Source organism: Mycobacterium sp. ML4, assembly GCF_054515735.1.
Genome location: NZ_JBTNSY010000003.1, coordinates 111,885 through 169,555 on the forward strand (window position 1 = coordinate 111,885; position 57,671 = coordinate 169,555).

The 57,671-nt window shown below is 67.3% G+C and carries 52 protein-coding genes, 1 tRNA gene and 3 pseudogenes (2 of these 56 cut by a window edge); 20 read left to right on the plus strand and 36 right to left on the minus strand.

The annotated features are described in order from the left end of the window. The 4 genes from ACX9NE_RS04365 to ACX9NE_RS04380 all read right to left on the minus strand — a co-directional run. A protein-coding gene (locus ACX9NE_RS04365) for a SpoIIE family protein phosphatase (RefSeq protein ID WP_459360472.1) crosses the window boundary here: on the minus strand, positions 1-1,461 show its 5' end (the start). 2,655 nt of this gene lie to the left of the window's left edge; the window shows 1,461 of its 4,116 coding nt (coding positions 1-1,461); it begins with the start codon at positions 1,459-1,461; the stop codon falls past the left edge of the window. A 123-nt stretch (positions 1,462-1,584) separates the two neighbouring features. After that, positions 1,585-3,033, minus strand: coding sequence for an MFS transporter (locus ACX9NE_RS04370; RefSeq protein WP_459360473.1), 1,449 nt, complete (start codon positions 3,031-3,033; stop codon positions 1,585-1,587). A 184-nt stretch (positions 3,034-3,217) separates the two neighbouring features. After that, the gene (locus ACX9NE_RS04375; protein ID WP_459360474.1) at positions 3,218-3,880 is read right to left on the minus strand and encodes a DUF1345 domain-containing protein; all 663 of its coding nucleotides are present in this window, start codon (positions 3,878-3,880) and stop codon (positions 3,218-3,220) included. 5 nt (positions 3,881-3,885) lie between these two features. Further along, a complete protein-coding gene (locus ACX9NE_RS04380) occupies positions 3,886-5,310 on the minus strand; it encodes a WS/DGAT/MGAT family O-acyltransferase (RefSeq protein ID WP_459360475.1) in 1,425 nt (474 codons plus the stop codon). Between the two features lie 94 nt (positions 5,311-5,404). Here ACX9NE_RS04380 and ACX9NE_RS04385 point away from each other — a divergent pair, with 94 nt between their 5' ends. Next, a complete protein-coding gene (locus ACX9NE_RS04385; RefSeq protein ID WP_459360476.1) occupies positions 5,405-6,022 on the plus strand; it encodes a TetR/AcrR family transcriptional regulator in 618 nt (205 codons plus the stop codon). Positions 6,023-6,105: 83 nt separating this feature from the next. Next, a complete protein-coding gene (locus ACX9NE_RS04390; protein WP_459360477.1) occupies positions 6,106-7,392 on the plus strand; it encodes a flavin monoamine oxidase family protein in 1,287 nt (428 codons plus the stop codon). 334 nt (positions 7,393-7,726) lie between these two features. Here the strand turns inward: ACX9NE_RS04390 and ACX9NE_RS04395 are convergent. The 10 genes and pseudogenes from ACX9NE_RS04395 to ACX9NE_RS04440 all read right to left on the minus strand — a co-directional run. Further along, positions 7,727-8,773: pseudogene (locus ACX9NE_RS04395) on the minus strand (DUF5933 domain-containing protein); the annotation flags it as partial. A 66-nt stretch (positions 8,774-8,839) separates the two neighbouring features. Beyond that, entirely contained in the window at positions 8,840-9,421 is a 582-nt protein-coding gene (locus tag ACX9NE_RS04400; RefSeq protein WP_459360478.1) for a mycothiol-dependent nitroreductase Rv2466c family protein, read from the minus strand. A 109-nt stretch (positions 9,422-9,530) separates the two neighbouring features. Beyond that, a complete protein-coding gene (locus tag ACX9NE_RS04405) occupies positions 9,531-10,781 on the minus strand; it encodes a KasA/KasB family beta-ketoacyl-ACP synthase (protein WP_459360479.1) in 1,251 nt (416 codons plus the stop codon). A 490-nt stretch (positions 10,782-11,271) separates the two neighbouring features. Next, positions 11,272-11,829 (minus strand): annotated as a pseudogene (locus ACX9NE_RS04410) (Wadjet anti-phage system protein JetD domain-containing protein); the annotation flags it as partial. Continuing rightward, a pseudogene (locus ACX9NE_RS04415) lies at positions 11,825-12,940 on the minus strand (DUF3375 domain-containing protein); the annotation flags it as partial. The pseudogenes ACX9NE_RS04415 and ACX9NE_RS04410, both read right to left, overlap by 5 nt. 130 nt (positions 12,941-13,070) lie before the next feature. Then, positions 13,071-13,379 (minus strand): hypothetical protein, encoded by a 309-nt coding sequence (locus ACX9NE_RS04420; RefSeq protein WP_459360480.1) that lies wholly within the window; start codon positions 13,377-13,379, stop codon positions 13,071-13,073. 171 nt (positions 13,380-13,550) lie between these two features. After that, a complete protein-coding gene (locus tag ACX9NE_RS04425; protein ID WP_459360481.1) occupies positions 13,551-13,985 on the minus strand; it encodes a TA system VapC family ribonuclease toxin in 435 nt (144 codons plus the stop codon). Continuing rightward, complete coding sequence (locus ACX9NE_RS04430; protein ID WP_459360482.1) at positions 13,982-14,236, minus strand: antitoxin; 255 nt, start codon at positions 14,234-14,236, stop codon at positions 13,982-13,984. Before ACX9NE_RS04430 ends, ACX9NE_RS04425 begins: the two co-directional genes overlap by 4 nt. Before the next feature lie 373 nt (positions 14,237-14,609). Beyond that, positions 14,610-15,827, minus strand: a complete 1,218-nt coding sequence (locus ACX9NE_RS04435; protein WP_459360483.1) for a DUF4245 family protein — start codon at positions 15,825-15,827, stop codon at positions 14,610-14,612. Positions 15,828-16,362: 535 nt separating this feature from the next. Beyond that, positions 16,363-16,439, minus strand: a tRNA-Met gene (locus ACX9NE_RS04440). Positions 16,440-16,591: 152 nt separating this feature from the next. On the opposite strand from ACX9NE_RS04440, the gene ACX9NE_RS04445 reads away from it, so the two are divergent. Further along, positions 16,592-17,797, plus strand: coding sequence for an RtcB family protein (locus ACX9NE_RS04445; protein ID WP_459360484.1), 1,206 nt, complete (start codon positions 16,592-16,594; stop codon positions 17,795-17,797). A gap of 124 nt (positions 17,798-17,921) precedes the next feature. Here the strand turns inward: ACX9NE_RS04445 and ACX9NE_RS04450 are convergent, their stop codons facing one another. Both ACX9NE_RS04450 and ACX9NE_RS04455 read right to left on the minus strand, forming a co-directional pair. Further along, positions 17,922-20,903, minus strand: a complete 2,982-nt coding sequence (locus tag ACX9NE_RS04450) for a UPF0182 family protein (RefSeq protein WP_459360485.1) — start codon at positions 20,901-20,903, stop codon at positions 17,922-17,924. A 57-nt stretch (positions 20,904-20,960) separates the two neighbouring features. Next, a complete protein-coding gene (locus tag ACX9NE_RS04455; RefSeq protein ID WP_459360486.1) occupies positions 20,961-21,983 on the minus strand; it encodes a YlbL family protein in 1,023 nt (340 codons plus the stop codon). Positions 21,984-22,061: 78 nt separating this feature from the next. On the opposite strand from ACX9NE_RS04455, the gene ACX9NE_RS04460 reads away from it, so the two are divergent. Then, on the plus strand, positions 22,062-23,435 hold the full coding sequence (locus ACX9NE_RS04460; RefSeq protein ID WP_459360487.1) for a zinc-dependent metalloprotease: 1,374 nt from the start codon (positions 22,062-22,064) through the stop codon (positions 23,433-23,435). A gap of 37 nt (positions 23,436-23,472) precedes the next feature. Then, positions 23,473-24,300 carry a cyclodehydratase gene (locus tag ACX9NE_RS04465; protein WP_459360488.1) on the plus strand — a complete coding sequence of 276 codons (828 nt, stop codon included), beginning with the start codon at positions 23,473-23,475 and terminating at the stop codon, positions 24,298-24,300. On the opposite strand, the gene ACX9NE_RS04470 is transcribed toward ACX9NE_RS04465, so the two are convergent. Next, positions 24,297-24,470, minus strand: coding sequence for a hypothetical protein (locus ACX9NE_RS04470; RefSeq protein ID WP_459360489.1), 174 nt, complete (start codon positions 24,468-24,470; stop codon positions 24,297-24,299). The genes ACX9NE_RS04465 and ACX9NE_RS04470 overlap by 4 nt on opposite strands. Positions 24,471-24,590: 120 nt before the next feature. On the opposite strand from ACX9NE_RS04470, the gene ACX9NE_RS04475 reads away from it, so the two are divergent. Then, entirely contained in the window at positions 24,591-25,934 is a 1,344-nt protein-coding gene (locus ACX9NE_RS04475) for a macrolide-binding ATPase MABP-1 (RefSeq protein WP_459360490.1), read from the plus strand. Here ACX9NE_RS04475 and ACX9NE_RS04480 read toward each other — a convergent pair. The 3 genes from ACX9NE_RS04480 to ACX9NE_RS04490 form a co-directional block, all read right to left on the minus strand. Beyond that, complete coding sequence (locus ACX9NE_RS04480) at positions 25,931-26,194, minus strand: WhiB family transcriptional regulator (protein WP_459360491.1); 264 nt, start codon at positions 26,192-26,194, stop codon at positions 25,931-25,933. The two genes, ACX9NE_RS04475 and ACX9NE_RS04480, sit on opposite strands and share 4 nt — an antisense overlap. Positions 26,195-26,329: 135 nt before the next feature. After that, positions 26,330-26,479, minus strand: coding sequence for a hypothetical protein (locus ACX9NE_RS04485; protein WP_459360492.1), 150 nt, complete (start codon positions 26,477-26,479; stop codon positions 26,330-26,332). 113 nt (positions 26,480-26,592) lie between these two features. Beyond that, positions 26,593-28,692 carry an ATP-dependent DNA helicase UvrD2 gene (locus ACX9NE_RS04490; protein ID WP_459360624.1) on the minus strand — a complete coding sequence of 700 codons (2,100 nt, stop codon included), beginning with the start codon at positions 28,690-28,692 and terminating at the stop codon, positions 26,593-26,595. Between the two features lie 99 nt (positions 28,693-28,791). Here ACX9NE_RS04490 and mrx1 point away from each other — a divergent pair, with 99 nt between their 5' ends. Next, the gene (mrx1, locus tag ACX9NE_RS04495) at positions 28,792-29,037 is read left to right on the plus strand and encodes a mycoredoxin Mrx1 (protein WP_459360493.1); all 246 of its coding nucleotides are present in this window, start codon (positions 28,792-28,794) and stop codon (positions 29,035-29,037) included. A gap of 67 nt (positions 29,038-29,104) precedes the next feature. Next, on the plus strand, positions 29,105-29,746 hold the full coding sequence (locus tag ACX9NE_RS04500; protein WP_459360494.1) for a sensor domain-containing protein: 642 nt from the start codon (positions 29,105-29,107) through the stop codon (positions 29,744-29,746). Here ACX9NE_RS04500 and nudC read toward each other — a convergent pair. The 4 genes from nudC to ACX9NE_RS04520 are packed head-to-tail and all read right to left on the minus strand — an operon-like array spanning position 29,739 to position 38,073. Next, positions 29,739-30,653 carry an NAD(+) diphosphatase gene (gene nudC, locus ACX9NE_RS04505; RefSeq protein WP_459360495.1) on the minus strand — a complete coding sequence of 305 codons (915 nt, stop codon included), beginning with the start codon at positions 30,651-30,653 and terminating at the stop codon, positions 29,739-29,741. The two genes, ACX9NE_RS04500 and nudC, sit on opposite strands and share 8 nt — an antisense overlap. Positions 30,654-30,661: 8 nt before the next feature. After that, the gene (locus ACX9NE_RS04510) at positions 30,662-31,738 is read right to left on the minus strand and encodes a potassium channel family protein (protein ID WP_459360496.1); all 1,077 of its coding nucleotides are present in this window, start codon (positions 31,736-31,738) and stop codon (positions 30,662-30,664) included. 18 nt (positions 31,739-31,756) lie between these two features. Further along, entirely contained in the window at positions 31,757-34,987 is a 3,231-nt protein-coding gene (locus ACX9NE_RS04515) for an ATP-dependent helicase (protein WP_459360497.1), read from the minus strand. After that, on the minus strand, positions 34,984-38,073 hold the full coding sequence (locus ACX9NE_RS04520) for an ATP-dependent helicase (RefSeq protein WP_459360498.1): 3,090 nt from the start codon (positions 38,071-38,073) through the stop codon (positions 34,984-34,986). Before ACX9NE_RS04520 ends, ACX9NE_RS04515 begins: the two co-directional genes overlap by 4 nt. 116 nt (positions 38,074-38,189) lie before the next feature. Here ACX9NE_RS04520 and ACX9NE_RS04525 point away from each other — a divergent pair, with 116 nt between their 5' ends. Both ACX9NE_RS04525 and ACX9NE_RS04530 read left to right on the plus strand, forming a co-directional pair. Next, complete coding sequence (locus ACX9NE_RS04525) at positions 38,190-38,924, plus strand: alpha/beta fold hydrolase (protein WP_459360625.1); 735 nt, start codon at positions 38,190-38,192, stop codon at positions 38,922-38,924. A gap of 2 nt (positions 38,925-38,926) precedes the next feature. After that, positions 38,927-39,223, plus strand: coding sequence for an MGMT family protein (locus ACX9NE_RS04530; RefSeq protein WP_459360499.1), 297 nt, complete (start codon positions 38,927-38,929; stop codon positions 39,221-39,223). Here ACX9NE_RS04530 and ACX9NE_RS04535 read toward each other — a convergent pair. From ACX9NE_RS04535 to ACX9NE_RS04550, 4 genes are all read right to left on the minus strand, one after another. Next, positions 39,220-40,074 (minus strand): TIGR02569 family protein, encoded by an 855-nt coding sequence (locus ACX9NE_RS04535; RefSeq protein ID WP_459360500.1) that lies wholly within the window; start codon positions 40,072-40,074, stop codon positions 39,220-39,222. The two genes, ACX9NE_RS04530 and ACX9NE_RS04535, sit on opposite strands and share 4 nt — an antisense overlap. Positions 40,075-40,131: 57 nt before the next feature. After that, complete coding sequence (locus ACX9NE_RS04540; RefSeq protein ID WP_459360501.1) at positions 40,132-41,835, minus strand: PE family protein; 1,704 nt, start codon at positions 41,833-41,835, stop codon at positions 40,132-40,134. A 249-nt stretch (positions 41,836-42,084) separates the two neighbouring features. Further along, positions 42,085-43,263 (minus strand): adenylyltransferase/sulfurtransferase MoeZ, encoded by a 1,179-nt coding sequence (gene moeZ, locus ACX9NE_RS04545; protein WP_459360502.1) that lies wholly within the window; start codon positions 43,261-43,263, stop codon positions 42,085-42,087. 97 nt (positions 43,264-43,360) lie between these two features. Continuing rightward, positions 43,361-44,395, minus strand: coding sequence for a DUF3152 domain-containing protein (locus ACX9NE_RS04550; RefSeq protein ID WP_459360503.1), 1,035 nt, complete (start codon positions 44,393-44,395; stop codon positions 43,361-43,363). Between the two features lie 182 nt (positions 44,396-44,577). Between ACX9NE_RS04550 and ACX9NE_RS04555 the strand changes: the two genes are divergently transcribed. Continuing rightward, complete coding sequence (locus ACX9NE_RS04555; RefSeq protein WP_459360504.1) at positions 44,578-45,264, plus strand: TetR/AcrR family transcriptional regulator; 687 nt, start codon at positions 44,578-44,580, stop codon at positions 45,262-45,264. Here ACX9NE_RS04555 and ACX9NE_RS04560 read toward each other — a convergent pair. Then, positions 45,261-45,515, minus strand: coding sequence for a DUF3107 domain-containing protein (locus ACX9NE_RS04560; RefSeq protein WP_459360505.1), 255 nt, complete (start codon positions 45,513-45,515; stop codon positions 45,261-45,263). The two genes, ACX9NE_RS04555 and ACX9NE_RS04560, sit on opposite strands and share 4 nt — an antisense overlap. 177 nt (positions 45,516-45,692) lie before the next feature. Here ACX9NE_RS04560 and ACX9NE_RS04565 point away from each other — a divergent pair, with 177 nt between their 5' ends. Further along, positions 45,693-46,445 (plus strand): MmpS family transport accessory protein, encoded by a 753-nt coding sequence (locus ACX9NE_RS04565; RefSeq protein WP_459360626.1) that lies wholly within the window; start codon positions 45,693-45,695, stop codon positions 46,443-46,445. Here ACX9NE_RS04565 and ACX9NE_RS04570 read toward each other — a convergent pair. Beyond that, entirely contained in the window at positions 46,442-47,146 is a 705-nt protein-coding gene (locus tag ACX9NE_RS04570; RefSeq protein ID WP_459360506.1) for a ferritin-like fold-containing protein, read from the minus strand. The genes ACX9NE_RS04565 and ACX9NE_RS04570 overlap by 4 nt on opposite strands. 258 nt (positions 47,147-47,404) lie before the next feature. Here ACX9NE_RS04570 and ACX9NE_RS04575 point away from each other — a divergent pair, with 258 nt between their 5' ends. Further along, positions 47,405-48,922, plus strand: a complete 1,518-nt coding sequence (locus tag ACX9NE_RS04575; RefSeq protein ID WP_459360507.1) for a DEAD/DEAH box helicase — start codon at positions 47,405-47,407, stop codon at positions 48,920-48,922. 16 nt (positions 48,923-48,938) lie between these two features. Next, positions 48,939-50,156 (plus strand): Rv3212 family protein, encoded by a 1,218-nt coding sequence (locus ACX9NE_RS04580; protein WP_459360508.1) that lies wholly within the window; start codon positions 48,939-48,941, stop codon positions 50,154-50,156. On the opposite strand, the gene ACX9NE_RS04585 is transcribed toward ACX9NE_RS04580, so the two are convergent. After that, positions 50,150-50,950, minus strand: coding sequence for a ParA family protein (locus ACX9NE_RS04585; protein WP_459360509.1), 801 nt, complete (start codon positions 50,948-50,950; stop codon positions 50,150-50,152). The two genes, ACX9NE_RS04580 and ACX9NE_RS04585, sit on opposite strands and share 7 nt — an antisense overlap. 87 nt (positions 50,951-51,037) lie before the next feature. On the opposite strand from ACX9NE_RS04585, the gene ACX9NE_RS04590 reads away from it, so the two are divergent. The 3 genes from ACX9NE_RS04590 to ACX9NE_RS04600 are packed head-to-tail and all read left to right on the plus strand — an operon-like array spanning position 51,038 to position 53,222. Then, positions 51,038-51,649, plus strand: a complete 612-nt coding sequence (locus tag ACX9NE_RS04590; protein ID WP_459360510.1) for an acid phosphatase — start codon at positions 51,038-51,040, stop codon at positions 51,647-51,649. Beyond that, complete coding sequence (locus ACX9NE_RS04595; RefSeq protein WP_459360511.1) at positions 51,646-52,743, plus strand: isochorismate synthase; 1,098 nt, start codon at positions 51,646-51,648, stop codon at positions 52,741-52,743. Before ACX9NE_RS04590 ends, ACX9NE_RS04595 begins: the two co-directional genes overlap by 4 nt. Further along, positions 52,740-53,222: a GNAT family N-acetyltransferase gene (locus tag ACX9NE_RS04600; protein ID WP_459360512.1), complete on the plus strand. Its 483-nt coding sequence runs from the start codon at positions 52,740-52,742 to the stop codon at positions 53,220-53,222. The genes ACX9NE_RS04595 and ACX9NE_RS04600 overlap by 4 nt, the downstream gene beginning before the upstream one ends. Here ACX9NE_RS04600 and ACX9NE_RS04605 read toward each other — a convergent pair. Further along, positions 53,174-53,605, minus strand: coding sequence for a hypothetical protein (locus ACX9NE_RS04605; RefSeq protein WP_459360513.1), 432 nt, complete (start codon positions 53,603-53,605; stop codon positions 53,174-53,176). The two genes, ACX9NE_RS04600 and ACX9NE_RS04605, sit on opposite strands and share 49 nt — an antisense overlap. A gap of 123 nt (positions 53,606-53,728) precedes the next feature. Here ACX9NE_RS04605 and ACX9NE_RS04610 point away from each other — a divergent pair, with 123 nt between their 5' ends. After that, a complete protein-coding gene (locus ACX9NE_RS04610; protein WP_459360514.1) occupies positions 53,729-54,685 on the plus strand; it encodes a diacylglycerol/lipid kinase family protein in 957 nt (318 codons plus the stop codon). Positions 54,686-54,974: 289 nt separating this feature from the next. Beyond that, complete coding sequence (gene whiB1 / locus ACX9NE_RS04615; RefSeq protein WP_036353357.1) at positions 54,975-55,229, plus strand: transcriptional regulator WhiB1; 255 nt, start codon at positions 54,975-54,977, stop codon at positions 55,227-55,229. Between the two features lie 57 nt (positions 55,230-55,286). Here whiB1 and ACX9NE_RS04620 read toward each other — a convergent pair whose 3' ends face one another. Both ACX9NE_RS04620 and ACX9NE_RS04625 read right to left on the minus strand, forming a co-directional pair. Then, positions 55,287-56,789: a sensor histidine kinase gene (locus ACX9NE_RS04620; RefSeq protein WP_459360515.1), complete on the minus strand. Its 1,503-nt coding sequence runs from the start codon at positions 56,787-56,789 to the stop codon at positions 55,287-55,289. A gap of 22 nt (positions 56,790-56,811) precedes the next feature. Continuing rightward, entirely contained in the window at positions 56,812-57,027 is a 216-nt protein-coding gene (locus tag ACX9NE_RS04625; protein WP_055577378.1) for a biotin/lipoyl-binding carrier protein, read from the minus strand. 173 nt (positions 57,028-57,200) lie between these two features. Between ACX9NE_RS04625 and ACX9NE_RS04630 the strand changes: the two genes are divergently transcribed. Beyond that, complete coding sequence (locus ACX9NE_RS04630; protein ID WP_011728008.1) at positions 57,201-57,275, plus strand: 50S ribosomal protein bL37; 75 nt, start codon at positions 57,201-57,203, stop codon at positions 57,273-57,275. A 3-nt stretch (positions 57,276-57,278) separates the two neighbouring features. Here the strand turns inward: ACX9NE_RS04630 and rsrA are convergent, their stop codons facing one another. Both rsrA and ACX9NE_RS04640 read right to left on the minus strand, forming a co-directional pair. Then, the gene (gene rsrA, locus ACX9NE_RS04635) at positions 57,279-57,578 is read right to left on the minus strand and encodes a mycothiol system anti-sigma-R factor (protein WP_459360516.1); all 300 of its coding nucleotides are present in this window, start codon (positions 57,576-57,578) and stop codon (positions 57,279-57,281) included. Next, a protein-coding gene (locus ACX9NE_RS04640; RefSeq protein ID WP_459360627.1) for a sigma-70 family RNA polymerase sigma factor crosses the window boundary here: on the minus strand, positions 57,575-57,671 show its 3' end. The gene runs 548 nt beyond the window's last position; the window shows 97 of its 645 coding nt (coding positions 549-645); its start codon lies off the right edge, out of view; its stop codon occupies positions 57,575-57,577. The genes rsrA and ACX9NE_RS04640 overlap by 4 nt, the downstream gene beginning before the upstream one ends.

Below are 57,671 nucleotides of genomic sequence, written 5' to 3' on the forward strand. Positions count from 1 at the left end.
CGTGACTCGCGCGTGGCCGCCGTCACGGGCAACCCGCACCGTGATGGCGCCGTCGAAGGTGAACTTCAGCGCGTTGGAGAGCAGGTTGAGCACCACCTTCTCCCACATCTCGCGGTCCACGTACACCTTTTCGCCCAGCGGCGGGCAGTCCACCGTGAACGTCAGGCCGGCCTGATTGATTGCCGAGCGGAACACGCTGGCCAGCTCGGCCGTCAGGGACGCGAGGTCCACCGGCTCGAAGCGGGCCCGCATTCGCCCGGCCTCGATGCGGGAGAAGTCCAGCAGCGTGTTGACCAACTTGGCGAGCCGTAGCCCATTGCGGTGCACCAGGTCGAGTTCGTGGCGGGCAGACTCGTCGAGCCCGTCGGCGCGGCCACGCAACTCGTCGACGGGCCCCAGGATCAACGTCAGCGGGGTACGGAACTCGTGGCTGATATTGGAGAAGAAGGTCGTCTTGGCCCGGTCCAGTTCGGCGAGTTCCTCGGCGCGCCGCTGCTGAGCCTGGTAGCTGCGTGCGCTGCTGACTCCCGTCGCGAGGTATCCCGCCACCAGTTCGATGAAGCCCCGGTAACCGTCGTCAAGCTCGCGATACCGGTTCAGACCCGCCACCAGGAACCCGACCGGCGGGCCGCCCTGTTGCAATAACGGCACCGCCAGCGCATGCTTCGGCGGCTCGGGCCATGCGCCGGTGGGCAGATCCATTGCGGCATCGTCGAGTTCGATCAGTTCACGCTCGCCCTGTGCCGTCTTCTCGGCCGGCCACAATGCGTCACCGCCGAGCGGCAGCGTCTCCGGCGCGGCGGGATGCCCGTATGCGATCCCGCTGACACCGGCCAGGTGCGCTTCGCCGGTGTCGCTGAAGAGGTAGGTCAGGGTGAACGGCAGATCGTATGGGTTGTCACCGAGTTTGCCGGCGGCGAAGTCGAGCATCTGCCGCTCGGTGCGGATGACGCTCGGGTCAGAACCCAGATCCCGCAATGTCGCGATGCGCCGCTGCGCAATCACCCGCTCGGTGTCCTCGCTGACCACGCACAGCATCCCGACCACGCGCGCGTCGTCGTCGCGCAGCGGGCTGTAGGAGAAGGTGTGGTACGTCTCCTCGGGATATCCCGAGCGCCCCAGGATGAGCATCAACGCCTCGTCCCAGGTGGCCTCCCCGCTTGTCAGAACGCGATTGACCCGAGGGCCGATGTCAGCCCAGATCTCCGCCCAGACCTCGCTGGCCGGCCGGCCCAGCGCCCACGGATACTTGCGACCCAACGTGTCCCGGCGGTAGGCGGCGTTGCAGAAGAAGGTGAGCTCCGGCCCCCAGCCCATCCACATGGAAAACTGCGACGACAGCAGGATGTCGACGGCGGTACGCAGGCTCTGCGGCCACGTGTCCACCGGCCCCAGCGGGGTGGACGCCCATTCGACGGCAGCCAGATCGCGGCCTATCTCCTGGTCTGCGCGGAAGACCACTGACTCCCCTCTCGCATGAGGTTTACGGCGGAATGACCGTGCGCTGGCTGCTGAATGCGGTCGGAACCATACCCGACACTCAGTATGTCGAATCCTGTTCAGCGAGAAACGGGAGGTTTGTCGCTATCTCGCCGCCAGCGGAGTGGCGATGTCTTCCAGCGACTTTCCTTCGGCGTCGACGGCGAGGAACCAGGCGGTCAGACCACCGGCGATCATCACCGTCGCGCCGAGCAGATACCCGAGAAAAAGCAGCAGCGGTTTGGACCCGTCGCCGATCAGCGCGCCGTAGATGACCGGCCCGAGCGCGCCGAAACACTGGGCGATGGCGAAGAACACCGCAATCGCCTTGGCCCGAACCTCCAGCGGGAAGATCTCGCTGACGGTCAGGTAGGCCGCACTGGCACCGGCCGAGGCGACATAGAAGATGACGCACCAGGCGATGGTCTGTGTCATCGCGGTCAGTGCGCCGGCCTGGAACAGCGCCGCACTGACCGCGAGCAGCAGCCCGGAGAACAGGTAGGTTCCGGCGATCATCTTCCGTCGGCCCACCGTGTCGAAGAAATGCCCGATGGTCAGCGGCCCCAACAGGTTCCCCACGGCGAACGCAATGAGGTAGAGCGGCGTCGAGGCCGAAGGCACGCCGTAGAACTTGCCCAGCACCAGGGTGTAGGTGAAGAAAATGGCGTTGTAGAGAAACGACTGGCTGATCATCAGTACGGCGCCCAGCACGGCGCGGCTGGGGTAATCGCGGAACAGCACCCGGGTCAACGCCAGGTATCCGATCTCCTGGGCGGGCCGCAACTCGATGGCTGCGGATTCATCGACCGGCGGCAGCGTGGCACCGGTGTCCTGCACTTCCTGCTCGATGTGGGCGATGGTGCGCTCGGCATCGTCGGTGCGGCCGTTCATCACCTGCCAGCGCGGACTCTCCGGCAGGTTGCGCCGGACCAGCAGAATGACCACCGCCAGTACCGGACCGATCAGGAACGCCAGGCGCCAGCCCAGGCTCAGATCGATCGCCCGCAGGAAAACGAACGTGCCCAGCGTGCCCAGTACCGCTCCGGCCCAGTAGGTGCCGTTGACCGCGATGTCGACGCGTCCGCGGAACCGGGCGGGGATGAGCTCGTCGATCGCCGAGTTGATGGCCGCGTATTCCCCGCCGATCCCCGTCCCGGCGATGAATCGCGTGACGTAGAGGAAGGCGATCCAGGCCGCGTTGTTGCCCAGCGTCGCCGCGGTCAGGGCACTGCCCAGCAGGTATACGCCCAAGGTGACCATGAACAGATTGCGCCGGCCCAGCTTGTCGGACAGCCGCCCGAAGAACAGCGCGCCCGCCACCTCACCGGCCAGGTAGACAGTGGCGACGAACCCGACGGCGGCCGAGGACAGATGGAGTGTCTGCGGTTCGGTGAGCGTTTCGGCCACCGCGCTGGCCACCGTGATCTCCAGACCGTCGAGGATCCACGCCACGCCGAGCGCCACCACCATGCGGGTGTGGAAGGGCGACCAAGGCAGCCGGTCGATGCGTGCGGGGATCAGGGTGCGGATCGCACCGCCGCGCTCTCCGGACACCGATACGGTAGGTTCCTCACGATTTGGCACACGTCCTCGTTCCCGTCTGGGGGCAATAGAAAACATCTCTGGTCGGCTGGGCGATCACCCCGATCGTCCCGCGATCTGCTCGATGACGCGAGCCTCGCGAGCCGCCTTGTGCGCGCGCAGATCCTCGGTGGCCACGAACGGTCTCCCTCAACAACTAACCGGCCGAATTGCTTAGTCCGACAACGAGATTGATGGTGACCGCCAGAATAACCGCCCCGAAGAGATACGACAGCAACGCCTGACACAGCGCGATGCGGCGCAGTTGGCCGGTCTGCAGTGTGGTGTCGGAAACCTGGTAGGTCATCCCGATGGTGAAGCCAAGATAGAAAAAGTCCAGGAAACGAGGGTTATCGGTGGCATTGAAGTCGATGCCGCCAGCGGAGTTCGAGTAGTAGATGTCGGCATAGCGGACGCTGAAGACGGTATGGACGACGCACCACGCCACGGCGATGCAGACCACCCCGACCCCCGCGGCAACATTCTTCTCCACTCCGGCCTTCGAACTGGCGGTGAGCAGATGCGCCACACCGCCCAGGCTCGCCACACTCGCCGACAGGATGGCCACATCGATGAGCCAACCAGACGGCGGGTCCTGGGGCATTACGTGCTCGCGTGTGCGCTCGGCGTCCATCGGCAGCACGACGATCCACGTCCACACCAGGTAAACCGATGCGGCAGCGGTCCAGCCGACGCTTGGCGCGTACGCCCACCCGGCGGCCGGCGCGATGAGCAGCACGGCCACCACGCCAATTACGCCGGCCGCCACCAACCTCGTGGCGACGTGCCGCCGCCAGCCCTGTCCGGCTTCGTATTCCATGGCCGTCAACCTACCGCCGCGGCCACCGGCAGGGCGGCATCGACGGGCGTCAGATCGTCGGGAAGTCGGGCAGCTCTGCGGATTTCGCGGAAAGCATCGATCAGTGCGTCGGTGGCCTCATGGGGATCGCCGAGGGTGAGATCATCGGTCAGCACGGAGATGGCCAACTGGTCGACGTAGCTCCACACCGTGATGTTCATGCCGCTGCCGGCGACGATCGGCCCGACAGAATAGATTTCGTTGACCGTCGCCCCCTCGATGCGGCCGCGTTGGCGCGGCCCGGGCACGTTCGACACGGTCAGGTTCATGACGCTGGCCGACTCCCCGCGCCGGGCCTGGGCGCGAAACAGGGGCGGCGCCAACGCCGTCGGCAGGTAGGACATCCACGCGGGCAACACCGTGGGGCCGAGCAACTGGTGGTTTTCCTTGGCGATCTTGGTGGCCATCGACGTCAGCTCCACTCGTCGCATCGGGTCGTCGATGTGCACCGGCAACGACGGCGTCATGTAGGTGAATTCGTTGCCCGCCAATCGGTCCGGGTCGGGGTTGTAACTCACCGGCACCCCGGCGATCAGCGGCGCGTCGGCGTGCCCGTCGTAGCGCAGCAGTAATCGGCGCAAGGCCCCGGCCACCATGGCCAGTACCACGTCGTTGAGCGGCACGCCGAGCTGCTTGCTGGTCTCCTTGACCTCTGCCAGCGCCAGCGGCGCGGTGGCGAAGCGGCGACCGGGTGTGACGCGGTGGTTGATGAAGCACGGCGGCGGCGCGAAATTGCGCGCCAGGTCGGGGTGGGTGCCGCGCTCCCTGGATCGGCGCCGCACCCGCGAAACTCCTGAGGCCGTCTCGTTGAGAAGGCGGGGCAGTTTCCGGATCAGGCCGACGTGGTCTCGGGCCGCCCCCTTGAGCAGGTGGGATCGGGTGGCGGCTTCGGGCGGTGCGCGGTGGGGTTCGGGCTGGTGCGGCGCCAGCGCCTGCGCCATCTGGTTCGCTGAGGCCATTCCGTCGGCCAACACGTGGTGGACCTTGTGGATGATGGCGATCCGGTCGCCGGCCAGCCCCTCGGCGACATACATCTCCCACAACGGATGGTCGCGGCGCAACGGTGTGCTCGCGATATCGCCGATCAACCGGTCGAGCTCGCGGCGCCCGCCCGGCGCCGGCACGTGCGCCCGGCGCACGTGATAGTCGAGGTCGATGTCGTCGTTGATCACCCACATGGGGTGGTGCAACTTCAGCGGGATGTCCACCAGCTGATAGCGCAACGGCTCCAGCGCCATGAGCCGCTCATAGCCGACCGCGCGGAACAATTCAAAGCTGAAGTCCTGCTCCATTTTCGACACGTCGAGTATGCCGATCTTCAGCGTGTGCATGTGAATCTCCGGTGTTTCGCTGTACAGCATCAGGGCGTCCACACCGTTGAGTCGCTTCACATCCCTATTCCACCCCCTCGCGGGTTTCGACGCCAGAGCCGAGTCGCGGACGTAAACTTTGGTCGGTTGTCCGACTCGGAAAGGAAAATCGCCCGTGGCTTACGTGCGGGTGGAGCAGCGCCAGGAGGAGATCGTTGCGGCAGCGGTCCGGGTACTCACCAGCGTCGGGGTCCCCCGGACGACACTGCGCGCAGTAGCGGCCGAAGCGGACATTCCCTTGGGAACGCTGCACTATGTGTTCCCGACCAAGGACCGGATGCTGCGCGCAGTCATCATGGCGGTGATCGACGACGTGCTGGCGACGGTGCAGCCCGATCTCGAGCCTGATCGCGGGGTAGCACACGCGCTGCGGCACGGCGTGACCACGTTCTGGAACACGTTGGTCGAGCGTGCAATCGGACTGCAAATCATGCAATACGAGTTAGCCATGTACTCGGTGCGCAGCGAGGGCTCGGGCGGACTCGCCAAACTGCAGTACGACCGGTACACCGCACTGGTCAGCTCCCTGCTGGAGCAGGCGGCGCGGGCGGCCGGCGAGAGGTGCGCCGTCGACTTCCCGACGCTGGGCCGATTGACCATGGCGGCGCTGGACGGCCTGATCGTGCAGTACCTGGCCAGCACCGACGGCGCGCGTGCCCGGGCCGACCTCGACCGAGCCGTGGAGATGCTGGTGATGTTCGCCGACCCGCGGCCGGTCGGCGGCGAGGGCTGACGTGTTGCGCTGCGGGAACGTTCTGTGGCTTACTGGAGTTGGTCGGTTGACCGACTTATATCGGTTGAGAGAGGCAGAGGGCATTGGACTCGACGGTGGTGGTGGTCGGCGCGGGGCTGTCTGGACTGACTGCGGCACGCGAGCTGCATCGCCGGGGCGTCGACGTCGTGGTACTCGAGGCCGCTGATCGGGTCGGTGGACGCGTGCAGGGCGAGACCAGTGCGCTGGGGTCACGCTTCGACCTCGGCGGGCAGTGGATCGGCCACGACCACCACCGCGTCATGGCGCTGGCCAACGAACTTGGAGTGACCCGGTTTCGCATGCACACCGCGGCGCTGCCCACGGTGATCGACGGGCCGCGGCGAATCTCGCCCGTGAGTCCGTCCATGCTCATGGCCGCTGTGGTGTTGGCGGCTGTCGAAGTGCTGGCGCGGCTGGGAACGGCCGGGTGGAACGAGTCGACGCTCGACCGGTGGCTGAGCAGGGTGCCCGGTCGCACCGCTCGGCGGCTGCTCGAGGTGGTGGCACTGACGGCGTGGACGGCCGATCTCGACCGGTTGTCGGTGCATGCCGCCACCGACATGATTCGTCACCTGGGCGGTTTGTCGACGATCCTCGGGACCAAAGGCGGCGCCCAGGAATCATTGCTCGTGGAGAGCGCCGGGGCGCTGGTCGAGCGGCTGGCCACTGAACTCGGGCCGCGGGTCCGCACCGGGCACCGGGTGGTCTCGATCGGCCGCGGCGAGCGAGTCCTGGTTCGGACGGTTGCAGGAGATGTGCAGGCCGAGAAGGTGATCGTCACGGCGCCGCCGCCGACGGCTGCCCGGATTGCGTTCGATCCGGCGTTGCCTGCGAATCGGATGGCGCTGCAACGAAACACGTACATGGGATCGGTCTACAAAGCGATCGCCGTCTATCGGCAGCCGTTCTGGCGAGAGCGCGGCGGTGGCGAATTCGTCGTCCTGGGCAAACCCGGCAGCGTCTCGTACGACACCACCGCACCTGGGGGGCCGGGCCACCTGTGTGTGCTGGTGGGGGGCCCCGAAGCACGCGAGCTCTCCCGATTGGACCCCACGCAACGGCGTGCCGCGGTGCTCGGACCGTTGGCAGCACACATCGGCCCCGAGGTACTGCAGCCGGACGATTGGCATGAGAAGTCCTGGCATCTGGACGAATTCGCCGGAGGCGGCTATGTCGCGTTGCCGAAACCCGGCACTACCGAGGGATTCTCGCCGATGCCATGTGCGCCGGTCGGCGACATTCATTGGAGTGGGTCGGAGACCGCCCGCGATCATCCGGGCTACCTGGACGGAGCGATAGAAGCCGGCCAGCGCGCCGCGGCAGAGGTGCTGGCTGCCCTGGAATCATGACGTCCGTTACGCGGTCGGGGTAGCCGGCCGGGTAGGAATCCAAAGCGATTGCAGCGGAAGCACACCTACCGTCAGCGGGCAGACCGTCCTCCTCCGCCGGCGCGGCCGGCGGGGCGAAGTACGTCGCATGGAACGCGGCGCTGAAAGTCACCATTGTCCCGATGATCAGCACACCGAAGGGCACGGAGTAACGCGCCATCTCCTCCGCGAAATAGCGGCAGCACACCAACAGCGCCGCCAAGAATGCCGCCCCGAAGCCCGACAGGCCGATCCGCCACCTCATCCGGTCGCGCACCGGCTCCCGCAACGCCGACTCCACCGTCAGGCACAGCACGCCGCCCGCCAGCAGATCGACGCCATAGTGGTAGCCGAATCCGAGTGTCGCGGCGACGGTGCATGCCAGCCATAGCGCGCCGCTCATGCGCAGCCAACGTGGTCCACTGCGGGAGTGCAGGAACACCGCGAGCGCCCACGCGGTATGCATCGACGGCATGCAGTTACGCGGGGTGGCTTCGTCGAAGGCAATTACCCTGGGCGACAAATTGATTCGCGGCACAGCCTGCGGCCAGAAGTCGCCTACCTCGAATCCCCGGCCCGCGCTTCCGAACGCGAAGTCGGGGCCGACCAGCGGAAAGAACACGTAGATCAGCGGCCCGATCAGGCCGAGCACGAGGAACGTCGGTATGAGAAAGTGACGCGGCCAACCGCCGGTGCTGACATTGCGCAGCTGATAGATCGCGACCACCATTGCCGCGACGGGCAACTCGATGTACACCCAGTGAAATGCGGCGCTGAGAATCGGGCCGCCTGCGTGGACGAGCCGGCCCAACAGCCACGAAGGTTGTGCCAGGGCATGATCGGCCAACAGCGCGTACTCGTCCAGGACCACCGGCCGGACGATCGCGGTGATGCGCAACCAGGTATCGCCGACTTTGGTGGCGATGACGAGCAGCAGACCGAAAGCGACTCCCCGCGACGCCGTGCCGCGCTCCGACCTCGCCCAGCGCCGCCACCCGACGATCAACGCCAATCCGGTCAGCACGATCAGCGGCCCGTTGCCGAAGGTCAGGTGATCGCCGCGGGCAAGCCTGGACACCGCGAACACGAGATCGAGCGCCGCGGCGATCGACAGCGCCCAGAGGCGGCACCGCTGGGACACACCGACCATCGCGACGCCTAGCCCCACCCAGGGCACCGTCGCTGAGGACGGCGTAGCGATGTAATCGCTGAGCAGGCTGCGCAGCGGGCCCACGAAGCCTGCGCCGGCGGCCACGATCTGCAGCCCGGCCAGCACCACGGCGACCGCCACCACAGCACTCGCCGCCCCGAGTCGGGTCGCCCGGGCGGGCCACCACACCCGTCGCTGGTCGCCGATGAACACCGGACGAATAATAGGTGTCCGGCCGGTTTTCAGAGGCGTTACCGGCCGATGCCCGCCCCGGTGTGTCTAGCTGTGTGGGCGTTGCAGGACAGCGAACACCGGAACGCTCGCAGCGCTGACTATCGCATCGAGCAGGACGACACGATCCTGAGGCTCCGGCAAACCGGTCAGGACCGGGCCGAAAAACGCGCGGCCGTCGATCACGATGATCGGGCTGCCGGCTTCCTCTCCCAGAGCATTCCGGCTGGCTTCGTGCGCACGCCCGACTGCCTCGTCGTGCTCGGGCCTGTCGAGGGATTCGACCAGCGAGCCCTCGAACCCCGATTCGGCAAGGACATCGGCGACAACATCGGATGTGATCTCTTCTTTCTGGACATGCACGCGGCGACCGATCGCCTCGTAGAGGCGCGGGAAAGCCGCCGGACCGTAGCGGTCGGTGACTGCCGCGAAGAGACGTCCCAGTCGTCGTGACCGTTCCAGCATCTGCCGGTGTTGCTCGTCGACGTCGCCGCCTTCGTTGAGCACCGCCAGACTCATCTGCCGCAGCGTGACCGGCCGGTCGGTCTCTGCCGCTGCCTCGAGCAGCCAGCGCGAGGTCACCCAGGAGAACGGACATACCGGATCGAGATAGAGGTCGATTACTGTCATCAGTCCCCTGGCTTACCGTTATGTCAGCGTTCAAACATGCCTGAGATGTTGGAGCCGCCAGAACCGGGAACTGCGCACGCCGGACGCCGAGCCGAGGCTTGCGGCGCAATCAAGCCGCGCCGAACACCAGGGCGACGTTGTTTCCGCCGAAGCCGAACGACTCGGAGACGGCATAGCGGTAATTGCCGCGGCGCGGCTCCCCGGCGACGACGTCAAGGTCGATTTCGGGGTCGGCCGCGTCGAAATTCAATGTGGGCGGCACGATTCCGTCGCGCAAAGCCTGCACGGTCAGCACCGCTTCGATCGCGCCGGAGGCGCCGAGTGCGTTGCCCATCGCCGCTTTGGGCGCGTAGACGGCTGGCGTGTGGTCGCCCAGTGCCCGGCGGATCGCGCGCGCCTCGGCCACATCCCCGAACGTTGTACCGGTCGCGTGCGCGTTGACGAGGTTGATGTCGGCCGCTGTCAGCCCGGCCAAGTGCACGGCGCGGGCGATAGCGTCACCGGCACGCTCGCCGGTCGGGTCCGGCATCACGACGTCGCATCCGTCCGACGTAATGGCAGCACCCATCAGCCGGGCCAGGATCGGCGCGCCGCGCGCTTTCGCATGCGCCTCGGTCTCGATCACCATCATGGCGCCGCCTTCCCCGAACACCATGCCGTCGCGGTTCTTGTCGAACGGACGGCAGGCGCCGGTCGGGTCGTCGTTGTGCGTGGATAGCATGCCCAGCTGCCAGAAGGTGGCGACGGGCACCGCCTCGATCACCGTCTCAACACCGCCGCAAATCGCGATGTCGGCCTCTCCGAGGACGATGTTCTGCCAGGCGTGTGCGATGGCCGCGGTACCAGACGCGTCGGCCATCACCGGCGTCACCACGCCCGCCTTCGCTTTCAAGTCGAGCCCGACGACAGCGGCCGGGGCGTTGGGCATGTACTTCTGTACCGATATCGGCGAGACCGCGCGCAGGCCCTTTTCCTTCCAGATGTTGTGCCAGAGCGGGATGTCTTCGGTACTGCCCAAGCCCAATCCGACCGACACCATCAGCCGATTGGTGTCGACCTCGGGTGAGCCCGCCTGCTCCCACAGCCGCCGGCTCACCACCGCGGCCATCTTCTGCATGAAAGCGAACCGGCGCAGCTCGACGCGGCTCAGATGCTCGTCGAAGTCCTCTCGCAGGGGACCGCCGATGCGCACCGGCGAGCTGAACTCCGTGACAAACGGCTTATCGAGTTGGCGAATTCCGCTGCGGCCCGCCAGCAGCTGTTGCCAGGTCTCCTCGGCATCCGGCGCGAGCGAATTCGTGGACGCCACCGCGGTGACGACGATGTCGGGGAAACCCTCACCCGTCCTCAACGCTGCCATGCCGACCGCTGCCTCGTGTTGAACATCGACGTCACGTCCCCCTCCTGGAGCCACGCCTGTGCCACGTAACAACTTCCCTCGAAGCGACGATGAAAACGCGCCATCGCCTTTCGCATCATGATAATCAGCTTCGCTGAAACGCGAAAAGCCCTGTACTCAGCTGGTGAAGCGGCTTGCGCTCGGAGGACGGACCATTTCAGCGATGGACGATTGTCCGCTAGTTGCAGGAGCGTGATTCCCAGTCGCGCGCCTACCGACAGCTGGACAAGGTACTCAGTGTGCAGGCGGCGCGCCCATTGATCCTCCGCTGCTTCGATTCTTCGAGGAGCTGACACAGAGCGAAATCGCCGAGCCGCAGCGGATGTGCGCACATGCATCTCTCTCGCCTACCCGCCGAGGCTCTGCACGCGATGCGCAGCCGTGCCGACCTGCCCAGCCTGGCCGCAACCGGCTGACATGCCCGTGGAAGCGGCCCTTCGCCATCGAAGTCCTACCGGCGGCCACGCAGATCGCTTCCCCCCACGCGGTTGACTGCCAGCAGCCGTTGCTCAACCCAACGCCAGTCGATTCGCTCCTGTTCGAGACGCACTCGTTCACCCAGCCCCTCCTCGACCAGTTCGACGTAGAGGTCGTGCTCGTCGAGCGTCAGTCGGGTCAGGGTCGAGGTGGCCGGACGGTCCTCGCTCACCCAGCGGTCGCGATGGGCGAGCAGCGTCTCACGGTCCATCAGCACCGAGCGTGCCTGCGGGAGCCACGCCCGTAGCCGGTCGAGAATGGCGAATCCGTGGGTGTCGATGTCACCCCAGTAATGGACGTCGGCGTCGGCCAGCCATCGCAGCCGACCGACATTGTCGACGTCGAAGCCCTTGCCCCAGATCACGACGCCATCTTCTGGGATGTCGATGCTCAGATAGCTGATCTCGTTTTCCACGATGACGGCCGTGCGTGGCTCCATCCTGAGCCGTGCCAGCTCCTCGGAGCGCGCCGCCAACTCTGTGAGCGGATCCGGCAGGCCCAGCGACGGTGCGGGCCGCAGCCGAACCAACCGGTGCGGGCGGCTGGTAGAGCGGACGCTCGAACGGAAGCGCGATCTCGATGCCCGGCTGGTCAAGCTCGAGCCCGAAAGTCGGCGGGTTGGCGCGCAGTTCGAGCGCGGCGCTCTCCACGGTTCTGACCAAATCAAGCACTCGTCGGTTCTCTAGCCAAACCTGATCATCGAGGAAGCGGCGCAGCTGTTCGGATATCTGCCGGACGGTGCGCTGCGCTCGATCGGCCGCTTCAGACCAGTCGTGGTGAATACCGCGAATCCGATGGTCGGCTTCGATGGTCTCGAGGGTGGAAACCTTGGCAAGGAGTTCGGCGAGTTCGGCCTGGCGCGACTCGGAGAGCAGGAAGTCGTAGAACGCCTGGAAGCTCCGGCCCTGGTCCGAGCCGGCGATCTGCGAGCGGCTTCCGACCAGCTCGGTGAGCAGTTCGCCCTTGGACCCGTCCCAGGCCGCGATCTTCTCTCGCGCGGCCCGGTCCAGGAGCCGGAAGTTCTCTTCGACCTCGCGAAAGTCCGAGAGCAGTTCCCGCGCCGTACTGGCGAGCTGTTGGTAGCGGTCGCGCACCCCGGTCGCGTCCAGGACTTGAACCACCCCGGCCTCGACGGCCGCGATCTCGGCGTCGAGTTCGTTGCGGCGGCGCCTCAATTCGGCCAGCCGCACATCGGGTTCGGCTTCGGTGCCGTGCACGATCTGGCGCAAAAGCTCGACCACCGTGTGCAGCCGGGACTCGGTCCCCACGAAGGACCGGCCTTTGAGGCCGATGACCCACGCGTACGCCTTCTCGAACGCCGGTGTCACCTCATAGTGGACTTCGTCGTCGCCGGCGGGGTAAAACCGTCGCAGGTACGCGGCGTCGGTGGCCGCCCAGTCCTCCAAGTAGGACCGAGCGTCCTTCGGAAACCGTTCCTGCCCGTTCTCGGTGGGGATCTCGGTGTTTAACGCGTACAGCTGGTCGTCCAACGCGGCCGCGACCTGGCTCGCCGGGCAAGCGCCCCGGTTGCCCTCGACGAAAAACGCCCCGAGAAAGGCGAGGATCAGCGTGGCATTGCCGGCCCGCAGCAGTCGCCAGGCGGGATGCCGATCTCGCAGCGCGTCGATCGTCGCGTATTCCACGAGTAGAGCGTAGGCAAGGTCACCGACAGGTTCGGGGATCGCGGCCCGGAAACGGGTGCGCGTCAGACTTGTAGGTAGTCGGTTCCGGCCATAAACCCCGGCGAATGCACAGCACCCGTCGCCACCATCATCAATTGCGGTTCGGCTGCTCAAACCACAGCAGCCCGCCCGGCTCAGTGGTACCGATGTCGTACCCCGCCAGCCACAAGCCAAAATCCGTCTCATACCAGTCGACGGACCCCTGCGGCACGTCGACGGCGACATACGGGTTGCTGTCCTCGCTCTCGCCGCGGTGCGCAGCAGCTCGACCTAGACAGAATGGGCACTCGTCGTGGTTATCGAACAGCTCCAGTGCCCGGTCAGTGATCCGCACTTTCCGGCCGTCAAGCAGCAGCTCACAGTCCTCGTCGTCAGCTTCCTCATCGTCATCGTCGTTCACCGCGCGATCGTCACACTCACCCGGTGACAACCGGGCCTGCTTCAACGGGTTAAGTCCTTGTGCATCCCGACGTCTTTCCGTCGACCAAATAAACGCCGCGCCCGCGGCGGGTTGCGCCCCGGCAGACATCGCACTGCCCAGCGCCGCGGTATTCGACCTAAACCGAGGTTGCTACAGCAACGCGTCGGGGCGATGCCAGCGCACGTCCGGGAACCGACCAAAGTCACTGTCGTAGGAGACCACGCTGCCGCGATGCTCGATGGCCAACGCCGCCAAGTGAGCGTCATTGACCAGGTTGGCCCCAGCGCCCACCGCCGCCAACATTTTGCTCAGGATCTCGGCGTGACGCGGCGTGGGCTCGACCGCCACGGCTGTTGGCGCGCCCAGCCAATCAGCGACCTGTTCCATCGCGGCCTCCGGCGGCAGCGGCGAGGGAAACAACCCCTGTCGGGTCACCAGCCGCACGAACGCCAATAACGGGACCCAGGCGAACCCCACCGCATCTGAACCCGACAACGCACCGTCCAGCCATCGTCGGGATGCCTCGTGATGTTCGCTCGACGAATTCACCGCGTACAAAAGAACATTGGCATCGACGAGCTTCATGCACGGCGCCGCTGACGGCGGATCAGTTCTTCGTCCTCGAGGTCGGCAGCGACTTGCAGCGCCCGATCAAGGTTGATCGCCGGTACGCCGAGATCGGCAGTGCGAGTTGCGAATTTGTTGGCCCGAGGGCGCTGGGCGGCAGCATCGCGGACGGCGTCGTTGAGGGCCTTCTTGAACGACACTTGCTGTTCCTTCATTCGGCGGCGCAACAGTTGAACCACATCGTCGTCGAGTGTCACCGTAGTCCGCACATTTGACAGCATAGCATCAGAATTAGTGATGCTGTGCTGTCAAATACCGGCGAATCCGGCCCGCTGGCGAGGCCACGGCTCCAGATTCCTGCGCACCATGGCCTCCTCAACACTGTGATCACGGCCAAGAGTGGCATTACGGGACGTGAAAGGTGAGCCGGACCTTCTGAGTCGGATCGAGCGGAAATAAGGGTGGCTGGTGCGGTGTAGTTGTCACCAGCGCCAGCCACGGATCGCCAACAACAAAGTGTTGGCGGGCGGGTTGCCGATTCCGGCCGATATCGCCCACCCTGGCCCACATTGCCAGTCAGCTCGATCACCGTCGAGCCCGACTCCCGCTGTGCGGCGCCACTTTCCGGAGCGGCTCGCGATTTCAGATATTGGCGGCGCTTGGTGCGGTTCTGAGGCGGGCCGCGATTGTGACGAGTTGGTCGCGTGTCAGGGTGTCTGAGACGAGGAATACGAATGTTCCGTCGCGTTCGAGGTGGGCCTGGGCGTGCGGCGATTCGGCTGGGGCGACCCGGACCGATACTTCATCACCGTCTACCTGCTGCCAGTTCTGACCATTGATCAGTCCCCCGTAATGGCGGGAAGCGTCAGCCGCGGCCATCTGTGTGATCGATATGCTCTGGTGTCCGTCATCGGAGCGGTAGCTCAGGGAAACCAGCGCCGGAGTGGGTGGGCGCTCAGCGGCTGCCATGAACACGCAGTGAGCCTGCCAGGTGGCAGGTATGCGGTCTGGCATCAGAACGGTGAAGGGCGCGCGTTGTTGGGCTTCGGTGAGGGTGGTGTGCTGCAGCTGGTGGCGAGCTTGGTTGGGCCGGATCTCTTCGCCTTCCGGCGGCTTGAAATGGAAGGTCTCAGAGGGGATCGGCTCGTCGAAACCGATCGCGAGCGCGCTGATCTGATGGAAGGGTTGCTCGTCGCGGATCGCGGTGACGGACAGCAGAACTCCGCGTTCCCGATCGACCTCGAATCGGTAGTGCTGGGCGCCGGTGCCCAAGGCGTGCAGCTCGCCGAACAAGTTCCGGTGGCGTGGATCGGATGGACGAGGTATGGCGGCGGCGGTGATGGTGGCTCGACCGGCAACCTGGGAGGTCCCCGTGCCGCGAAAGTGCAGCGAACCGAGCAGCGATGTCGGATTGAGCATCACCTCAAGTTCCTGGCCGATGCCGCTGCCGACGCTTGGATCCTCCTGGTTGCTCATTGCGCCGACGCGCGCATCCCAGAACCACCACAGCGGACCATCAGCGACGCCGTAGTAGCCGTCCCGGGATCCTCCGTGACGCTCTTCGCGAAAGCGCTGACCATCGCGCCAGATATCCACCGTTTCTTCGGTCTCCGTGGGTGCGGGATCGCCGCTCCCGCCGACATAGATGCTGCTTATGCTGCTGATCGAAGCGCCGCTACGCTTCTGTTCCGCGATGTCGGCGCGGAACGCCGTGCCTAGGCGCTCTTCGTGGCGCCAGGTGCGGTAGGTCGCCCGGACGGTGCGAAACGAGTCGGCAGCGCCGTGCAGCAGCACCAGTAACGCGCCGAGCTCGACCTCATCGCCCGGCGTATGGCGCGGCTGGCGCGGCACCTCGGACACCAGATGAGAGTAGACCTCGCTCGTGGTGAATTGGCGCGGGCCACGGCCATATGCAGACCCACACGACCGCCACGGGTCCGGGTAAGTAGGCGAGGCTGGCCGGAAGCAACGAAGGTCCTATTGCAGCCGGAGGCGAGATCAGCGGTTCCCGTCACATTCTTTGACCTGATCCGTTCGCATACGTCATCGCCGGCACCACGACACGCGGAATGCCGTTGCGAAGCGGTGTTTCACCCCGTCGGCGGATTGGCGGTATTGACCTGCGCCGCAGGAAAACTCGACAAGAGAAAATATCTGCGCGGCCGTCGCGTCAGGCATCTGTGCGGACTTACCGCTTAGACATGAGTCGACGCGCCACCGGTCGCCACTCGGCTCAGCGCGCCGAAACGGCTGCCGGCGGCAACGCCTTTTCGGTGCGTCAACATGAGAAAACACAACGAGAACACACTTTCCGTTACCGATGCTAACGCTCCAAGATTGTTCCCCACCGGCATAGAAAATGGCCCTCAGGCTTGCGCCTGAGGGCCATTTCCGCTGGTAGCGGGGACAGGATTCGAACCTGCGACCTCTGGGTTATGAGCCCAGCGAGCTACCGAGCTGCTCCACCCCGCGTTGGTAAACGCAAGGTTACCCAACACCGCGGACCTGTCCAAATCGCGTGCTCACCAGCCCTGACCCACCACAGACGGCCACAAAATGCGTTGCGCCCACCTCATACGGGGGAATACCGTTCAGCAGCCAACCAAAAGTTCCAGGAGACCGTCATGCCCGAACAGCTCGGGCCCAAGCTGCTCAACTTCGCCACCGACATCGCCGGCAACACCGTCGAGCAGGCCAAGGTCACCGCGTCGATGCCGTTCGTGCACCCGCACGTGTCGCTGATGCCCGACGCGCACCTGGGCAAGGGCTCGGCCGTCGGAACCGTCATCCCCACCAGGGGCGCGGTCATCCCCGCGGCGGTCGGCGTCGACATCGGCTGTGGCATGGTCGCGGCCAAGACCCGGTTCACCGAGCGGGATCTGTCCGCCACCTTCGGCGGTGACTACCGCTCGAAGCTTCCCGCGCTGCGCCAGAAGGTGGAAGACGCGATCCCCCTCTCCCCCGGCAACTACAACAAGAGCCTGCAACGGTTCTCGTTCACCGCCGCAAAGCACAACGAGCTGCTGGACCTACAGCGCGAACTCGACGTCGACCTGTCGCACAGCCCGAAGTGGATGCAGCAGTTGGGATCGCTGGGCGGCGGCAACCACTTCATCGAACTCTGCCTGGACACCGACGACAACGTCTGGCTGTTCCTGCACAGCGGTTCCCGCGGCGTCGGCAACAAGATCGCGCAGCGGCACATCAAGATCGCCCTTGACCAGTGCAATGCTGACCCGCAGATCAGGCTGCCGAACAGTGATCTGGCATACCTTCAGGAGGGCATACCCGAATTCGACCGCTATATCCGGGATTTGAGATGGGCGCAGCGCTTCGCCCACCTCAACCGTGCCGAGATGATGGACCGGTTCATCCACGTGTTCGCATCGTGGTTGGGCACCCAGGCACAGCGGGTGGAGATCGAGCGCATCAACACCCACCACAACTACACGGTGCCGACAACGATCGAGGGCGAAACCGTGTGGCTGACCCGCAAGGGCGCGATCGACGCCACCGAAGGCAAGCTGGGCATCATCCCGGGATCGATGGGCACCCGCTCATACATCGTGCGCGGCAAGGGAAATGCCGAAGGCCTTTGGTCGGCTCCGCACGGGGCGGGACGCCGGTTCAGCAGGACCAAAGCCAAGCAGCTGTTCACCGAACAGGACCTGGCCGAGGCCATGCTGGGGATCGAGTACCGCCACGGCAAGGAGTGGATCGACGAGATTCCGCAGGCGTACAAGGACATCGATCAGGTCATGGTCGACGCCGAGCCGCTGGTCGAGGTGGTGACCTCGCTACGGCAGATCATGAACGTCAAGGGGCAGTGAGGTCAGCCAGCGGCCATCTTGACGCGGCGAGGGTCCGCATAATGCCACGAATCACGGCGTGTCGACGTACAGACGCGCGCTCTCGCGGCCCCAAACGCGCGCTCGCGCCCCAAGCGCGCGCGAGCTACTTGGTGTTGTTGAACTTCGCCATGGCTTCGTCGAGGCGCTGCAACGCCGAACCATAGGCGGCGAAATCGCCCTTCTTCTGCGCGTCCTTGACCGCGCCGAGGGCGGCTTGAATCTCCTGCAGCACAGCGGCTTTCGCCGCGGACAGGGTGACCGACCCCTCGGGAGGCGGCGGCACCACGGCCGTTTGAGGCGGCGCGCCGGGACCGCTCGCCGGGGGCGGAGGATTGGCGGGCGGGGTGGCCGGCGCCCCGGCCTCGGTCGGCTGGATACCGGTCGCGGTCGCGCCCGCGCCGGGCCCGAACAGCGTCGTCAGCGCATCGCCGACGGTGGGCCCGTACCCGATCTTGTCGTTGTACATCATCGCCACGCGAATCAGCCGCGGATACGACGACGCCGCGTCGCTGGCGCCCGGCGAAGCGTAGACGGGCTCGACGTAGAGCAGCCCACCCTGGCCCACCGGCAGGGTCAGCAGATTGCCCCAGCGGATGCGGTTCTGATTGTCACGCCCGATCACGCCGAGGTCCTGGGAGACCGCCGGATCGGTGGTAATCGCGTTATTGGCCAGTTTGGGGCCGTTGACCTGCCCCGGGATGGTCAGCACCGTGATCCTGCCGTAGGTCGCGGGATCGGAACTGGCGCTGATGTAGGCGGCCAGATAGTCCCGCTTGAACCTGTTCATCGCGCTGGTCAGCTGATAGGACGCCGAATTGTCATTCTTGGCAATGTTTTTCGCGACGATGTAGTACGGCGGCTGGTAACTGCTGGCGGTCGGGTTCGGGTCCAGCGGCACGTCCCAGAAGTCCGAGGTGGAGAAGAACGTGACCGGGTCGTTGACGTGGTACTTGGCCAGCAGCATGCGCTGCACCTTGAACAGGTCTTCGGGATAGCGCAGGTGCTCGGCTAGCTCGGGGGTGATGTCGCTCTTGGGCTTCACCGTGCCCGGGAAAACTCGCATCCAGGCCTTGAGCACCGGGTCGTTTTCATCCTGCTGGTACAACGTCACCGTGCCGTCGTAGGCGTCGACGGTGGCCTTCACCGAATTGCGGATGTACGACACCCGCTTGTCAGGGGCCAGCCGGTTGAACGCCACTTCGGTCGAGTCGGCGGTCGCCGAGGACAGCGAGGTGAGCTCGGAGTACGGGTAGTTGTCCAGCGTGGTGTAGCCGTCGATGATCCACACCATCCGCTTGTTGACGATCGCCGGGTACACCGCGCTGTCGGTGGTCAGCCAGGGCGCCACCGCCTCGACCCGCTGCGCCGGGTCGCGGTTGAACAGGATCCTGCTGTTCGATCCGATCACGTTGGAGAACAAGAAGTTTCGTTCGGCGAACTTCGCGGCGAACACGCTGCGGGATATCCAGCTGCCGATCGCTACCCCGCCGCTGCCGGTGTAGGTGTAATTCTTCGTCTCGGTGCTGGTCTCGTAGTCGTATTCGCGGTCGGCGCCGGTCTTGCCGACGATCGCGTAATCGGCCGCGGCATTGGCGATTACCGGTCCGTAGTACACCCGCGGCTGATCCAGCGGCGCCGGGCCGTCAGAGACGACGCTGCCGTTGGCGCCGACCACGTTGACCAGAAACTCCGGATAGCCGCCGTTCTGATTGGGGTCGTTGGCGATGCCGCGCACGGTGTTGGCCGGCGACGCAATGAAGCCGTTGCCGTGCGTGTAGACGGTGTGCCGGTTGATCCAGTCGCGCTGGTTGTCGATCAACCGGTCCGGGTTGAGTTCGCGCGCGGCGACCACGTAGTCGCGCAGATTCCCGCCGCGGTCCTGGTAACGGTCGATGGACAGCTGGTCGGGAAAATAGTAGAAGTTCTTGCCCTGCTGGAACTGAGTGAACGCCGGACTGACGATGGTAGGGTCCAGCAGCCGGATGTTGGAGGTGGTCGCGCGGTCGGCCGCCACCTGCTGCGCGGTCGTCTGCCCGTCACCGGTGTAGTTGCGGTAGCTCACCACATCCGGCGTCAACCCGTAGGCTTGCCGGGTCGCGGCGATACTTCGGCTGATGTATTCGCTTTCCTTCTGCGCCGCATTGGGTTTGACGCTGATCTGCTCGACGATCAGCGGCCAGCCCGCGCCCACGATCAGCGACGACAGCAGCAACAACACCAGACCGATCGCCGGAATCCGCAAGTCGCGCAGCGTGATCGCGGAGAAGACCGCAGCCGCGCAGATCACCGCGATCGCCATCAGGATCAGCTTGGCCGGCAGCACCGCGTTGATGTCGGTGTAGCCGGCCCCGGTAAATGGCTTGCCGCCGCGGGTGTGCGACAGCAGCTCGTAGCGATCCAGCCAATAGGCAACGGCTTTGAGCAGCACCAACAGCCCGACCAGGCTGATCAGCTGAATACGCGCCGAGCGGCTCAACGCACCGGCCCGTCCCGAGAGCCTGATCCCGCCGAACAGGTAGTGCGACACCAGGTTCGCCACCAACGCCAGGAACACCGCCACGAACATATAAGTAAGCACCAGCCGGTAGAACGGCAGCTCGAAAGCGTAGAACCCGAGATCCTTGCCGAACTGCGGATCGGCGATGCCGAAGTCGCCTCCGTGCAGGAACAACTGGATGCGCACCCAGTAGCTCTGCGCCACCACGCCGGCCAGCACACCGATGGCCGCCGGGACCCCGATACCCAGCAGGCGCAGCCGGCTCAGCACCACCGCCCGATACCGCGCCACCGGATCGTTGTCGTTGCTCGGAACGAACACCGGACGGGTGCGGTAAGCCAGCGCGAGGCCGCCGAAGACGATGCCGCCCACCAGCAGCCCCGCCACCAGGAACACCACGATGCGGGTGATCAGCACGGTGGTGAACACCGAGCGGTAGCCGAGCTCACCGAACCACAGCCAGTCGACATAGGCGTCGATCAGGCGCGGGCCGGCCAGCAACAGCACGATCACACCCAGTGCGACCAGGATCAGAATCCGGCTGCGCCGAGTCAGCTTAGGCATCCTTGCGGCGGGCCGCATTCCCACTAGCTACGCTCCCTGTTTCGATTTCCCGATGGCCCCAACTGTACGCAAGCGACCCGGCTAGCAGCTCGGAGTCGCCGCGCCCGACGTCATTGCATGCAAGGCGTCCACCGCCGAGGCGAGCGTTTCCACCTTGACCAGCTTCAACCCGGACGGAACGTCGGACATCGCTTCATAGCAGTTCTTCGCGGGCACCAGGAACACCGTGGCGCCGGCCGAACGCGCGGCGGCCATCTTGTGCGTGATCCCACCGATCGGGCCTACCTTGCCGTCGACGCTGATCGTGCCGGTTCCGGCGACGAACGTCGAACCGGCCAGGTCGCCGGTGGTGAGTTTGTCGACGACGGCCAGGCTGAACATCAGGCCGGCCGACGGCCCGCCGATGTTGGCCAGGTTGAAGTCGACGGTGAAAGGTGCCCACGGCGCATCCTGCACCGCCACGCCCATGAACCCGTAGTCCCGGTCCTTGTTGGTGCCCAGGGTGATCTCAGCGACGCCGGGCGGCTCGTTCTTGCGTCGGTAGTCGATGGTCACGACCTGCCCCGGTTTGGTGTTCTTCAGCAACGAGGTGAACTGCTCGACGTTGGCCACCGGCGTACGGTCAACGGCGTCGATCGCATCGCCGGCCTTCAACTTGCCGGCCGACGGACCCGGATCGGTGACGGTGGCCACGGTGATGGCTTCCGGGTACTTCAGATAGCCCAGGGCGGCGTACTGGGCGCTGTCTTCAGAGGTCTTGAAGTCGGCGTTGTTGGCCTTGTCGACCTCGTCGCGGGATTTGCCCGGCGGGTAGATCAGGTCGCGCGGAACCAGCTGTTCCTGGCCCGAAACCCACAGGCTCAGGGCCTCACCCAGCGTCAGGTCGTCGCGCTGGGACACCGTGGTCATGTTCAGATGACCCGTCGTCGGATGGGTCTGGGTGCCTTCGATCTCTACGACCTGCTTGCCATCGACCTCGCCGAGGGTGTCGAACGTCGGTCCCGGGCCCAATGACACAAACGGCACCGTCACCACCGCGAGCAGCACCCCGAACACCACGATCGGGACGAGCGCGACCACTAAGGTCAAAATCCGCCTGTTCACGCCGCCTACCCTAACCGGCCTCGCCGTGGACCCATTCAGCTGAGAGCGTGACCATGCGCTGCGCTTTCCGCCGGTGCGGTGAGTACGGTTGAGGTCATGGCTGACCTGCCTTTCGGCTTCTCCGGTGGAGAGGACCCCGACCGCGAAAAGCGCGAGCAGAACGATCCCGGCTCCGGCGCAAACCCGTTCGGGTCGTCTCCCTTCGGAGGCGAATTCGACATGGCCAACCTGGGCCAGCTTTTCACCCGCCTGGGCGAGATGTTCGGTGGCGTCGGCAGCGCGATGAGTGCCGGCAAGGACGTGGGCCCGGTGAACTACGACCTGGCCCGGCAGGTCGCCACGAGCTCGATCGGATTCGTCGCGCCGATCCCGGCCACCACCAATTCGGCCATTTCCGACGCCGTGCGTCTTGCCGAGACCTGGCTGGACGGAGCGACAGCGTTGCCGGCCGGCACCACCAGAGCGCTCGGCTGGAGCCCGAGCGACTGGGTCGACAACACACTGGGGACCTGGAAGCGGCTGTGCGATCCGATGGCCCACCAGATTTCGTCGGTCTGGGCGCAATCGCTGCCGGAAGAGGCTAAGAGCATGGCCGGACCGCTGCTGCAGATGATGTCTCAGATGGGCGGCATCGCGTTCGGTTCCCAGCTCGGTCAGGCGCTGGGGCGGCTGTCCAAAGAGGTGCTGACGTCCACCGACATCGGCCTGCCGCTGGGTCCCAAGGGGGTGGCCGCGATCCTGCCGGATGCGGTGGAATCTTTCGCGAGTGGCCTTGAGCAGCCCCGTAGCGAAATCATGACGTTCCTGGCCGCCCGAGAAGCTGCGCACCACCGCCTGTTCAGCCACGTGCCCTGGCTGTCCAGTCAGCTGCTGGGGGCGGTGGAGGCGTACGCGGCCGGCATGAAAATCGACATGACCGGCATCGAGGAGCTGGCCCGGGATTTCAATCCGGCGTCGCTTGCTGATCCGGCGGCCGTGGAGCAGCTGCTGAGTCAGGGCGTGTTCGAACCGAAGGCGACGCCGGCACAAACCCAGGCGCTCGAACGGCTCGAGACGCTGCTGGCCCTGATCGAAGGCTGGGTTCAGACGGTGGTGACCGCGGCGGTCGGTGACCGGCTGCCAGGAGAGGCCGCGCTCAGCGAGACGCTGCGGCGGCGCCGGGCCAGTGGCGGCCCCGCGGAGCAGACGTTCGCGACCCTGGTCGGGCTGGAGCTCAGGCCCCGCAAGCTGCGCGAGGCCGCCGCGTTGTGGAACCGGCTGACGGAAGCGGCGGGTATGGATGCGCGTGACGGCGTGTGGCAGCACCCGGACCTGCTGCCCGGCGCTGACGACCTCGATGACCCGGCGGCGTTCATCGATCGGGTCATCGGTGGCGACACCAGCGGGATGGACGAAGCGATCGCCGAACTCGAGGACGACATCGGCGACGATCCCGGCCCTGTGGACAACTGACCACGGCCGCGCGCCTCACCTGGCACCGTGACAACGTATGGCCACGGCGGCACCGCCCTTGTTCTGTTTGGATCCGGCGATGCCGGTGCTGCTGCGACCCGACGGTGCCGTGCAGGTGGGCTGGGATCCCCGCCGCGCGGTGCTGGTCCGTCCGCCGGGGGGCCTGACCGCGCCGAGTCTGGCCGCGCTGCTGCGGTCCATGCGCTCGCCGGTGTCGCTCACCGAACTGCAGCACCAAACCGGTGCTGACCTGACGGACCTGCTCACGAAGCTGGTCGAGGCCGGGGTGGCCACCCGCGGCGTGCGCGCTCCCGGCGGGCGGGCGGCGTCGATCCGGGTGCACGGCCGGGGTCCGTTGTCGGATCTGCTGGTGCCGGCGCTGCGCGGCTCGGGTGTCCGGCTCGGGCACAGTAGCCTGCCGCACGCCGCGGTGACCTCCGCGTGCGTCGACCTTGTGGTGCTGGCGGACTTCCTGGTGGCCGATCCGCGCATCGTGCGCGACCTGCAGCACGCGGGCGTCCCCCACCTACCGGTACGGGTGCGCGACGGCACCGGCCTGGTGGGACCGCTGGTCCTGCCCGGCGTGACCAGCTGCCTGGGATGCGCCGACCTACATCGCCGCGACCGCGACGCGGCCTGGCCCGCCATCGCGGCCCAACTGCGGGACACCATCGGGGTCGCCGACCGGGCCACGATGCTGGCCACCGCGGCGCTGGCACTGAGCCAGGTGAATCAGGTGATCGCCGCGGTGCGGGGGCAACGCCCGGATCCGCCCGCGGCGCTCAACGCCACCCTGGAGTTCGATCTGCGTGCCAACACGCTCATGGCCCGCCCGTGGAGCCGGCATCCGTTGTGTACGTGTTAGCCGAGACGCCCCTGATCCGGAACGTTCGCCGAGATCGACGCGTAAGCGCGGCCGAGGGTGTCCAGCACGTCCTCGGTCAGGGTGCGTTCGTTGCGGTGCTTGTCCAGGGTCTCGATGATCGCGCGGAACAAGGCGTCGGCGGCGTCGTGCTGTGTTTGTTTGGCTGCCATGGCTGTTGCGGTCCACCTCCGGACGTGGAAATCGATGCGTCACACGGATGCGCGACCCAAAGAGAGTACATATCTGATGCAAACAACGACTCAATCGATGCAGACGATGCGCGGGCCGTCGTGGATGATGGGTATGTGTCAGAGATCAAGCGGGGCCGCGCGGCTCGCAACGCAAAGCTGGCCAGCCTGCCCGTCGGCATGGCCGGCAGGGCGGCTCTCGGCTTCGGTAAGCGCCTCACCGGTAAGTCGAGGGATGAGGTCAACGCCGAGCTGATGGAGAAGGCGGCCAACCAGCTGTTCACCGTGCTGGGCGAGCTCAAGGGCGGCGCGATGAAGGTCGGCCAGGCACTCTCGGTGATGGAAGCCGCAATCCCCGAGCAGTTCGGCGAGCCGTATCGCGAAGCATTGACCAAGCTGCAGAAGGACGCGCCGCCACTGCCCGCCGCCAGGGTGCACCGGGTGCTCGACGCGCAACTGGGCACCAAATGGCGGGACCGCTTCAGTTCGTTCAACGACAGCCCGGTCGCGTCGGCCAGTATCGGCCAGGTACACAAGGCGATCTGGTCCGACGGCCGGGAGGTCGCGGTGAAAATCCAGTACCCGGGCGCCGACGAAGCCCTGCGGGCCGATCTGAAAACCATGCAACGCATGGTCGGGGTGTTCAAGCAGCTCTCGCCCGGCGCTGATGTGCAGGGGGTGGTCGACGAACTGATCGAGCGCACCGAGATGGAGCTGGACTACCGTTTGGAAGCCGACAACCAGCGCAGGTTCGCCAAGGCGTATCAAGGTCATCCCCACTTCGCCGTACCGCACGTGGTGGCCAGTGCGCCGAAGGTGGTCATTCAGGAATGGATCGACGGCATCCCGATGGCCGAAATCATCCGCCACGGCACCCCGGATCAGCGCGACCTGATCGGAGTCCGGCTGCTTGAACTCACCTTCGACGCGCCGCGCCGGCTGGGGCTGCTGCACGGCGACGCCCATCCGGGAAACTTCATGCTCTTGCCCGACGGGCGGATGGGCGTCATCGACTTCGGCGCCGTCGCGCCGCTGCCAGGGGGTTATCCCATCGAACTCGGGATGACTATCCGCCTGGCGCGCGACAAGAACTACGACCTGCTGCTGCCGACCATGGAGAAGGTCGGGTTCATCCAGAAGGGGCAGCAGGTTTCGGTCCGCGACATCGACGAGATGCTGCGTCAGTACGTCGAACCGATCGAAGTCGACGTGTTCCACTACACCCGCAAGTGGTTGCAGCGGATGACGGTGAGCCAGTTCGACCGCTCGGTGGCCCAGATCAAGACGGCGCGGCAAATGGACCTGCCGCCCAAGCTGGCGATCCCGATGCGGGTGATCGCCTCGGTGGCCGCGATCCTCTGCCAGCTGGATGCGCACGTCCCGATCAAGGCCCTCTCCGAGGAGCTGATCCCGGGATTCAAAGAGCCGGATTCGGTGGTCGTTTAAGCGGCTTCCTTGCGGGGACGCCCGCGCGGGCGCTTGCGGCCGATAACCGCGCCCCGCTCGAAGATCTCGCCGCCCCACACCCCCCAGGGCTCGGCGCGCTCCAGAGCCGCGGCCAGACACTCGCGCCGCACCGGGCAGTGCACACAGAGCGTCTTGGCGCGTTCGAGCTCGGCGGGGGTCTCGGCGAACCACAGGTCGGGATCACCGGCGTGACATGGCAAGGCCGGCTGCGTCCGTCTCGGGACTGTCAGTGCCGACATGTCCTGTTCACCTGCTTCCTGGTCGGTGGGCTTGTCCTTCTGCTGCGATCCAGACCAGGGAGGTTGTCTGCTGAGACAACTGTGGCCACGGATCCTGGTGACTTCGGGTCCGTGGCCATTCGGCGAAACTCGGCTTTACGTGTCCACGTTGAGCCTCACGGACGCTGCAGTCGCGGCGGCGACGCGGCGCTTGCCCGCCGCCGCCGGGATAGCGGCGGCATGCGCGGTGCCCGGGCTGGGCACACGGGTAGCCACGCGTACGTCGAACACATTCGTGTTGATCACCGAGGCCACCCCCTTTCCATGCATGAGATCAGCAGCCGTCAACAAAGTCCGTTCGAGACTAGACGGTACCAGTGCCGGCGGCAACCGATTTTCTGACCTGCGGGTATGCGGTTTCAGCGAGCCTGGCGAACGAGTTCGAGGACATCTGGCCCGTACTGCTCGAGTTTGCGGGCCCCAATGCCGGGGATAGCGATCAGGGACGCATCGTCGGTGGGCCGCAGCTCGGCGATGGCGATCAGAGTGTTGTCGCTGAAGATGATGTAGGCGGGCACGTTCTGCTCTTTGGCGACATTGAGCCGCCAGTCTTTGAGCTGTAGCAGCAGTTCCTCGTCGACGTCGGCGGCGCAGGTTTCGCATCGTCGCAACATGATCGCGGCCGGCGTGGACAAGTCCTTGTTGCAGACCCGGCAGCGCGCCGGCCCCTTGGTCCGCCGCGACTTACCGGGCGCGGCTTCGGCACGCGTCTGCGGCGCGATGCCGTTGAGGAACCGGGACGGTTTGCGGCTCTGCCGTCCGCCCGGGGACCGTGCCAAGGCCCAGCTGAGCGCCAAATGCATTCTGGCCCTGGTGATTCCGACGTAGAGCAGGCGGCGTTCTTCCTCCACCGGCTCGCTGTCGGGACCATGGGCCAGGGCGTGCGAGATGGGCAGGGTGCCGTCGGCCAGTCCGACCAGGAACACCGCGTCCCATTCGAGACCCTTCGCGGCGTGCAGGGATGCCAGCGTTACGCCCTGCACCACCGGGGGATGCCGGGAGTCGGCGCGCGTCCGCAACTCGGCCACCAGGCCCGGCAGTTGCAGACCGGGACGCTGGGCCACCTCGTCGTCGACCAGTTCGGCCAGCGCGGACAGGGCCTCCCACCGTTCGCGGGCCTTCGTTCCGGCGGGCGGCTCACCCGTGAGACCCAGTGGCTCGAGAACGGCGCGAACCACTTCAGGCAGGGGGCCCTCGGCGCCGCGTTCGGCCGCTCGGTTAAGGGCCAATAACGCCTGCTTGATCTCCTGCCGGTTGAAGAATCCCTCGCCGCCGCGCACCTGGTAGGCGATACCGGCTTCGGTCAACGCCTCCTCGTAGACCTCCGACTGCGCGTTGACCCGGTACAGGATCGCGATTTCCGATGGCGCGGTACCGGATTCGATGAGCCGGGCGATCGCGGCCGCGACCGCGGCCGCTTCGGCGTGCTCGTCGGGGTGTTCCCGATACGACGGGACCGGCCCGGGCTCGCGCTGACCGATCAACCGCAGCTTGCTGCCCGCCACCCGCCCCCGGGCCGCGGCGATCACCTGGTTGGCCAGCGAGACCACCTGAGGGGTGGACCGGTAGTCGCGTTCCAGACGGACCACGGTGGCGTCGGGAAAGCGCCGCGAAAACTCCAGCAGGAAACGAGGCGACGCACCGGTGAAGGAGTAAATGGTCTGGTTTGCGTCGCCGACCACGGTCAGATCGTCGCGATCCCCCAGCCACGCCGACAGCACCCTTTGCTGCAGCGGCGTGACGTCCTGGTACTCGTCGACCACGAAGCAGCGGTAGCGGTCCCGGAACTCCGCTGCCACCGCGGCGTCGCTCTCGATCGCCGCAGCGGTGTGCAGCAGCAGGTCGTCGAAGTCGAGCAGGGTGACATCCTCGTCACGGACTTTGAGTGCCTCGTACGCGGTGTAGACGGCCACCACCTTTTCCGCGTCCAGCGGGATATCCCGCCCGGCGCCTGCCACCGTCCCCGCGTACTGCTCGGGGGTGATCAGCGAAGCCTTGGCCCATTCGATCTCGCCGGCGAGGTCGCGCACGTCGTCGGTGCTGACGTTCAACCGGCAGCGGCTGGCCGCGCGGGCGACGACGGCGAACTTGGTGTCCAGCATTTCCCAGCGGGTGTTTCCGACCACGCGTGGCCAGAAGTACCGCAGTTGACGGTGCGCGGCGGCGTGGAAGGTCAGTGCCTGCACGGCACCGACATTCGAGCCACCCTGCGCGGCGGCCTCCAGCGAGCGCAGCCGCGAGCGCATCTCGCCCGCCGCGCGCTGGGTGAAAGTGACCGCCAGCACCTGTCCGGCGGCGACGTGACCACTGCCGACGAGCTGGGCGATACGGTGGGTGATGGTGCGCGTCTTGCCGGTTCCGGCGCCGGCCAGCACGCAGACCGGGCCACGCGGAGCGAGCACCGCTTCGCGCTGCTCGTCGTCCAGACCCGCGATCGAAGGATCGGCCATCACCGGCATGGCGTCCATCTTGACAGTGCCGGCCGACAAACCGCGCGTGTCGCGTGTCTCGGCGGGCCGGGCCCGGAATGGTTCATCGGCGGGCTACGTTAACGAGTCATGACCAATGCTGCGTTGACCGTGTACACCACCTCCTGGTGTGGATACTGCTTTCGGCTCAAGACGGCGCTCAAGGCTCATGGCATCGCCTACGACGAGGTCGACATCGAACGGGACGCCGCCGCCGCGGATTTCGTCAGCTCGGTCAACGGGGGCAACCGTACGGTGCCGACCGTCAGGTTCGCCGACGGGTCGACGATGACCAATCCGAGCGCGAGTGAGGTCAGGGCGAAGCTCGCCGGCTGACATCAGCGCGGACACGGGACCGCAATTGACGCCGACTCGCGGTCCGGTCGCCCCTACGATAAGGAATATGGCAGGGGCGGTGGTCCGGCGGGCGGTTTTCGTCGTGTTGTGTGCGCTGGCCGGGGTCACCGCGTGCTCGCACCACAGCACCCCTGCCGCTCCCAGCACCTCGGCGGGCACGGACGTCGACGCGCTGATCATCAGCGTCGAAGACGTGCGTCACATCGCCAACTACGAGGAACTCAGGATGCATGCGCGTGCGAACCTGAGCCATCCGCCGGCCGGTGACGTGAACGCACCCGGGCCTTGCCGGGCGGCCGGCACCAGCGATCTGACTTTCGCCGGCGGTTGGACCGAGTTTCGCAGCGCGGGCTACAGCGGAGTGACCGACGACCTCGACCCGGGCGGTCGCACCATGAAGGACTCGGTCAGCCAGGCCGTCGCGATCTACCCGGATGCGCAGGCGGCCCGCTCGGCGCTCGATCAGCTGGAAGCCTCACTGAACGCGTGCCTCGCCCTGCACGACCCGAAGTACGACTTCAAGCTGGACAAGCCTGACCCGCTGACCCTGCGGATCACCGACAACGGGTGGAGTCACCAGTACCGGGCCCGCAAGTCGGTATTGATGTCGGTCGGCGTGTTGGGCATCGAACCGGCGGAGCGGATCGCCAGCACGATCCTGGACAACATCTGCGACCGGATCAAATGAACGCCCAGGATTCGATGATCACCCGGGCGATCGAAATCGAGCCCGGCAACAGCAGTTGCGACTCCGACGCACTGGACCAGTCGCCGGCCTCGAGCGCCGCCCGGATCTCGTCGCGGCTGAACCAGCTCGCCTCGGCGATCTCGCCGTCGTTGAACGAGAAGGGTTCGTCCGGATCGCCCAGGGCATGGAAGCCGACCATCAACGAACGCGGGAACGGCCAGGGCTGGCTGCCCAGGTAGCGCACATCGCGTACGGTCAGGCCGATTTCCTCGCGGATTTCCCGGGCGACACACACCTCGAACGACTCGCCGGCCTCGACGAACCCGGCCAGCAGCGAAAACATCCGCTGCGGCCACACCGCCTGGCGGGCCAACACCGCACGGTCACCCCCGTCGTGGACCAGGCAGATCACCGCCGGGTCGATACGCGGGAACTCTTCGCGGCCGGTAAGGGGATTGACCCGGGCCCACCCGGAACGCGCCGGTTTGGTGGGCGTGCCGTCCATCGGACTGAATCGGGCGCTGTCATGCCAGTTGAGTAGCGCCAACGCCGACGACACCAGCTGGCTGCTGGTGTCGTCGATGATGCGTCCGAGCCTGCGCAGGTCCAGCACCTCCACGTCGCGGTCGTCAGGGGGTTGCAGTGGGCCGCGGACTGCCCAGACATGACGCCCGCCTTCGATACGGCCCAAAAAGACCGCATCGGGAGGCGGTGAATCGCCCAGCGCGGCGGCCGGACCGAGCACCACCTTGCCGTCACTGGCCAGCACCTGATTGCGGGCATCGACTCTCAGCAGGGCGGCGTCGGCCCACCCCGCGGCGGCTGCGTCGATGTCGGTCCGCAGCTGGTCGGCACGGTCCGCGCCGACGCGTGACAACAGCGGAACATCGCGCAGCCTGAAGTCCACGTGCGGCCCTACCGTTCGTCGGCCAGGTGGCGGACGAACAGCAGCCGGTCGCCGGCTTCGATGGCGTCCACCTCGGGCGCACCTATGCGCAGCAGCTGCCCGCCGCGCACCACGCCGAGCACGATGTCCCGCAGATGCCGGGGCGAGCCGCCCACTTCGGACTGCTCCACTTCGCGTTCAGCGATGGCCAGACCCTGATCCGGAGTCAGCAGGTCCTCGATCATCTGCACGACGCTCGGGGTGGTGGTGGCCAGACCGAGCAGCCGGCCGGCGGTCTCGGAGGACACCACCACCGAGTCGGCGCCGGACTGCTGCAGCAGGTGCTGGTTCTCGGCCTCCCGGATGGAGGCGACGATCATGGCCTTGGGTGAGATCTCCCGCGCGGTGAGCGTCACCAGCACCGCGGTGTCATCTCGGTTGGCGGCCACGATGATCGATGCGGCGTGCTGAACACCGGCCAGCCGCAGCACGTCGGACTTCGTCGCGTCGCCGTGGACGGTGACCAGCCCGGCTGACGCGGCTCGTTCCAGGGCCGCCCGGTCGGTGTCGACGACAACGATTTCGCTGGGGGCCACCTCATCGCTGAGCATCGCGGTGATCGCAGTTTTGCCCTTGGTGCCGTAGCCGATGACGACGGTGTGGTTGCGCACTCTGCTCCTCCAACGCTGGATTTTGAAAGCCTGCCGCGATGTTTCGGTGACAACCTCGAGCGTCGTGCCGACCAGCAAGATCAGGAATGCGATACGCAGCGGCGTGATGATCAGGACGTTCGTCGCCCGCGCGAACTCCGAGACCGGCGTGATATCGCCGTAGCCGGTCGTCGACAACGTCACCGCCGAGTAGTACAGGGAGTCCAGAAAGGTCAGGCTGTCGCCCTGCGAGTCGTGGTAGCCGTCGCGATCGAGGTAAACGGTGACGGCGCCGAACAACAATGCCACCAGGGCGATTGTTATCCGGCGGGTGATGATGCGCGCCGGGCTGGCATGACCCCGGGGAATGCGCAGTACGCCGACGAGCGCGTAACTGGGCTGAACGGTCAATCTCTCGTCAAAACGCCGCAGCCGCCGCCAGCTACCTTTCGCCACGGAGTCATGTAACCACGATCAGGTGCCGCCGGGTCGACCGGAGTCGTCCAGCAGCGCGGACAACTCGTCGGCGCCGGGTAGCTCCTCGGGCGCCACGGTGGTGCCGCTGCGCACGTAGTAGAAGGCGGTTCGCACCGACGATTCCGGGCAACCGTGCAAAGCCGCCCACGCCACCCGATAGACCGCAAGCTGGACGGCGGCGTGACGCTTGGCCTCGCGGCCGCGCGGTGGTTCACCGGTCTTCCAGTCCACGACGGTGACGCCGCCGTCGGCGTCGGCGAACACCGCGTCGATGCGCCCGCGCACCACGGTGTCACCGATCGGCATCTCGAACGGCACCTCGACGGCGATCGGGGTGCGGGCAGCCCACGGCGATGCGGCGAATGCCTGCTGCAGCACGGCCAGCTCCTGCGGGTCACCCACCTCGGCGTCCGCGGCGCCGGGCAGGTCGCTGAGGTCGAACAGCAGCTCGGCCCTGTAGAATTGCTGCACCCAGCAGTGAAATGCGTTGCCGAGCAAGGCCTGTGGATCTGGACGGTTAGGCAGGCGATGGATCAGCCGCTGCACTGCGCCGGAAGGGTCACGCGCCAGTTCCACCAGGCCGCTGACCGACAACTGACCGGGCAGCGTGTGCGCCGGCGGCCGGGCGGCCCGTGCCCGTTCGGCCACCAGGGCGTCGACGTCGGCGGCCCAGCCTTCGACGTCATCGGAGGCCTCGAGCTCCGTCGTCATCGCCGCGGCGACCAGCGTGGCCCCGCGTTCGACGTCGCCACGCCGTCGGGACAGCGGATCAACCGGCCAGACGGCTTCGATCACAGTGTCCTGCAATGGGTTTCGATCACCCTCGGCCGGTGGCGGAGCCCACTGTGCTACGACGCCGCAGGATTCGCCGCTCGGCCCGGGCCGTTCGATGATGTCCTTGAGCTCACAGAGAAATTCCGAGGGGCCGCGCGGTTTGATACCGGTGGCGCCCCAATGGTGCCCGGATAACAGCAGCGTGTCCTCCGCCCGGGTGACGGCCACGTACAGCAGCCTCCGTTCCTCATCGACCCGTCGCTGATCGAGTTGCGCACGATGCTCGCAGATGCTGTCGGACAACTGTTTTCGGTTGGTGACCGCGGAAATGTCCAGGACCGGGATACCGAGCCGATCGCCGCGCAGCAGCGGCGGCAGCTCACCGGGGTCGGTGAGCCAGCTGCTGCGCGATGCGTTGGAGGGGAACGTCCCGCCGGACAGGTGCGCCACCGCCACCACCTGCCACTCCAGACCCTTGGCGGCGTGCACGGTGAGCACTTGGACCCGGTCGCGCGCGGCGACCGGCTGGGCGGGCGTCAGACCGTTCTCCACGTCTGCGGCCACATCGAGATACGCAAGCAGGCCGGCCGCCGACGCTCGCTGCGCCGCCCCCGCCCGCTCGGCGTAACCGGCGACCTCGTCGGCGAATGCATCGAGGTGCTCGGTGCCGGACCACTCTCCCGAGGCGGTGGAACGGACTTCGCAGTCGACACCCAGGACCCGTCGCACCTCGGCGACCAGATCGGGCAGGGAGTGGCCCAGATGGGCGCGCAGTGCGGTCAATTCGGCGGCCAGCGCTCGAATCCGCTGGTAGCCCGCTGGTGAGTAGCCGGCCGCCGGACCGGGATCGGAGATGGCGTCAGCCAGGCAGGCGACGTCGGATTCTGGCCCGGCGGCGGCCACGATCGACTCGGCCGAGGACGGTTCGGGTGGCTGCGGTCCATCGCCCAGTTGGAGCACCCTGCGCCAGAGCGCGGCTATATCGCGGCCACCGAGCCGCCACCGCGAACCGCTCAGCACCCGCATCGCCGCCGCTCCGGCAGTCGGATCGGCGACCAGCCGCAGCATCGCCACCACGTCGGCGACCTCCGGCACCGACAACAGGCCGGCCAGGCCGACGACTTCCACCGGGATCCCGCGGGCGCGCAGCGCTTCGGCGATGGGTGCCGCGTCGGCGTTGCGCCGCACCAGCACGGCAGCGGTGGGGGGTACGCCATCCTCGTCGAGCGCGGCGCGGTAACGCGCCTGTAGCTGGTCGGCGATCCAGCTGCGTTCGGCCTGCACGTCGGGCAGCAGCGCGCAGCGGACCACGCCCGGCGACGCGTCGGGGCGCGAGCGCAGCGGGCGCACCGCGACCGAGCGCCGCCGCGCCTCGGCCGAGATGGCGTTGGCCACGTGCAAGGTCCGCGGCGGGTTGCGCCAGCTGGTTCGCAGCTCCAGGGCGGGTGCGGGGGAACCGTCGGACAGGGGGAAGTCGGTGGTGAACCGCGGCAGGTTGGTCGCCGACGCGCCGCGCCAACCGTAGATCGACTGGATCGGGTCGCCGACCGCCGTCAGCGCCAGACCATCATCGACACCGCCGCCGAACAGCGACGACAATGCCACGCGCTGGGAATGCCCGGTGTCCTGGTATTCGTCGAGCAGCACCACCCGGTAACGGCTCCGCAGGTCCTGCCCCACCTGCGGGAACGTCGCCGCCAGCTGCGCCGCCGACGCCATCTGCATGCCGAAGTCCATCACCTTCTCGGCACGCATGCGTTCGGTCAGGGCATCGAGAAGCGGCACCAACTCGGCACGCCAGGTCTGGGTGGTCAACGTGCGCAGCAACCATTGACTGGGACCGCGATCGCGTTGATGAGGCCCCGCCGGAAGGGTGTGCACGAGCCTTTCCAGCTCGAGATGGGTGTCGCGAAGTTGGTCGGTGCTGACCAGGTGTTCGGTCAGCTGGCCCCACAGCCGCAGCACCAGGGCGGTGACGGCGGCCGGAGTTTTGTCGGTCTCGAGCGGGCCGGGGTAGGTGCTGACGACATCGAACGCCAGCTGCCACAGCTCGGTTTCGGTCAGCAATCTGGTGTCGGGCTCCACAGGCAGCAACAGCCCGTATTCACGCAGCAGCGAGCCGGCGAAGGCATGGTAGGTGCCGACTGCCGGCGCGCCTTCCGCCAGTGGGATGCCGATGCCGGCCAGCCGGGCCAGTCGCGATCGCACCCGGCGCAGCAGCTGGCCGGCGGCCTTGCGGGTGAATGTCAGGCCGAGCACCTGGCCGGGCTCGGCGTAGCCGTTGGCGATCAGCCACACCACCCGCGCGGCCATGGTCTCGGTCTTTCCGGCCCCGGCACCGGCGATCACCACCAGTGGCCCCGGCGGCGCAGCGATCACCGCGGCCTGCTCGTCGGTGGGCGAGAAAATACCCAGCGCAGAAGCCAATTCCGTGGGGCTGTAACGCGGGCTCATCGCGCCGGCCCCTCGTGGGCGGGGCACGACGACCGCAGCGGGCAATGCGAACAGCCGTCGTTGCGCCGGGCGATGAAGTGTGGACCGGCCGTCGCTTCGGCGGCCTGACGGACCAGCTCGCGCCAGTGCTCACGCGCCTGCGGAGTCAGCGGATCCTGCTCTCGTTGCGTGGCGCCGGACGCCCCCGCCCTGCCCGGATAGACCAACCGCGCGCCGCCGGGCTCGTCACCGGCGGCGATCATCCCCTCGGCGACCGCGAGCTGATACGTGGCCAGCTGAGCGTGCTGCTGGGCATCGTCCTTGCTGACCGGTGATTTGCCGGTCTTGACGTCGACGATCACCAGACGCCCCGCCGCGTCGCGTTCGAGCCGATCCACCCGGCCGCGCAACCGGACCCTTCCCCCGTCGCTGCGCGGGATTTGCAGGACGCCGTCGACCTCGACTTCGACGCCGACCTCAGTCAGCTCCGTGCGGGTCTGTGCTCGCCACTCGACGAACGCGTGGATCATCGCGCGGTGGCGGGCCAGTTCATTAGCCGAATACCAGGCGGCCTCGAACGGCAGGTGCTGCCACACCCGGTCCAACTCGGCCAGCAGCTGCGATTCCGTCCTGCCCGGCTCGGCGATCAGAGCGTGCACCACCGAGCCGATCGTGGAGCGCAGATCCCGGGGATTGTTCGCGCCGTGCCGTTCAGCCAGCCAGCGAAGCGGGCAATCGGTGAGGGTCTGCAGGGTCGACGGCGTCAATGTGAGCACATCGTCGCCGCCGTGCAGCGGAGCGCTCGTACTGACCGGGATCAGACCGTGCCATGCGGCGGGATCGGCACCGGGCACCCCGGCGCGGGCTAGGCGGGCCAATTGCCTTGCCGCACAAGCTCGTAGGCCTTCCTCAACCGCACCCGCCGGCGCGCACACGACTGCCCGCAACCGCCCGACCACAGCAACGGCGGACAACACCCTCGGTGCACAGACAGGTTGTGTCGCGGCACCTTCCCCACCGGCGAACTGCGCGATCTCGAAAAAGAACGGGGAGGGCAGCGCCGCTTCCCCATCGACGCCGCCGCTGTCACCGTCGATCGCGGTGACCAGCAGTCTGCGCCGGGCCCGGCCCATAGCGGCAACCAGCAGGCGACGCTCCTCGGCCAGCAGCGGCGCCCGCACCGACGCGTCGGCAGTGATTCCGTCGATTTGGTCGAGCAGCCGCTGGGTGGCCAGGACGCCGCCGCGCGGGATCGTGTTGGGCCACAGCCCGTCCTGCAACCCGGCAATGGCCACCAGGTCCCATTCCTGGCCCAACGCCGCGTGCGCGCTCAGCACCTTGACCTGTTCGCTGCCGGACCCGGAATCCCGTGCGGCGGGCGGCAGCTGCAACGCCTCGACGTGCTCGATGAGTCCGCGCAGCGATGCACCCGCGGTGCGCGAGACGTAGGCGTCAGTGGTATCGAACAACGCGGTGACCGCCTCCAGATCCCGCGCAGCCTGGGCCCCCGCGGGACCGCCGCGTTCGATGGCCGTCAGCCAGCGCCGCTGCAATCCGCTGCGCTGCCACGCCGCCCATAACGTGTAACGCGGATCTTGGCCGTCCCGGTGGCACCGGGCTGCGGCGGCCAACACCGCGCGCACCCGTCGCAGCGCGCCGGACTGCGGCCCCGTTACCGGCCCGGAGCCGGTGAGCACCTCCACCAGCGATTCGGCGAAAGCACCGCAGCGTCCCCGCCGCAATGTTCTGCGCAGCGCACGCAATGACACCGGGTCCACCCGGCCGATCGGCCCGCAGAGCAGGGCCAGCGCCGTCTCGCCGTCCAGCCCGTCGGCAGTGGCGGCCAGGACGGCGAGCATCGCCCGCACCGCCGGCTCCTCGGACAAGGACCCACCGGGAGCGGGAATCGCCACCGGCACCCCGGCGGCGGCCAGCGCACGGGGCAACCGGGCGCCGGCCCGGGGCACCGAGCGGACGATCACCGCCATCTGCGACCACGGCACCCCCTCGACGAGGTGCGCACGCCGCAGCGCATCGGCGATCAGCGCCGCCTCCGCATGCGCCGAGGCGGCCAGACCCACCGTCACGGCTCCTTCCTGTTCTCCACTGCCCGCGATGCGGCGTCCGGCGCTGGTGCCCGGCAGCCGGCCCGCGATGCCGCTGACCGCGCGGGCGACAGCCGGTCCGCAGCGATGCGACTGCGTCAATGTCACCGACGGGCCGTCATTGTCGAGCAACCCGGCGGGGTCACCACCCCGGAAACCGAAGACCGCCTGGTTCGGGTCGCCCGCGATCAGGGCGATCTCGGCACCTGCGGCCAGCACCCGAACAAGTTGCGCCGCTTGCGCATCGAGTTGCTGAGCGTCGTCGACCAGCAGCAGCCGGACACGGGCACGTTCGGCGGCCACCAGCTCGGGATCCACCGCGAAACTCTCCAGGGCGGCGCCGACCAGTTCGGCGGCGGCCAGGGCCGGCGCCGTCGCCTGCGGAGCCGCCGTCCCGACCGCCGCGCGCAGCAGCATCACCTGTTCGTACTGTCGGGCGAATCGACCGGCCGCGGCCCACTCCGGGCGGCCGCATTGTCGCCCGAGCCGCTCCAGCTGATGCGGGTCGACACCGCGTTCCGCACAGCGCGCCATCAGGTTTCGCAATTCACCGGCGAATCCCGTGGTTTGCAGCGCGGGTTGCAGATGGTCAGGCCACCAGTTGCCGTCCGCTGCGTCGCCGGCCAGCAGCTCCCGGATGATGGCGTCTTGTTCGGCGCTGGTGAGCAACCGGGGCGGTGGGCCGCCCGCCCGTTCCGCAGCTCGCCGCAGCACCGCGTAGGCGTAGCTGTGCAGCGTGCGCACCAAGGGTTCCCGCACGGCGGCTGCACGGCTTGATCCCAGCAGCGCCGTCGTCAGCGCGCTGCGCTGCCGCATCCCGATCCGGCCCGATCCGGTCAGCAGCAGAACGGATTCCGGCTCCACTCCCGCGCCAAGATGCGCGATCGCAGCCTCGACCAACAAAGTGCTCTTGCCGGTCCCGGGGCCGCCCAGCACCCGTATCTGGCCCCGCACGTCGCACCGCAGCACCGCGCGCGCCTCGGGACCCCAGTGCAATGGCATGCCAGCATGCAATCACCGGGGTCCGACAAGTCGTCACGAGCGGGCCTGATGCGGACTGGCATCATCGATGCGTGACCCTTCATGTGCACCGCTTCGGCCCGCCGGGCCCGATTCAGATGCTGGCGTTGCACGGATTGACCGGCCACGGGCGGCGCTGGCAGCACTTGGCGGACCACGTACCCGAAATCGCCATCGCTGCGCCCGATCTGATCGGGCATGGCCGCTCGTCATGGGCCGCGCCGTGGACCATGGATGCGAACGTCGCCGCCCTGGCCGTGCTGCTGGAGGCCGAAGCCGACGCTCCGGTGCTGGTGGCGGGTCACTCGTTCGGCGGCGCGGTGGCGCTGCATCTGGCGGCGGCTCGGCCGGACCTGGTGGCGTCGTTGTTGCTTCTCGATCCGGCAATCGGCCTCGACGGGCAGTGGATGGCTGAGATCGCCGAAGCGATGTTCGGTTCGCCCGACTATGCCGACCGCAGCGAGGCCCGGAAGGAGAAGGACGGCGGGGTGTGGGCTGATGTGAACCCGGCGGTGCTCGACGCGGATGTGGATGAACACCTGGTCCGGCTGCCCAACGGGCGGTACGGCTGGCGAATCAGTCTGCCCGCCATGATGTCCTACTGGAGTGAGTTGGCGCGAGACGCCGCGCTGCCGACGCCCGGAATGCCGACGACGCTGGTGCGGGCCAAGTGGACCTCGCCGCAATATGTCGGTCCGGAACTGATCGCCAGCTTGCACGAGCGGTTGGGCGACGATTTCGAGCTGCTGGATTACGAATGTGATCACATGGTGCCGCACGCCAAGCCTGACGACGTTGCCGCGTTGATCCGCAAGCGGCTGGAGACGACCTAGCCGTGGCGGCGGTGACCGACGAACAGATCGAGCAGGTGCGGTACCTGGTCGCGGCGATCCCGTCGGGCAAGGTATCCACCTACGGTGATATCGCTGCTGCCGCAGGGCTTTCCAGCCCGCGCATCGTCGGCTGGATCATGCGTACCGACTCCGCGGATCTGCCCTGGCACCGGGTGGTCACCGCGTCGGGCCGGCCCGCCGCGCATCTGAGGACCCGGCAACTGGAGCTGTTGCGGGCAGAGGGAGTGCTGTCGACCGACGGGCGGATCGCGCTGAGCGAGCTCCGCCACGAGTTTTAGAGGATCATCCGGACTATCGCCGCGGTGCGGGCCAGACCGGGAAAGGCCTCGGCGGTGGAGCGCGGGTGCAGGGCATGCACGGCCAGCCGGAACAGCAACGCGCGCAACAACATCTGCGGCCACTCCGGCAGCGCGCTCCAACGTTCGACGAGCCCGTCGTCGGCCTCACCCCAGGACAGTGCGTCCACGACCACCACACCGGCCGCCCAGGACGCCGGCCGCCAGTACGGGGTGATGTCGGTGATGCCGGGCGGTGCGGTGCCGGCGAAAAGCACGGTGCCGTACAGGTCACCGTGCACCAGTTGGTTGGGGCTGCGGGTCGGCTTGCGCAGTGTCGCAAGCTGATTGATCAACTCAACGGATCGCTGGGCGTCCGCGGAAGGCGGCGCGGTGTGGGCGTCGGGAGGAACCGACTGCAGCGGCCGTTCCTCCCAGGCGGCGCGGTCGGCGGCGATGAACACATCGACGTCGGCCCACGGCGAGGTCGGTCCCTGCGTCAGGAACCGGGGGCGCTCCAGCTTGCCGGTGGCCTCGTGGAGCCGCACCGCTGCCGAGACGACCTCGTCATGGCGGGCCTCGGGAGCGCCCGCGACGAACGTGTCTGCCCGCCAACCAGACACCACGTAGCGGCCGTCGGTGGAACGGACCGGGCGGGCCAGACGCACGCCGTCGACGAACAGCGTCTCACGTACCCGGGCCGACCACGTCGCGCGGGCGTTATCGGCCACCATCGACAGCACGACTTCGCCGCATCTCCAGCCGCCTTCCCACGCGCCCCCCAAGAGGGCGGGCTGGACACCGGTCAAACCGAACGCCGCCAGGACATGCTCGGGCGGCGGCTCGACGGTCACAGCCGTCAGCCTAGTGGAGCGCCTTTGGCGATCCCCGCAAAGCCCGAGCGTGTTGGATCACGCGGGCCCGTCGGCCCCGCGCTGGCCGAAGATCTGGCCGCCGGCACCGCCGATGCCGCCGGGCTGGCCCAGAATCCCGGAGCCGCCTGCGCCGCCGTTGCCGAACAGCCGTGCACTCCCGCCATTGCCGCCGATCCCCGTGACCGGTAGGGCAGGAAGCGAGGGGGACGCACCGGCACTGCCGCCGCCGCCGCCGTTGCCCCATAAGAATCCGCCGTCGCCACCCGCTCCGCCGTCACTGGTCTGGAAGACCCGGCCGATTGTCCCGGTTGCGCCGCCGTCGCCGCCCCTGCCGCCGCTACCGAACAGCGTTCCGCCTTTTCCGCCGGGGCCTCCGGTCGCGCCGGCACCGGCTGTGGGGAGAGGCGCGTTCTCGGTTCCGGTGCCGGCGTTCCCGCCGTTGCCACCGTTGCCCCCGGCGCCGCCGTTTCCGAACAGCCCGCCGTTGCCGCCGGCGCCCCCGAGGCCGGCAAGTTGGCTGCTTCCCGCAACGTGGGTGCTGATGCCATCTTGGGGGACGTTGCCCCCGGTGCCACTGTTGCCGCCCAGTCCGCCGTTCCCGCCGTTACCGATGACAAATCCGCCGTTGCCGCCACCGCCACCGCTTCCGCCGTTACCACCGTTGCCGCCCGTGTGCGCAAGGTTGGCGGCCGCATTGGTGTTTGCGCCGTTTCCGCCGTTTTCGCCGTTTCCGCCGTTACCGCCGTTGCCGAACAACCCGGCGTCACCGCCCCGGCCACCTGCGGCAAAGGAGTTGTCGCCGCCGTTCATGGCTTCGCGGGCATTGTTGAAGAGGCCGTTGGTGCCCGCGCCGCTGTTTCCGCCGGCACCGCCGTCGCCGTACAGCCAACCGCTGTGACCACCGTCGCCGCCGCTGCCACCTCCACCGCTGGCGCCGGCGAGCTGGTTGGCGAGACTCGGGGTGGTACCTATCCCACCGACCCCGCCGTTGCCGCCCGCACCGCCCTGGCCGACAAGCAACCCGCCGGCACCGCCGAGGCCGCCGTTACCGCCGTAGCCACCGTTGAGCCCATCGCCGTTGACGGCATTCCCGGTGGCGTTGCCGCCAAGACCGCCCAGTCCGCCGCTGCCGCCATTGCCGTAGACCCAGCCGCCGGCGCCGCCGTTGCCACCGCCCGCACCCGTTAAACCCGCCTGGCCGGAAGCACCGTTGGCGCCCACGCCACCGGCGCCGCCGTTGCCGCCGCTACCGAAAAATGCCGCAGAGCCACCGTTTCCGCCGGCTTGGCCGGCTCCACCGGAACCACCGTTGCCGCCATTGCCGAACAGCCACCCGCCGTTCCCGCCGGCGGCCCCGCTGCCATCAATTCCGTTGGCCCCACTACCGAACAGCGGGCGTCCGGTCAGCGCCACAACGGGATCATTGATGAGGGCCGCGGCCTGCTGCATCGGCGTCGCGTTGAGGGCTTCGGCGCTGCCGTATCGGTTCGCGCTTGAACTCAAGAGCTCGACGAACTGCTGATGGAATGCTGCAGCCTGCGCGCTGACTACCCGGTAGGCCTGGGCGTGCGCGCCGAAGAGCGCCGAGATCGCCGCCGACACCTCGTCCCCGCCGGCGGCCAGTACCGCGCTGGTGGGCAATGCCGCCGCCCGGTTGGCTGCGCTGATCGTCGACGCGACGCCGGCCAGATCACCGGCAGCCGCATCCACATACTCGGGCGCAGCAATAAGCCAAGACATTTCGACCTCCGCCCTACGCAAGAGGTCCGCCATCGCAAAGGGGTGGCAACTGGCCCGCAAACGCTACTCGTCGTGCAGCAGATCGTATCCAGTCCCGACGCCGATTATCGCGTTTCGGTCGGTACTGGCCCTATTGCGGACCGATGCGTTGCACGACAACGCGCCCAGAACACCTGCCGGATGCCCGCGCACCCCGCACGCCTGCCTGTACTACCCGGGAGTGTCGTACTGCGACGGGAAGCGTGCCCGCTAATAGACGACCATGTCGGGCTGCATCTGCTTGGCCCACGCCAGGATCCCGCCCTGCAGGTGCACGGCGTCGGAGAAACCGGCCCGCTTGACCGCGGCCAGCGCTTCCGCCGAGCGCACCCCGCTCTTGCAGTAGAGCACCGCGGTCCGGTCCTGCGGCAGCTGCGCCAGGCCCTCGCCGGACATGATCAGCCCCTTCGGCACCAGCTGCGCACCATCGATATGCACGATGTCCCATTCGACCTGCTCGCGGACGTCGATCAGGACCAGCTTCTTGCCGGCATCCATCATCGCGCGCAACTCGTGCGGCGTGATGGCGGATCCGCTGGCCGCCGCTGCGGCGTCTGCAGAGACCACGCCGCAGAACCGCTCGTAGTCGATCAGCTCGGTGATCTTCGGCGTCGTCGCGTCCTTGCGAATCTTGATGGTGCGGTAGCTCATCTCCAGCGCGTCGTAAATCATCAACCTGCCCAGCAGGGTCTCGCCGATGCCGGTGATCAGCTTGATCGCTTCGGTGCCCATCACCGAGGCGATCGAGGCGCAGATGATGCCCAGTACGCCGCCCTCGGCACAGGACGGCACCATGCCGGGCGGGGGCGGCTCCGGGTAGAGGTCCCGGTAATTCAGGCCCAGCCCGTTAGGTGCGTCCTCCCAGAACACCGATGCCTGGCCCTCGAAGCGGTATATCGAACCCCAGACGTAGGGCTTGCCCGCCAACACCGCGGCATCGTTGACCAGATATCGGGTGGCGAAGTTGTCGGTGCCGTCCAGGACCAGGTCGTACTGACCGAACAACTCGACAGCGTTGTGGGCCTCCAGCCGGAACTCGTGCAGCCGTACCTCGATCAGGGGGTTGACCGCCACGATCGAGTCGCGTGCCGACTGCGCCTTGGACCTGCCGACGTCGGCCGTGCCGTGAATGATCTGGCGCTGCAGATTGGACTCGTCGACGACGTCGAAGTCGACGATCCCGATGGTGCCCACACCGGCGGCGGCCAGATACAGCAAAGTCGGTGAGCCGAGTCCACCTGCACCGATCACCAGGACGCGGGCGTTCTTCAGCCGCTTCTGCCCATCGACGCCGAGGTCGGGAATGATCAGGTGGCGACTGTAGCGGGCGACCTCCTCGCGGCTGAGCGTAGCGGCGGGTTCCACGAGCGGCGGCAACGATAGCGTCACACCTTGAGGTTAGGCGATCACCACGCTGGCGAGCAGACGCAAAATCGTCCATTTCGGCACGAAATTGGGCGATTTCGCGTCTGCTCGCGCCAGGAAACTACGCGATCGGATACGGCCAGGGATTGAACCGGCATATCTTGCCGTCCGCCTTGACCTGGTCGGGGTCGAACTTGGCCCCGTCGTCGTTGGACGTGGAGAACGTCTGCTGCATCATCACCGGCGCCAGGGCCCCCTGCTGATCGCACGGCTCGTGCTTCACGTACCCGATGGCGTGGCCCACCTCGTGGTTGATCACGTACTGCCGGTAAGAGCCGATGTCACCCTCGAAGGGCACCGCTCCGCGGATCCAGCGGGCCTCGTTGATGAAGACCCGCGACTGCCGGTCCGGCCCGAAAGACGGGTTGTAGCAGGAGGTCTCCAGCCGGAACTCGTAACCGCAGCCCTCCCGTACCGTCACCGGCGACACCAGCGAGATGCGGAAATCCGGTTTACCCCCACTGGCTCCGTCGATCCGGATGAAGGCGAACTGCGGGTTGTGGGTCCAGCCCTTGGGATTGGCCAGCGTCATGTCCACCATCTGCGCGAATGCGGTGTCGCCGCCGTACATGTTGGGGTCCAGGCCGTTTTCGATCTCAATCGTGTAGCGGAACACCTTGGCCGTGCCCTGACCGGTCTGCGGCGTCGTGCCCGCAATGACGCGGTAGGTCTTGTCGCCGGCCTCGGTGAAGGGGCCGCCATCGGGCAGCGTTCCGGCGGGCAGGTTCGCGTCGAACGCGACCAGGCCGCGCGGTGGCGTGTCGAGGATCGAGGTGCCGACCGCGCCGATGGTGAGCGGCTCCTGGTGAAGCGAGTGGGCCGCCGGCTTCGGCGTACTGGTCCCCGTCACGGTCTGGTAAGCGACCACCACCGTGAGCACCGTCAGCAGCGGCAGCGCATAGGCTCGCCAGCCGTAGGTCGACACGAAACGCCCCAGCCACGTTTGTTTGCGCCATTGACGTGGCCGGTCCCGATCCGCACGGACCCGCCCGGCGCTCTGGCCGAGTGGGTCGCGCTGCGCCCGCAGCGGCTCGCGCCAGTCGTCGCGCAGCACAGGCGCGCGGCCGGTACCGCGGGGCGGCCACTGGGACGTCATTTCCCCAGGATGGCACAGCAGCTGCGGGCAACCAGCCCTGGCGCGCCCGAAAAAACGGCGGGCCTGCTTCGCACCGACCTAACATCCCAGGTAACCCCGCAGGTAGTAAGGTCGTTGCGAGACACAGTGCGGCCGGGGGGATGAAAAAACGGCCGCGGACAGAGCGATCAGATTGAGGGCCGATGAGCGATCTAGCCAAGACGGTGCAGCGACGTGCCGTCAGATCGGCTGACGGTGTCCGGCCGATCGAAGGCGCTCCGGCCTCCAACCGCAGGGGCAACCGGTTACCCCGTGACGAGCGCCGGGGCCAGTTGCTCACCGTCGCCAGCGATGTCTTCGTGGAAAGCGGTTACCACGCGGCCGGGATGGACGAGATCGCCGATCGCGCCGGAGTCAGCAAACCGGTTTTGTACCAGCACTTCTCGAGCAAGCTCGAACTGTATCTGGCGGTACTGAACCGGCACGTGGAAAACCTGGTCTGCGGCGTGCAGCAAGCCCTGGGCCGCACCACCGACAACCGCCGCCGGCTGCATTCAGCGGTGCAGGCCTTCTTCGATTTCATCGAGCACGACGGCCAGGGGTACCGGCTGATTTTCGAAAACGACTACGTCACCGAGCCTGAGGTCGCCGCACAGGTCCGGGTGGCCACCGAATCGTGCATCGACGCGGTATTCGCACTGATTGCCGAGGACTCCGGGCTGGACCCGCACCGCGCGCGGATGATCGCCGTGGGACTGGTCGGCATGAGCGTTGACTGCGCCCGGTACTGGCTGGACTCCGACCGCCCCATTTCGAAGTCCGACGCGGTCGAGGGCACCGTGCAGTTCGCTTGGGGCGGCCTGTCGCACGTACCACTCGCGCGTTCCTAAGCCTTGGCTTTGGCCACCGCTTCCGCGCCGACCCCGAATCCCACCCGGCGTGCATCCGAGACACCGATCTCGACATAGGCGATCTTGGCCGAGCTGATCAGGAAACGCCGCCCGCGCTCGTCGTTGAGGCTCAGCAGACCCGCGTCGTCGCGCAAAGCGTCGGCAACCAGTTCTTCGACTTCGTCGGGCGTCTGCGCACTGGAGAACACCAGCTCGCGCGGACTGTCCGTGATACCGATCTTGACCTCCACGGGGGCCCCTTCCGTTGGTGTATTCCGTCGCAGGCGTCTCAGCAGAAGGCTAGTAGACGGGGTGCACGCGCACCGCGCCCCGCCCCCGCACCGCCAGTTCGCGGTTAGTGAACAAACCCGTCACGATTCGGTGTAACCCGCCAGCAGCGCCGGATACCAGCGGGTCGAGTCACTACCATCAGCACCATCAGTACCACACGTAACACCCTCCACGACCACGACCGGGACATCGAGGAGTACCCGGACGATGACGCATATGCGGAAGAGTCGCGCGACTACGACCCCGACACCGACAGCTGGGACAAAGTCGACGAAGAATGGGGGTGGCCCGCAGATCGCCGCTGGCGACCCGTCGCGCTGTTCGTGGGCGCCGTCGTGGCGGTCGGTGCTGTCGCCACCGCCGTGATCATCAACAGCGGCGACACCGCCACGACGAAAGCAACCGTCGGAGTGCCCGCACCCCGGACGGCGGCGTCCACCACCGCACCCAGAACCAGCGCCCCGCCGAGCGCTGCCCCGACGTCAGCGACCCTGCTGCCGCCAGAGACGGTCACCACCCTCACGCCCGGTAACGCGCCGACCAAAACGGCCAGTCCGACCACGCGGCTTCCCACCGCGGCGCCGGCGCCGACGGTCGCTCCTCCGGGCCCAGCGCTCGACCCGCGCACCGTCATCTACAGCGTCACAGGCACCAAGCAGCTTTTCGACCTGGTCAACATCGCCTACACCGACGCGCGCGGATTCCCGGTAACCGAGTTCAACGTGGCACTGCCATGGACGAAGGTCGTCGTGCTCAATCCGGGGGTACAGACCGAATCGGTGATCGCAACCAGCATCTACGGCCAGCTGAACTGCTCGATCGTCAACGCGCAGGGCCAGCTGGTCAAGGCTTCCACCAACAACTCGGCTCTGGCCACCTGCACTCGCTAAGCGAGGCCCAGCTCGCGCATCCGGCTGTCGTGCGTGTGTTGCAGCCGGTCGAAGAAGGCACCGAGCTGACCCAGGCCGCCGGTCCCCCAGACCACCAGGTCAACCAGTTCGTCATGATCGGCCAGCAGGAATTGGGCCTGGGTGATCGCTTCGCCGAGCAGCCGGCGCGACCACAGTGCCAACCGGCTGCGCTGTTTGCCGCTCGAGGTCACCGCCGCCCGCACTTCGGCGACGACGAATTGGGAGTGGCCCGTCTCGGACAAGGCGGCCCGCACCACGTCTGCAACCTCGTCGGGCAATCCGTCGGCGATCTCCAGATACAGATCGGCGGCCAGCGCGTCGCCGACATACGTTTTCACCAGCGCTTCCAACCATGTGCTAGGGGTGGTCAGCCGGTGGTAGTTCTCCAGTGACGAGACGTACTTCGACATCGCCGGCACCACGTCGACACCACGCTGTTCCAGGGCGTCACGCAGCAGCTCGTAGTGCCCCATTTCGGCGGCCGCGATGCTGGCCATCGAGATGCGTCCCCGCAGATTCGGAGCCATCCGCGCCTCGTCGGTCAACCGGTAGAACGCCGCCACCTCGCCGTATGCGAGCAGCGCGAACAACTCAGTGACGCCGGGATGATCCGCCCGCAGCCGTGGCCTGGGCGAATCGGCCGCCTCGTCGTTCGAGTCAGCGGGGGAGGGCGAAGGCATGGTGCCACTTTAGTCGGCACGATTAACACAACATGGGTGCCTGCTGGACGAGCGGGTATCATGGTCCGGGTAGGAGCTGAATCTGTGCTGCTCCTACTTTTGAGAACAAAGAAATGTGCGTGCACAACGGGCCCGCCCGCTACTCACAGTTGGGCCTCGGCGACGTAATCGGAGTCGGAAATCGTGCGCGCGAACCGCGACACAGAAGAAGTACCGACTCACCTCGATTACTGTCACCGAAAGGCACCCAACCCGCGTATGACCGCACTGAAAAGCACTAACGGACTGAACCAAACAGGATTTGCCAGCCTCGGAGTTCGCGACGAAATTGTGAGCGCACTGGCCGAAAAGGGCATCGAAACCCCATTTGCCATCCAGGAACTCACGCTGCCCCTCGCGCTCGCCGGCGAAGACGTCATCGGCCAGGCCCGCACAGGCATGGGCAAGACCTTCGGGTTCGGCGTGCCGCTGCTGCAGCGCATCACCTCCGAAACCGCGACGAGGCCGTTGACCGGTGCGCCGCGGGCCTTGGTCGTGGTGCCCACCCGCGAGCTCTGCCTGCAGGTCACCGGCGACCTGGCCTCCGCCGCCAAGTACCTCAAGGCCACCGATGAAGACGGCGCCCAGCGCCCGCTGTCGGTCCTCGCGATCTACGGCGGTCGCGCCTACGAGCCGCAGATCGACGCGCTGCACAAGGGCGTCGACGTCGTGGTGGGCACGCCGGGCCGGCTGCTCGACCTGTGCCAACAGGGCCACCTGCAGTTGGGCGGGTTGTCGGTGCTGGTGCTCGACGAGGCCGACGAGATGCTCGACCTGGGCTTCCTGCCCGACATCGAGCGCATCCTGCGCCAGATCCCCGCCGACCGCCAGTCGATGCTGTTCTCGGCGACCATGCCGGACCCGATCATCACCCTGGCCCGCACGTTCATGGTCCAGCCCACCCACATCCGGGCCGAAGCGCCGCATTCGCTGGCCGTGCACGACACCACCGAGCAGTTCGTTTACCGGGCGCATGCGCTGGACAAGTTGGAGCTGGTCAGTCGCGTGCTGCAGGCCCGTGACCGGGGTGCGACGATGGTTTTCACCCGCACCAAGCGCACCGCCCAGAAGGTGGCCGACGAGCTTCAGGAACGCGGTTTCGCGGTGGGTGCCGTGCACGGCGACCTCGGCCAGATCGCGCGCGAGAAGGCGCTCAAGTCGTTCCGGTCCGGCGACATCAACGTGCTGGTGGCCACCGACGTAGCCGCGCGCGGCATCGACATCGACGACGTCACCCATGTCATCAACTACCAGTGCCCCGAAGACGAGAAGATGTACGTCCACCGCATCGGGCGGACCGGGCGGGCCGGGCGAACCGGTGTCGCGGTCACCCTGGTCGACTGGGACGAGCTGGAACGCTGGACGATGATCGACCGGGCGCTTGGTCTGGGCTCCCCAGACCCCGCCGAGACCTACTCCAGCTCGCCGCACCTGTATGCCGAGCTGTCCATCCCGACCGACGCCGGCGGCACCGTCGGCACGCCGCGTAGGGCGCCGGCGCAGCGCCGGGAGACCAGCAGCGGCGGCTCAGAACGCCCGGCTCGCCGCCCCGACCGGCGCAAGCGCACCCGTGGCGGCAAGCCTGTCACCGGGCACCCCGAGGCCAGTTCCGCGTCCACCGCCGACACGACTCCCGACGCTGCTGCGCCCGCCGCCGGCAGTGCCGGTGCGCCGGCCGGCGGCACCCGTCGTCGGCGTCGCCGCAAGCCGGCGAATGCGGCGGTGGCCGCCAGCTGACGGCATACTTTCTTCCGTGGTCCGACCCGAGCGCCGCACCAAAACCGACATAGTGGCAGCCGCGACGATCGCGGTCGTCATCGCGGTAGCTGCGGCGCTCATCTGGTGGACCAGCGACGCCCGGGCGGCAAAGAGTCGGCCCGCCGCGGTTGCCGCGCCCACCCCGACCCAGGCCCGGGAGGTCCCGGCGACGTTGCGCCAGCTCTGGACCGCCCCCAGCCCGGCCACCCGGGTGCCTGTGGTGGTGACCGGCGCCGTCGCCACGGGCAGCGGGCGCGAGGTCCAGGGCCGCGACCCGGGCACGGGTGAGGTCCGGTGGAGCTACTCGCGCGACACCGACCTGTGCGGGGTGACCTGGGTCTATCACTACGCCGTCGCGGTGTACCGCGACGACCGCGGCTGCGGACAGGTGAGCACCATCGACGGATCGACCGGACGCCGCGGGCCCGCCCGCAGCAGTTACGCCGACCCGAAGGTGCGGCTGTCCTCGGACGGCACCACAGTGCTGTCGGCGGGCAATACCCGCCTCGAGATGTGGCGCTCCGACATGGTCCGGATGATGGCCTACGGCGAAACCGACGCGCGGGTCAAGCCGGTGAACCGCGGCCTGCACTCCGGCTGCACCCTGGAATCGGCCGCCGCCAGCTCGTCGTCGGTGGCGGTACTCGAGTCTTGCGCAAACCAGGCCGACCTGAAGCTGGTCCTGCTTCGCCCCGGCAAAGAGGACGACGAGCCGCAACAGCAGGTGGTGCAGGAATCGGGGGTACGGCCGGGCACCGGGGCCCGCGTGGTGGTCGTCTCGCAAAACCGCGCGGCGGTGTACCTGCCGACACCGCAGCCTCACGTCGATGTGGTCGACGAAACCGGCACCACCGTATCGAGCACGCTGCTGGCCGGCCCGCCGTCGCCGTCATCGGTGGTGTCCAACACCGGGAACCTGGTCACGTGGTGGACCGGGGATGCGTTGCTGGTGCTGGACGCGAGCAGTCTGACCGCGCGCTACACGATCGCCGCCGGCGAGACGGCTGCGCCGTTGGGGCCGGGAGTCATGATGGCCGGTCAGCTACTGGTGCCGGTAACCGGTGCCATCGGGGTGTATGACCCGGTCAACGGCGAGGCCAGCCGCTATATCCCGGTGGACCGGCCGCCGGGCAACTCCGCCGTGATCCCGGCGGTGTCGGGTTCGCAGGTCATCGAGCAGCGCGGCGACACCGTGGTTGCCTTGGGTCAGTAGTCGACGGCGAAGGTGGGCAGCGCCTTGCCGGTCTTCCAGTGCTTGAGCAACGCCTTGGCCAGGTCGCGATAGGCCACCGCGCCCTTGTTCTTGCGGCCGGCCAGCACCGATGAGCCCGACGCGCTGGCCTCGGCGAAGCGCACCGTCCGCGGGATCGGCGGGGCCAGAACCGGGAGCTCATAACGGTCGGCCACGTCGAGCAGCACGTCGCGGGTGTGGGTGGTCCGCGAGTCGTACAGCGTGGGCAGCGCGCCCAGCAACCGCAGGTTCGGATTGGTGATCTGCTGAACGTCGGCGACGGTGCGCAGGAACTGCCCTACACCGCGGTGGGCCAATGTCTCGCACTGCAGCGGCACGATGACCTCGTCCGCGGCCGTGAGCCCGTTGAGCGTCAGCACCCCGAGCGAGGGCGGGCAGTCGATGATCACCACGTCGAAATCGTCGGCGAGTTTGACCAGGGCCCGTTTGAGGGCGTATTCGCGCCCGGCCCGCATCAGTAGCATCGCCTCAGCGCCCGCGAGGTCAATGTTGGCCGGCAGCAACGTCATTCCCTCCGATGTCGTCACCAGCGCAGCACTCGGTTCGACCTCACCGAGCAGCACCTCATGTACGGAGAAGGGCAGCTTGTCGGGATCCTGACCCAGCGAGAACGTCAGACACCCTTGAGGGTCCAGGTCGACGAGCAGCACCCGTCGTCCCTCGTCCACCATCGCCGCACCGAGCGACGCGACCGTCGTCGTCTTGGCCACACCGCCCTTCTGGTTGGCCACCGCCAGTACGCGCATGTCACTCACAGCCCCCATCCTGGCACGGACGCCCCCGCACCGTCGGGGTGGCGGGCCCGGCACGGCCCTCGGCGTGTCTCGGGCAGAATCGCGGGCATGGGCGTACACAACCAGAGGCTGGTGCTGTTGCGCCACGGGGAGACCGAGTGGTCGAAGTCAGGACAGCACACCGGCCGCACCGACATCGAGTTGACCGCAGCCGGCCGGGAGCAGGCCGAGTTCGCCGGGGTCGTACTGGGCGATCTGCAGCTCGACAGGCCATTCGTGTACTGCAGCCCGCGACGCCGGACCCTGGTCACCGCCGACCTGGCCGGACTCATCATCGACCAGGTCACGCCACTGCTCGCCGAATGGGATTACGGCGACTACGAGGGCCTGACCACCCCGCAGATCCGCGAATCCGACCCCGACTGGCTGGTGTGGACGCACGGATGCCCCGGCGGCGAAAGCGTCGCGCAGGTCAGCGATCGCGCCGACCGGGCCATCGAGCTGGCGCTGGAGAACATGGAGTCGCGCGACGTGCTCTTCGTCAGCCACGGCCATTTCTCCCGGGCGGTGATCACCCGATGGGCGCAACTCGGGCTGACCGAGGGCAGCCGCTTCGGTATGCCCACCGCAACCATCGCGATCTGCACTTTCGAGCACGGCATCCGCCAGCTCGCTCAGCTCGGATTGAGCTGCCATCCCAAACCGACCGCGATCGCGTGAGCCCCGAACCGGCCTTTGCGCTGACCGGACCGCGGGGGACCCTGATCGCCGACCGGGCCGGCGACCACTACCGCGACATCGCTTCGGCGCAGGCGGCGCTGAATTCTGGACGGGCGCCAATAGTGTTGGGCGCGTTGCCTTTCGATGTGGAGCAGCCACCGGCGTTGTTCACTCCGGTGACGCTGCGGCGCGCCGATGCTCTGCCCTGCTGGCCAAGCGGTCCACTGCCGCCGGTGCGCATCGACGCCGCGGTACCCTCCGGCGACGAGCACCGGATGCGCGTCGGTCGCGCCCGCGACCAGCTTGCCGCGCCGGGCAATTCGCTGCGCAAAGTGGTGCTGGCCCGCTCGTTGCGGCTGTCCGCCGACGCGCCGCTGGACGGCCGGGTGATCTTGCGGCGGCTGCTCGATGCCGATCCGGCGGCGTACGGCTTTCTCACCGACCTGAGCGCTGCCGGCCCGCATTACGCCGGTGCCGCACTGGTAGGCGCCAGCCCGGAACTGCTGGTGGCCCGATCCGGCAATCGGGTCGTGTGCCGGCCGTTCGCCGGCTCCGCGCCGCGCTCGGCCGATCCCGAGGTCGATGCAGCCAACGGCGCCGCGCTCGCCGCGTCAGACAAGAACCGGCACGAACACCAGCTGGTCATCGACACCATGCGCACGGCGCTTCAGCCGCTGTGCGACGACCTGACGATTGCGGCAGAGCCACAACTGAGCCGCACCGCGGCGGTCTGGCACCTGTGCACCCCGATCATCGGCAGGCTGCGCGATACCTCTACGAGCGCAATGGATCTGGCGCTGGCGCTGCACCCCACGCCGGCGGTCGGCGGGGTGCCGACCGAGGCGGCCACCGAGTTTATCGCCATGCTGGAAGGCGACCGCGGCTTCTACGCGGGCGCGGTGGGCTGGTGTGACGCGGCCGGTGACGGTTACTGGGTGGTGTCGATCCGGTGCGCCGAGTTGTCCGCCGATCGCCGGACGGCAGTTGCCCGCGCCGGCGGCGGCATCGTCGCCGAATCCGATCCCGACGACGAAGTGGCGGAAACCACAACGAAATTCGCGACGATACTGAATGCACTGGGAGTGCGGCAGTGACCGAGAACATCCGCCGCGCCACACCGGGCGACGTCGCCGACATTACCGCCATGATTCACGAACTGGCCGCCTTCGAGCATGCCGCCGATGAGTGCACTGTCACCGAAAAGCAGATCGCTGCAGCGCTTTTCGGGGATTCGCCGACGCTGTACGGACATGTCGCCGAAGATGACGGCCGGATCGCCGCCATGGCGTTATGGTTCTTGAACTTCTCCACCTGGGACGGCGTGGCGGGCATCTACCTGGAAGACCTCTACGTGCGGCCGCGCTTTCGCCGCCGCGGTCTGGCCCGCGGATTGCTGGCGGCGCTGGCCACCGAATGCCTCCGCAACGGCTACAGCCGGCTGTCGTGGGCGGTGCTCAATTGGAACACCGACGCGATCGCGCTGTACGACGGCGTCGGCGGTCAGCCGCAGACCGAGTGGACCACCTACCGGGTGTCCGGTCCGGAATTGGCCGCGCTGGCCGGACCCGGCTGATCGCGCCCCGCGGCCCAGCGCACCGACGGGCCGCTGAACAGCAGGCCCAGGATGATCAGCGCCAGCAACGCCAGCGGTATGCCGAACACCGGCCGGTGTGAACCGACCCCGAGGTACCACGCCACCGGCAGCAGCAGGAGCTGGGTGAACACAGCCAGACCCCGGCCCCAGCGCCGGCCGGCCACCAGGGCCAGTCCGGCCGCCAGCACCCCACCGCCGATCACCGCGAACCAGGCCGCCGTGCCCAGGCCGTTGACGACATGCTGATCGGCCCCGGCAAGGCCACGGATTACCAGAATCACCGCCACCACCAGCCCCGCGATTCCCTGGGCCGCGACGATGAAGCCGGCACGACGAACGGTGGACGGGGCGCGGGCGGTCACAGCGCCAGCGTAGTCAGAGCGTCCGGTCGGTCCACGAGATTACCGTGCGGGTTGTGCCACGGCGTAGAACGCGACCCTGGCGGCAATCTCGGCGCCGGGTTGCGGCGCATAAGCTCAACCGTCATGCGTGCCATGTTGATCGTCAATCCGATTGCCACCACCATCACGCCGAGTGCCCGCCAGCTGGTCGCACGCGCCCTGGGCAACCGCCTTGACCTCTCCATCGAGCCCACGAGCTACTCCGGCCATGCCGAAGAGCTTGGCCGCAAGGCCGTCGACGACGGGTTCGACCTGGTCGTCGTCCACGGCGGGGACGGAACGGTCAATCAGGTGGTCAACGGCATGGTGGGACGGCCCGGCTCCACTCCGGCCGGGTCGGTGCCGGCGCTGGGGATTATTCCGGGCGGCTCGGCGAACGTGCTGGCCAGGGCGCTTGGGATCCCCAGGGACGCCTCGGGCGCGACCGACCAGCTGCTGCGGCTGCTGGGCTCCGATGAGCACCACGGACGGTGGCGGCGCATCAGCCTCATCGACTGCGGCGAGATCTACGCGCTGGTCAACGCCGGCATGGGAGTCGACGCCGAGGTGGTCCGGGCGGTGGAAGAGGAGCGAAGGAAGGGCCACAAGATCACCCCGTTGCGCTACTGGCGGGTGGCGACACCTGTGTCGGTCAGGTTCAGCCGCCGCGATCCGAACCTGATCTTGGAACGCCCCGGCCACGAGCCCGTGTCCGGCGTGCACTTCGTCTGGGTGTCCAACACCAGCCCCTGGACTTACAGCGACGACCGGCCGATGGTCACCAACCCGGGGTGCAGTTTCGAAACGGGCCTCGGCCTGTTCGCGCTCACCAGCATGAAGCTGATCCCGACCCTGCGATTGCTGCGGCAACTCCTCGCCAAGCACCCGAAGCTGGAAGCCGCGCAGCTCATCCGCGACGACGACGTGAGCCAGGTACGGGTCGGCACGATGGCAGGCCCGGCCGCCTGCCAGTACGACGGGGAATACCTCGGAATGCGCGAGACCATGACATTCCGGACGGTTCCGGCCGCCCTGGCCGTGGTCGCTCCACCGCCGGATTAAGCCTGTTGACCTGCGGAAACCAAAGATGTGACATGCCCGCGACACAATGTGGGGCGAAATTCGCCAGGTAGTGTAGTACAACTGAGTAAGGGCCTGTGTAAGAGATCGGCAAAGTGAGATACCCCACGGGCTCACGTAACACTATTGACATCTGTTGAGCCTGTGAAACGATCAAAAGGTTGCATGCAGAAATACGCAGAGGTACGGAAACCTTTCTTGCGCACGCCTAACAGCCAAGAAGAAATATGCCCGTGCGCAGTGCTGCGCACATAGTGAGGAGTAGCAACTAATGGATTGGCGCCACAGGGCGGTCTGCCGTGACGAGGATCCGGAGCTGTTCTTCCCGGTTGGGAACAGCGGCCCGGCACTCGCGCAGATCGCTGACGCGAAACTGGTCTGTAATCGGTGTCCGGTGACGACAGAGTGTCTCGGATGGGCCTTGAATACCGGCCAGGACTCGGGCGTATGGGGTGGGATGAGCGAAGACGAGCGGCGCGCACTCAAGCGTCGTAACGCCCGGACGAAGGCCCGCAGCGGAGTCTGACAACTCGACTGAGTAGCTTTGCGGCCCCGATCAGATCGGGGCCGTATTGCTGCGCGTTCAGACCAGCAACCGGCCCATGCGACCGATCGGCACCCGCAGCACGACATCGGTGCCCCGATCGGAGCCTTCCCGCATCCCCAGGGAGCCGTCGAGTTCGGCCGACACCAATGTCCGCACGATCTGCAGGCCGAGGCTGTCCGACTTTTCCAGGCTGAACCCTTCGGGCAGGCCAAGCCCGTCGTCGTGCACCACGACGTCGAGCCAGCGCGCCGAACGTTCGGCGCGAATGGTCACCGACCCGCCGGTGGCCGACGGGTCGAACGCGTGCTCGATCGCGTTCTGCACCAATTCGGTGATCACCATGATCAGCGCCGTGGCCCGGTCGGAGTCCAGCACACCCAGGTCACCAACCCGGTTGATCCGGATCGGCCGGTCCACCGACGCCACATCGTTCATGATCGGCAGGATTCGGTCGATGACCTCGTCCAGGTTGACCTGCTCGTCCACCGACATCGACAGTGCATCGTGGACCAGCGCGATCGACGACACCCGCCGTACCGACTCGATCAGGGCCTCGCGCCCCTCGGCGTTGACGGTGCGGCGCGCCTGTAGCCGCAGCAACGCCGCCACCGTCTGCAGGTTGTTCTTCACCCGGTGATGAATCTCACGGATGGTGGCGTCCTTGGAGATCAGCGCACGGTCGCGCCGCTTCACCTCGGTCACGTCACGGATCAGGATCGCCGCCCCGACATTCTCCCCGTGCACCACCAGTGGCAGCGTCCGCAGCAGCACGGTGGCGCCCCCTGCATCGACCTCCATGCGCATGCTCGAACCGCCGGCCAGCAGGTTGAGGACGTGTTCGGCCACCTCCTGCGCTTCGAACGGGTCCGAGATCAGCGGCCGGGTGACCTTGATGAGGTTGTGGCCCTCCAATTCACTGGTCAGGCCCATCCGGTGGTAGGCCGACAGCGCGTTGGGGCTGGCGTATGCGACAACGCCTTCGACGTCGAGGCGGATGAAGCCGTCGCCCGCACGTGGCGTCGAGCGTGACATCGCGACGTCACCGACGTCGGGGAACGTGCCCTCGGCGATCATGTGCAGCAGGTCGACGGCGCATTCCCGGTAGGCCGTCTCCAGGTGACCCGACATCCGCTGTGCGGCCAGCTCGGTCTGGTGCTGGGTGAGCACCGCTACCACCCGGCCGCCGTAGCGCACCGGCGATGCCGCGATGTTGGGCCCGGGCAGCTGCCACAAATGTTGTTCGCCCGCTTCGCTTTCCTTGATGGCCACACTGCTGGTGAAGGTGTCGGCGACCAGTGGCAGCCGGTCAGCCGAGACGACGCTGCCCACCGCGTCGGTCTGCAGAACCGTGGGCGCGGTGTTGGGTCGGCACTGCGCCACACACACGAGCATGCCGTCGTCACGGCGGACCCACATCAGGTAGTCGGCGAACGACAGGTCGGCCAGCAGCTGCCACTCCCCCACTACGGCATGCAGGTGGTCGACGGCGTTACCGGGCAGAACCGTGTGCTCGGCGAGCAGGTTACCGAGAGTGGACATGCAGCTCGGTCGCGCCTGAGGGCTAGCTGATCACGGCGATGAGGTCGCCGGCCTGGATCACGTCGCCCACTGCGACGCTCACCCTGCTGATGGTCCCGGCGACCTCGGCGAGGACCGGGATCTCCATCTTCATGGATTCCAGCAGCACCACGACGTCGCCCTGGCCGATTTGGTCGCCTTCGTTGACCACGACTTCGAGCACACTGGCCACGATTTCGGCGCGGACCTCCTCGGACATCATCACCCCACTCGTATCGGCCGATTCTGGGTATATCGAACCATAAGGCCGGTCGGGCTGGCGGCGCGCGGGCGGATGAGGGCGCGTCGCCCATCCCATGAGAGACTTGTCGACAACCTGGCGGCGCGTGCGCCGCGTTGCACTGACGACTTCAGACGAAACGAGGTTCCATCATGGCCAAGCGTGGCCGCAAGAAGCGTGACCGCAAGCACAGCAAGGCCAACCACGGCAAGCGGCCCAACGCTTAATCCTCAGGCCTGAAACTCTTCGCGCACGATCGTGGTCCGGCGTATCTCCAGCCGCAACCGCTCCCTCAGGCTCTCCGGCGCCTTCTCCCCACTGCACTTGGTGGCGATCAGCGCCTTGAGCCGCTCTTCGATGCCGTAGTGCTGGAAGCAGCCCGGGCACGCTTCGAGGTGTTTGCGCAGGCTCTCCTTCTTCTCGGGGGTGCATTCACCGTCGAGCAGCGTCCATACTTCGGCGATCACCTCGGCACAGCCGAAGGCACCGTGGTCCTCGTGTTTGCTGGGCCGGCCGCAGGACTCACTCATGACGACACCTCCTCGTGTGCCTGCTCGCCGCGGGTAAAGCCACGATCTTTGGCCACGTCGGCCAACAACTCGCGTAGCTGACGTCGGCCTCTG

Coding starts and splice junctions, on each gene's coding strand:
- ACX9NE_RS04375 (WP_459360474.1), bottom strand. CDS start 3,880: ATGGAATACGAAGCCGGACAGGGCTGGCGGCGGCACGTCGCCACGAGG.
- ACX9NE_RS04400 (WP_459360478.1), bottom strand. CDS start 9,421: ATGACAGTAATCGACCTCTATCTCGATCCGGTATGTCCGTTCTCCTGG.
- ACX9NE_RS04405 (WP_459360479.1), bottom strand. CDS start 10,781: ATGGCAGCGTTGAGGACGGGTGAGGGTTTCCCCGACATCGTCGTCACC.
- ACX9NE_RS04425 (WP_459360481.1), bottom strand. CDS start 13,985: ATGAAGCTCGTCGATGCCAATGTTCTTTTGTACGCGGTGAATTCGTCG.
- ACX9NE_RS04445 (WP_459360484.1), top strand. CDS start 16,592: ATGCCCGAACAGCTCGGGCCCAAGCTGCTCAACTTCGCCACCGACATC.
- ACX9NE_RS04465 (WP_459360488.1), top strand. CDS start 23,473: ATGGCCACGGCGGCACCGCCCTTGTTCTGTTTGGATCCGGCGATGCCG.
- ACX9NE_RS04470 (WP_459360489.1), bottom strand. CDS start 24,470: ATGGCAGCCAAACAAACACAGCACGACGCCGCCGACGCCTTGTTCCGC.
- ACX9NE_RS04480 (WP_459360491.1), bottom strand. CDS start 26,194: ATGTCGGCACTGACAGTCCCGAGACGGACGCAGCCGGCCTTGCCATGT.
- ACX9NE_RS04490 (WP_459360624.1), bottom strand. CDS start 28,692: ATGCCGGTGATGGCCGATCCTTCGATCGCGGGTCTGGACGACGAGCAG.
- mrx1 (WP_459360493.1), top strand. CDS start 28,792: ATGACCAATGCTGCGTTGACCGTGTACACCACCTCCTGGTGTGGATAC.
- ACX9NE_RS04500 (WP_459360494.1), top strand. CDS start 29,105: ATGGCAGGGGCGGTGGTCCGGCGGGCGGTTTTCGTCGTGTTGTGTGCG.
- ACX9NE_RS04515 (WP_459360497.1), bottom strand. CDS start 34,987: ATGAGCCCGCGTTACAGCCCCACGGAATTGGCTTCTGCGCTGGGTATT.
- ACX9NE_RS04520 (WP_459360498.1), bottom strand. CDS start 38,073: ATGCCATTGCACTGGGGTCCCGAGGCGCGCGCGGTGCTGCGGTGCGAC.
- ACX9NE_RS04525 (WP_459360625.1), top strand. CDS start 38,190: ATGCTGGCGTTGCACGGATTGACCGGCCACGGGCGGCGCTGGCAGCAC.
- ACX9NE_RS04540 (WP_459360501.1), bottom strand. CDS start 41,835: ATGTCTTGGCTTATTGCTGCGCCCGAGTATGTGGATGCGGCTGCCGGT.
- ACX9NE_RS04550 (WP_459360503.1), bottom strand. CDS start 44,395: ATGACGTCCCAGTGGCCGCCCCGCGGTACCGGCCGCGCGCCTGTGCTG.
- ACX9NE_RS04555 (WP_459360504.1), top strand. CDS start 44,578: ATGAGCGATCTAGCCAAGACGGTGCAGCGACGTGCCGTCAGATCGGCT.
- ACX9NE_RS04570 (WP_459360506.1), bottom strand. CDS start 47,146: ATGCCTTCGCCCTCCCCCGCTGACTCGAACGACGAGGCGGCCGATTCG.
- ACX9NE_RS04575 (WP_459360507.1), top strand. CDS start 47,405: ATGACCGCACTGAAAAGCACTAACGGACTGAACCAAACAGGATTTGCC.
- ACX9NE_RS04590 (WP_459360510.1), top strand. CDS start 51,038: ATGGGCGTACACAACCAGAGGCTGGTGCTGTTGCGCCACGGGGAGACC.
- ACX9NE_RS04610 (WP_459360514.1), top strand. CDS start 53,729: ATGCGTGCCATGTTGATCGTCAATCCGATTGCCACCACCATCACGCCG.
- whiB1 (WP_036353357.1), top strand. CDS start 54,975: ATGGATTGGCGCCACAGGGCGGTCTGCCGTGACGAGGATCCGGAGCTG.
- ACX9NE_RS04620 (WP_459360515.1), bottom strand. CDS start 56,789: ATGTCCACTCTCGGTAACCTGCTCGCCGAGCACACGGTTCTGCCCGGT.
- ACX9NE_RS04625 (WP_055577378.1), bottom strand. CDS start 57,027: ATGTCCGAGGAGGTCCGCGCCGAAATCGTGGCCAGTGTGCTCGAAGTC.
- rsrA (WP_459360516.1), bottom strand. CDS start 57,578: ATGAGTGAGTCCTGCGGCCGGCCCAGCAAACACGAGGACCACGGTGCC.